General features: G+C 65.4%; 45 protein-coding genes, 1 tRNA gene and 1 pseudogene. 15 read left to right on the top strand and 32 right to left on the bottom strand.

Annotated elements, in window-relative coordinates:
• Nucleotides 1-48: 48 nt before the first annotated feature.
• From ORI27_RS27450 to ORI27_RS27430, 5 genes are all read right to left on the bottom strand, one after another.
• Nucleotides 49-384, bottom strand: a complete 336-nt coding sequence (locus tag ORI27_RS27450) for a type I restriction-modification system subunit M N-terminal domain-containing protein (RefSeq protein ID WP_407666444.1) — start codon at nt 382-384, stop codon at nt 49-51.
• A 220-nt stretch (nt 385-604) separates the two neighbouring features.
• Nucleotides 605-1021, bottom strand: a complete 417-nt coding sequence (locus tag ORI27_RS27445; RefSeq protein ID WP_266000239.1) for a hypothetical protein — start codon at nt 1019-1021, stop codon at nt 605-607.
• 220 nt (nt 1022-1241) lie between these two features.
• Nucleotides 1242-5795 (bottom strand): beta strand repeat-containing protein, encoded by a 4554-nt coding sequence (locus tag ORI27_RS27440; protein ID WP_266000240.1) that lies wholly within the window; start codon nt 5793-5795, stop codon nt 1242-1244.
• 420 nt (nt 5796-6215) lie between these two features.
• Nucleotides 6216-7742, bottom strand: coding sequence for a beta strand repeat-containing protein (locus ORI27_RS27435; RefSeq protein WP_266000241.1), 1527 nt, complete (start codon nt 7740-7742; stop codon nt 6216-6218).
• A gap of 106 nt (nt 7743-7848) precedes the next feature.
• The gene (locus ORI27_RS27430; protein WP_266000242.1) at nt 7849-10095 is read right to left on the bottom strand and encodes a hypothetical protein; all 2247 of its coding nucleotides are present in this window, start codon (nt 10093-10095) and stop codon (nt 7849-7851) included.
• 147 nt (nt 10096-10242) lie between these two features.
• On the opposite strand from ORI27_RS27430, the gene ORI27_RS27425 reads away from it, so the two are divergent.
• Together ORI27_RS27425 and ORI27_RS27420 are read left to right on the top strand one after the other, a co-directional pair.
• The gene (locus ORI27_RS27425; protein ID WP_266000243.1) at nt 10243-11325 is read left to right on the top strand and encodes a DUF2855 family protein; all 1083 of its coding nucleotides are present in this window, start codon (nt 10243-10245) and stop codon (nt 11323-11325) included.
• A gap of 114 nt (nt 11326-11439) precedes the next feature.
• On the top strand, nt 11440-11808 hold the full coding sequence (locus tag ORI27_RS27420; RefSeq protein WP_266000244.1) for a SpoIIAA family protein: 369 nt from the start codon (nt 11440-11442) through the stop codon (nt 11806-11808).
• Between the two features lie 20 nt (nt 11809-11828).
• Here the strand turns inward: ORI27_RS27420 and ORI27_RS27415 are convergent, their stop codons facing one another.
• The 3 genes from ORI27_RS27415 to ORI27_RS27405 all read right to left on the bottom strand — a co-directional run bounded on the left by ORI27_RS27415 (nt 11829) and on the right by ORI27_RS27405 (nt 13900).
• On the bottom strand, nt 11829-12809 hold the full coding sequence (locus ORI27_RS27415) for an Acg family FMN-binding oxidoreductase (protein ID WP_266000245.1): 981 nt from the start codon (nt 12807-12809) through the stop codon (nt 11829-11831).
• A 105-nt stretch (nt 12810-12914) separates the two neighbouring features.
• Nucleotides 12915-13601: a sulfocyanin-like copper-binding protein gene (locus ORI27_RS27410; protein ID WP_266000246.1), complete on the bottom strand. Its 687-nt coding sequence runs from the start codon at nt 13599-13601 to the stop codon at nt 12915-12917.
• Between the two features lie 5 nt (nt 13602-13606).
• Nucleotides 13607-13900 (bottom strand): SHOCT domain-containing protein, encoded by a 294-nt coding sequence (locus ORI27_RS27405; protein WP_266000247.1) that lies wholly within the window; start codon nt 13898-13900, stop codon nt 13607-13609.
• 290 nt (nt 13901-14190) lie between these two features.
• Here ORI27_RS27405 and ORI27_RS27400 point away from each other — a divergent pair, with 290 nt between their 5' ends.
• The 4 genes and pseudogenes from ORI27_RS27400 (at nt 14191) to pstS (ending at nt 17580) form a co-directional block, all read left to right on the top strand.
• On the top strand, nt 14191-14853 hold the full coding sequence (locus ORI27_RS27400; RefSeq protein WP_323055682.1) for an ABC transporter permease: 663 nt from the start codon (nt 14191-14193) through the stop codon (nt 14851-14853).
• 410 nt (nt 14854-15263) lie between these two features.
• Nucleotides 15264-15491, top strand: a pseudogene (locus ORI27_RS27395) (undecaprenyl-diphosphate phosphatase); the annotation flags it as partial.
• A gap of 210 nt (nt 15492-15701) precedes the next feature.
• Nucleotides 15702-16394, top strand: a complete 693-nt coding sequence (locus tag ORI27_RS27390) for an arsenate reductase/protein-tyrosine-phosphatase family protein (RefSeq protein WP_266000248.1) — start codon at nt 15702-15704, stop codon at nt 16392-16394.
• Between the two features lie 82 nt (nt 16395-16476).
• A complete protein-coding gene (gene pstS / locus ORI27_RS27385; RefSeq protein WP_266000278.1) occupies nt 16477-17580 on the top strand; it encodes a phosphate ABC transporter substrate-binding protein PstS in 1104 nt (367 codons plus the stop codon).
• 34 nt (nt 17581-17614) lie between these two features.
• On the opposite strand, the gene arsA is transcribed toward pstS, so the two are convergent.
• Nucleotides 17615-19396 carry an arsenical pump-driving ATPase gene (gene arsA, locus ORI27_RS27380; protein WP_266000249.1) on the bottom strand — a complete coding sequence of 594 codons (1782 nt, stop codon included), beginning with the start codon at nt 19394-19396 and terminating at the stop codon, nt 17615-17617.
• 39 nt (nt 19397-19435) lie between these two features.
• Complete coding sequence (gene arsD, locus ORI27_RS27375) at nt 19436-19834, bottom strand: arsenite efflux transporter metallochaperone ArsD (RefSeq protein WP_266000250.1); 399 nt, start codon at nt 19832-19834, stop codon at nt 19436-19438.
• A gap of 54 nt (nt 19835-19888) precedes the next feature.
• Here arsD and ORI27_RS27370 point away from each other — a divergent pair, with 54 nt between their 5' ends.
• From ORI27_RS27370 to ORI27_RS27350, 5 genes are all read left to right on the top strand, one after another.
• Nucleotides 19889-20275 carry an ArsR/SmtB family transcription factor gene (locus ORI27_RS27370; protein ID WP_266000251.1) on the top strand — a complete coding sequence of 129 codons (387 nt, stop codon included), beginning with the start codon at nt 19889-19891 and terminating at the stop codon, nt 20273-20275.
• On the top strand, nt 20272-20700 hold the full coding sequence (locus tag ORI27_RS27365) for an arsenate reductase ArsC (RefSeq protein WP_266000252.1): 429 nt from the start codon (nt 20272-20274) through the stop codon (nt 20698-20700). Before ORI27_RS27370 ends, ORI27_RS27365 begins: the two co-directional genes overlap by 4 nt.
• Nucleotides 20701-20858: 158 nt before the next feature.
• Nucleotides 20859-21215 (top strand): ArsR/SmtB family transcription factor, encoded by a 357-nt coding sequence (locus ORI27_RS27360; protein ID WP_266000253.1) that lies wholly within the window; start codon nt 20859-20861, stop codon nt 21213-21215.
• Nucleotides 21215-21964 (top strand): aquaporin, encoded by a 750-nt coding sequence (locus ORI27_RS27355; RefSeq protein WP_266000254.1) that lies wholly within the window; start codon nt 21215-21217, stop codon nt 21962-21964. The genes ORI27_RS27360 and ORI27_RS27355 overlap by 1 nt, the downstream gene beginning before the upstream one ends.
• Before the next feature lie 45 nt (nt 21965-22009).
• Nucleotides 22010-23470, top strand: coding sequence for an FAD-dependent oxidoreductase (locus ORI27_RS27350; RefSeq protein WP_266000255.1), 1461 nt, complete (start codon nt 22010-22012; stop codon nt 23468-23470).
• Nucleotides 23471-23555: 85 nt separating this feature from the next.
• Here the strand turns inward: ORI27_RS27350 and ORI27_RS27345 are convergent, their stop codons facing one another.
• The 3 genes from ORI27_RS27345 to ORI27_RS27335 form a co-directional block, all read right to left on the bottom strand.
• The gene (locus ORI27_RS27345) at nt 23556-24017 is read right to left on the bottom strand and encodes a DUF5994 family protein (RefSeq protein WP_407666445.1); all 462 of its coding nucleotides are present in this window, start codon (nt 24015-24017) and stop codon (nt 23556-23558) included.
• Between the two features lie 298 nt (nt 24018-24315).
• Nucleotides 24316-27027, bottom strand: coding sequence for an SDR family NAD(P)-dependent oxidoreductase (locus ORI27_RS27340; protein WP_266000257.1), 2712 nt, complete (start codon nt 27025-27027; stop codon nt 24316-24318).
• 241 nt (nt 27028-27268) lie between these two features.
• Nucleotides 27269-27610 carry an RNA polymerase-binding protein RbpA gene (locus ORI27_RS27335; protein WP_266000258.1) on the bottom strand — a complete coding sequence of 114 codons (342 nt, stop codon included), beginning with the start codon at nt 27608-27610 and terminating at the stop codon, nt 27269-27271.
• Nucleotides 27611-28311: 701 nt separating this feature from the next.
• Between ORI27_RS27335 and ORI27_RS27330 the strand changes: the two genes are divergently transcribed.
• Nucleotides 28312-28830, top strand: a complete 519-nt coding sequence (locus ORI27_RS27330) for a hypothetical protein (RefSeq protein ID WP_266000259.1) — start codon at nt 28312-28314, stop codon at nt 28828-28830.
• 46 nt (nt 28831-28876) lie between these two features.
• On the opposite strand, the gene ORI27_RS27325 is transcribed toward ORI27_RS27330, so the two are convergent.
• The 3 genes from ORI27_RS27325 to ORI27_RS27320 all read right to left on the bottom strand — a co-directional run bounded on the left by ORI27_RS27325 (nt 28877) and on the right by ORI27_RS27320 (nt 29871).
• Nucleotides 28877-28946, bottom strand: a tRNA-Tyr gene (locus ORI27_RS27325).
• Nucleotides 28947-29144: 198 nt separating this feature from the next.
• A complete protein-coding gene (locus tag ORI27_RS33220; protein WP_410174326.1) occupies nt 29145-29528 on the bottom strand; it encodes a transposase in 384 nt (127 codons plus the stop codon).
• Between the two features lie 7 nt (nt 29529-29535).
• Nucleotides 29536-29871: a transposase gene (locus ORI27_RS27320; protein WP_266000260.1), complete on the bottom strand. Its 336-nt coding sequence runs from the start codon at nt 29869-29871 to the stop codon at nt 29536-29538.
• Between the two features lie 228 nt (nt 29872-30099).
• Between ORI27_RS27320 and ORI27_RS27315 the strand changes: the two genes are divergently transcribed.
• Both ORI27_RS27315 and ORI27_RS27310 read left to right on the top strand, forming a co-directional pair.
• Nucleotides 30100-31497: an IS1380 family transposase gene (locus ORI27_RS27315; protein ID WP_266000261.1), complete on the top strand. Its 1398-nt coding sequence runs from the start codon at nt 30100-30102 to the stop codon at nt 31495-31497.
• A 474-nt stretch (nt 31498-31971) separates the two neighbouring features.
• Entirely contained in the window at nt 31972-33213 is a 1242-nt protein-coding gene (locus tag ORI27_RS27310) for an IS110 family RNA-guided transposase (protein WP_266000262.1), read from the top strand.
• Between the two features lie 46 nt (nt 33214-33259).
• Here ORI27_RS27310 and ORI27_RS27305 read toward each other — a convergent pair whose 3' ends face one another.
• From ORI27_RS27305 to ORI27_RS27270, 8 genes are read right to left on the bottom strand one after another with little or no spacing between them, the layout of a single operon-like run.
• Nucleotides 33260-34732: an MCE family protein gene (locus ORI27_RS27305; protein WP_266000263.1), complete on the bottom strand. Its 1473-nt coding sequence runs from the start codon at nt 34730-34732 to the stop codon at nt 33260-33262.
• Between the two features lies 1 nt (nt 34733).
• Nucleotides 34734-35855: a virulence factor Mce family protein gene (locus tag ORI27_RS27300; RefSeq protein WP_266000279.1), complete on the bottom strand. Its 1122-nt coding sequence runs from the start codon at nt 35853-35855 to the stop codon at nt 34734-34736.
• 11 nt (nt 35856-35866) lie between these two features.
• A complete protein-coding gene (locus ORI27_RS27295; protein ID WP_407666447.1) occupies nt 35867-37150 on the bottom strand; it encodes an MCE family protein in 1284 nt (427 codons plus the stop codon).
• 44 nt (nt 37151-37194) lie between these two features.
• Complete coding sequence (locus ORI27_RS27290) at nt 37195-38538, bottom strand: MCE family protein (protein WP_266000264.1); 1344 nt, start codon at nt 38536-38538, stop codon at nt 37195-37197.
• Entirely contained in the window at nt 38535-39560 is a 1026-nt protein-coding gene (locus ORI27_RS27285; RefSeq protein WP_266000265.1) for an MCE family protein, read from the bottom strand. Before ORI27_RS27285 ends, ORI27_RS27290 begins: the two co-directional genes overlap by 4 nt.
• 28 nt (nt 39561-39588) lie before the next feature.
• Nucleotides 39589-40929, bottom strand: a complete 1341-nt coding sequence (locus tag ORI27_RS27280) for an MCE family protein (RefSeq protein WP_266000266.1) — start codon at nt 40927-40929, stop codon at nt 39589-39591.
• Between the two features lie 58 nt (nt 40930-40987).
• Entirely contained in the window at nt 40988-41842 is an 855-nt protein-coding gene (locus tag ORI27_RS27275) for an ABC transporter permease (protein WP_266000267.1), read from the bottom strand.
• Nucleotides 41839-42594 carry an MlaE family ABC transporter permease gene (locus ORI27_RS27270; protein ID WP_266000281.1) on the bottom strand — a complete coding sequence of 252 codons (756 nt, stop codon included), beginning with the start codon at nt 42592-42594 and terminating at the stop codon, nt 41839-41841. Before ORI27_RS27270 ends, ORI27_RS27275 begins: the two co-directional genes overlap by 4 nt.
• A gap of 589 nt (nt 42595-43183) precedes the next feature.
• Between ORI27_RS27270 and ORI27_RS27265 the strand changes: the two genes are divergently transcribed.
• Nucleotides 43184-43861, top strand: a complete 678-nt coding sequence (locus ORI27_RS27265) for a hypothetical protein (protein ID WP_266000268.1) — start codon at nt 43184-43186, stop codon at nt 43859-43861.
• A 160-nt stretch (nt 43862-44021) separates the two neighbouring features.
• Here ORI27_RS27265 and ORI27_RS27260 read toward each other — a convergent pair whose 3' ends face one another.
• The 8 genes from ORI27_RS27260 to ORI27_RS27225 form a co-directional block, all read right to left on the bottom strand.
• Complete coding sequence (locus tag ORI27_RS27260) at nt 44022-45953, bottom strand: flavin-containing monooxygenase (protein ID WP_407666448.1); 1932 nt, start codon at nt 45951-45953, stop codon at nt 44022-44024.
• Nucleotides 45954-46187: 234 nt separating this feature from the next.
• Nucleotides 46188-47762 carry an aldehyde dehydrogenase family protein gene (locus ORI27_RS27255; protein ID WP_266000270.1) on the bottom strand — a complete coding sequence of 525 codons (1575 nt, stop codon included), beginning with the start codon at nt 47760-47762 and terminating at the stop codon, nt 46188-46190.
• A gap of 28 nt (nt 47763-47790) precedes the next feature.
• Nucleotides 47791-48276, bottom strand: a complete 486-nt coding sequence (locus tag ORI27_RS27250; protein ID WP_266000271.1) for a MaoC family dehydratase — start codon at nt 48274-48276, stop codon at nt 47791-47793.
• Nucleotides 48273-49526, bottom strand: coding sequence for an acetyl-CoA hydrolase/transferase family protein (locus ORI27_RS27245; protein ID WP_266000272.1), 1254 nt, complete (start codon nt 49524-49526; stop codon nt 48273-48275). Before ORI27_RS27245 ends, ORI27_RS27250 begins: the two co-directional genes overlap by 4 nt.
• Complete coding sequence (locus tag ORI27_RS27240; RefSeq protein WP_266000273.1) at nt 49523-49951, bottom strand: nuclear transport factor 2 family protein; 429 nt, start codon at nt 49949-49951, stop codon at nt 49523-49525. The genes ORI27_RS27245 and ORI27_RS27240 overlap by 4 nt, the downstream gene beginning before the upstream one ends.
• Before the next feature lie 22 nt (nt 49952-49973).
• Entirely contained in the window at nt 49974-50396 is a 423-nt protein-coding gene (locus ORI27_RS27235; protein WP_266000274.1) for a MaoC family dehydratase, read from the bottom strand.
• A complete protein-coding gene (locus ORI27_RS27230; protein ID WP_266000275.1) occupies nt 50393-50842 on the bottom strand; it encodes an FAS1-like dehydratase domain-containing protein in 450 nt (149 codons plus the stop codon). The genes ORI27_RS27235 and ORI27_RS27230 overlap by 4 nt, the downstream gene beginning before the upstream one ends.
• Entirely contained in the window at nt 50842-51264 is a 423-nt protein-coding gene (locus tag ORI27_RS27225) for a Zn-ribbon domain-containing OB-fold protein (protein WP_266000276.1), read from the bottom strand. Before ORI27_RS27225 ends, ORI27_RS27230 begins: the two co-directional genes overlap by 1 nt.
• Between the last annotated feature and the right edge of the window lie 105 nt (nt 51265-51369).

The raw sequence follows: 51369 nt of genomic DNA, 5'->3' as shown, positions 1-51369 counted from the left end.
GTCCCGTTTAAACTCGTCGGGATAATTTTTCCTTGCCATCGTGGTGGATCATCTCGCTTCCCCCGCCAATCTTGCGGGATTAAGCGTGTCCAACACACGGGGGCAGGGCCCCACCTTGTCCCCAACCGTCGCGTACATGACTGCCGGCGCTGCGTTCTTGAACTGCGACCACCTCAGCTCCTGCTGATCCGGTCCAAACCGCAGGCCCTCGGGCTTACCGGTCCTTCGCGCTCGATTTTCGGCGAGCGTCTCCAGGTCGTCGAGGCGCCGGACGAAGAGCAGGTAAGTGATTTGCTCGATCACCTCCAGCGGGTTGGAGATGCCGCCAGACCAGAAGGCGTCCCATACCCGGTCGACCTTGCTCTTCAACTCTCCGGTGATCACAGCCGCCCCTAAGCTCCTCGTCCTGAACTGAACGGAACTTTATATACGCTCATGCCGACAAATGGCGCACAACGCTGAGGATCAAAGCACATGTCGCTACGCGTCCACGTCCGAACGTCAGCACATCACCTGCAGTGACCACCAGAGGAGTCCGAGTGCCGGGCCGGGGACAGACCTAGGCAACTCGCCCCCCGCAACAGCACCCCGAATCGGACTACCCTTACGCCTTCACCAACGTAATCGGCATCTGCGACTGCCCGGGCCGGGTCATCTGGCAGTTGCCCTGTTGAATCTCAATCACCTGACCCTGCAGCGTCTGGCTGTTCCACGAGAAGATCATGGCGCCCTTGGTCTTGGTCTTGTCCGGGCACACCGGCACCTGACCCACGACCTTCATCGCCCAGGTGTGCATGCCCTGATAGACCGCTTTCCCCTCGATCAACGGCGAGCTCACGTTGGCCAGGCAGCCCGTCTCGATCACATTGCACAGGTTCGAGATGGTCCAGGTGTCGAGAAGCGTGTTGGGGCCCTGCACACGGAAGGTGCCGCTGAGCAGATCGCCGTCGGAGGCCTGAGCTGCCGGCGAAAAAGCCAACGCAACTCCGCACATCACTGCCGCGACAGGACCAGCCCGCATGAACAACTCCTTACCAACCGTCGACGGCAGTCACCGTAACCCGACAACCTGCAAACCGGCAGTGCGGGACGTCGGAACCTGCTCACGACGGCCGTCGGCGACCCGCGCTGTTCAGGCAATACATCGTCGGCGGTTGGCCCAGCGTTAGCCCGGTCACCCTGGCAGATGACCACGAGCGAAAGCCGGCGGGTGTCGACACCCGCAGTGACAGCCCGTCGCCCTAGCTGGCCAGGGCGCCGGAGAGCACCGGAACCTGCTGCCCGTTGAGCGGCAGGATCACCAGGAAAGTGCCCGCCGACGGGACCTGCTCGACACTGGAACCGCTGACCGCCGCGGCGCTGCCCACCACCGACTGCAATCGGCTGACCAGCGACTCCACCGTGGAGCTCACGGCGTTGAACAACAACACCGCCCCCGAAACCCCGCCGAGCAGCAGCGCCGTCTGAGCCCCGACCACGCCGCTCACGATGTCGCTCACCAGGTTCTGTCCCAGCAGCGAACCGATTCCCTGACCCACCGCGGTACCGATCGCGATCTGCAGGGCCGGGCTCGTGATGACGGAGTTCAGCACCATGTCCACCACGTCGTTGATCGATGTCCCGTTCACCAGGTCGACGGCCAAAGTGCTGACCAGCTGCTGGATCGAGGCGTTGCCCAGCAGGGAGTCCACCGCGGCATCAGCCACCTGCCCGATGGCCGTCCCGACAGCCGAGTTCTCCAGCCCGGCACCCTTGAGGAGGTTGGCCACGATGTCCTTGGTCGCCGCACCCACCGCGTCTTGAATGCTGGCGCTGCCCAGCAGGGATTTCAGCACGGCGTTCACCGAGTCATCCAACGCGGCCTTGATGGCGGGATCGGCTTGCAGCGTCTGCAACGCGCTCTGGATGGCGGCATCCGCGCTGGCCCCGGACAGCACGTCGCTGAGGATCTGGTCGACGGCGTTGGACAGCGCCGTCGCCACCCCGGGCTGACTCGGGAATCCGGTCACCAGCGAATCGATCGTGGCCGCCAGTTTCGCCACCGCCGCCTGATCGGCCAGCGCGTTCACCACGGCGTCGGCGTAGGTGGGCCCGACCAGGCTGCCGACGAACGTCTGGAAGTCGGGCAGGCCGGCGAGCTCGGTGACCAATGTCGAGGCGGTCGACCCTAGGGCGGTGAGCAGACCGGTGTTGGTCAGCACCCCGTCGATCACCGACCCGACGGTGGTTTCGGTCGCGGTCAGGATCACCGGGTTGGCCCGAAGGGTGGCCAGCACCCCGGGCAGCACGCTGCCCAGATCCTGGCCGGCCACCACGGCGGTGGCGACCTGACCGGCGGCGTCCGCCAGAGCGGCCACCACCCCTTGCTGACCCAGGAAGTCGGACAGCACCGCGCCCATCAGTGCGACCACCCACGGGTGGTCACTGAACAGGGAGTCGGCAAGCCCGCTGACGCCGGCCCCCAGCAGCGCCGCACCGAGCAGTTCGGCCGCCGCACCGGTCACCGCCGGATTGGCCAGCAGGCCACTCACGGCATTACTCAGGGCGGCACCCAACGGCGCGGCGACCGGGTTGTCGCCCAGGGCCGACTCGACCAACGACGTGATCATCTGACCCACGAACTGCTGCACCGACGCGTCGGCGCCCAGCTGGATGGTCAGCGCCGTGGTGGCATCACTGAGTGCCTGCCACACCGTCGAGGCGGACAGCAACCCACTGACCGCGTCGGAGACCGTCGCCCCGACCGCGTTCTGGATCACCGAATTCGCCTGGAGCGAGGCCAATGCCGTCGCCAGCACGGTCGACGGGTCCTGCCCCTCGGCCAGACCGGTCCCGATCTGGCCGATCGCGTCGGCCAGTGCCGCGGCCACACCGTCCTGGCCGAGCAGGTCCGGGAGCACACCGCCGATCACCGCGGCGAACGCACTGCCGACGCCGGGAACGTTCAGCAATGCGACGACGGCCTGCCCGACCGCATCACCGACCGTCTCGTTGATCGGGTAGTCATCCAGTGCCGAGGCCACCAGGGCGGCCACCTGGTCGCCGATGAATTGCTGCACCGCCGAGTCAGCGGTCGCCTGGGTGACCAGGGTCGTGATCGCGCTGCCGACTGCCTGCCACATCGTCGAGTCCGAGAACAGCGCGTCCAACGCGGTCGAGACGGTGGTGTCGACGGCTCCCTGCATCGCCGGGTTGTTCTGCAGCGATGCGAGCACCCCGGACAGCGCCGTCGAGAAGTCCTCGCCGTCAGCCAGGCCGCTCGCGAGCTGGCCGGCCGCGTCCGCCAGTGCCTCGGCCACGCCGTCCTGGCCGAGGAACTCAGGCAGGACCGATCCGATCACCCCGGCCAATTCCCCGCTGAACGCCGGATCGGCCAGCAGCGTCGCCACCGCCTGCCCGACGGCATCGCCGACTGGCGCCGCGATCGGGCTGTCGCCCAGCATCGAGGTCACCGCCGCGGCCACTTGATCACTGATCGTCGTCTGCAGGCCGTCGACCGTCGCCAGGCCCGCGATGATGTTGGTCAAAGCGGTGCCCAGCGCTTGCGGAACGGCAGCGCTGTCGTCGGTGAGCAGTGCATTCACCACGGCGGTGACGGTGACGCCGATGGCGTCGTCGATGGAGTAGGTGTTCGGGAGCAGGTCGGCGCCCAAGACGTTGAGCAGTGCGTTCATCGCCTCGGTGGCGACGTAATCGCTGACACCGGTTTGGCTCAGGAAGGTGGTGATCGCCTGGCTGGCCACGCCGGCCAGGGTGCTCTCGGTCGAGGACAGCAGGGTGTTCACCGCATCGGAGATCACCGTGCTGACGGCCGTGAGGTCGGGGCTGCCATCACCGAGCAGCGCGGTGGCCACGGCCGGGCCGAGCCAGTCCCCGATGAGGGTCTGACTCACCGCCGCCGCCCACGACGGGACGATCGTGCCGGTCAGGACGCCGAGAGCGTCTTGGGTGGCGGTGCCCAGCACGCTCTGCACGTCGGTATCGGCGAGGAACCCGGCAAGAGCCTGCTCCACCGGGCTACCGAGCCAGCCGGCCAACGTCGCATCGAAGTCGAAGTCATCCGCAACGAATGTGCCGAGGAACTCCGCGATGCCCTCGATGCTGGTGGGCAGCGGGATGGCGCCGAATACCGGCTCCAGGGCAGTCGCGACGGTGCTGTTGCCGAATACCTGTTGCACCCAATATGCCGCGGCGTTGGCGACGGCTGTTTGCACATCGTCGGGCAGGCCACTGAGCAGACTGTCAACCTCGCCGGCGATGAACTCCACCACGACGTCCGAGTTGGCCGCGGTCGTGACGATGTCCACCAGCGGAGCCAGGCTGCCGAGATCCAGGTCGCTGAGCACCACGACGTTGAAGATCGCGAACGCCGAATTCGCGATGAGGTCAGCGACCTGCCCAGCCGAGGCTCCCCAGATGCCGGTGATAATCGCCTCGATACCGTCCTCGAACGGTGTCTCGGCCGCGCTCAGGGCGTCGGTCAGGACATCGCTGACCCCCGAGTCCACGCAGTCCACCGGATGCTCGATACACCCACCGACATCGTCGAGCCACGACGCCGGCAGGGGATTGCCGACCATCCCGCCGGAGCCGAGGATGAGCCCTCCCCGCCCGGGTGTGCCGATGTCGCCGGGACCGCTGGCGGAATCGCCGCCGAGTCCGGCGTTGCCGCCGTCACCGACCAGCAGACCGGCCTGGCCGCCGTTGCCGCCCGATCCGGCGGTGGTCGATCCGCTGCCGCCGTTGCCGCCGTCGCCGCCGTTGCCGAACAAGGCGCCGCCGGTGCCGCCGTTGCCGCCGTCGCCGCCGGCGCCCGAGGTTGTCGAGAGGCCCTGGCCGCCGTCGCCGCCGTCGCCCGACAGCATGCCGCCGTCGCCGCCGTTGCCGCCCCGCCCGCCGTTGACCCCCGAGACACCGTCACCGCCGGAACCACCGTTGCCGACCAGTCCGGCCGCGCCGCCGTTGCCGCCGTTGAATCCGTCACCGCCGTTGCCGAAGAGGCCCGCGTTACCGCCGTTGCACGCCCCACTGGTGCACGCGCCCTCGTAGCTGGTGTAGGTGTATCCGTTGCCGAACAGGATGCCGGCGTCGGGATGGTCGGCCGTGCCGTTCCCGACGAAAATCCGGATGAAATCGGTGATCGCATCGCCCGGGTCACCGCTGGTGATCGAGGCAGCGCGGGCCACCGAAGAGGCCGCGTTCGTCAGTTCGCGGCGAGTCACCGCCAGCGCCTCCCAGGCCAGCGACGCCGCGATCGGCACCACCGGGGCGGCGCCGCCGTCCACCGAGTCCGACGCGCTGATGGTCGCCGTCGACATCACCCGGCGCGAGGCGGCTACCGACACCGCTGGAGCCGGTGACGATACTGCCGGCTGGGCTGTCGGTGACGTCGTCTCGTCGGCCGAGGCGGCCTCGGCAGACGTTGATGTGGACTCCTCGGGGTCGCCGGTCTCAGCAGCGACGCTCGTCGCCGACGGGACGTGGATCTTGCGCACCGAGGTGGCCGAAACGGTTCCCGGCCGCGCTGGACCACGATTCGTCCGCCCGGTACCGGCGGAGGTCGACGCCCCGCCGGAGGTACGCCGCGCCGAGCCCGCATGCGCATCCCGGGTTCCCTTGTCGCCAGCGGAATTCGACGATCCCGCCGAGGAGGTCGACTTGCCCGTGGCGCCACTGCCGGTATCGGCCAGGGCCACCGCCGGCACGCTCGCGATCGCGCCACCGACACCCAACGCCACGGCCAGCGCACCGACCCGGCCCACGTAGCGGGTCGGACGCAATCCGATCGTGCTCACCGCCCACCACGGTTTCCCGGTGGAGTCCCTGCGGTGTGAACTCTTCGGCCGCGGACGCATTGCACCCTCCCTAGCTTTGACGTGCGCGATAATTGCTCGCTCAAAGAGTTAGCACACAATCAGGTCGCGTGCGCTGCCCATTCGACAACAACCACGACTTTGCGAGAAGACTTAACCGGGTGGTCATTTCGCAGACTCGCAGTGGTAGGGCACTCGGAAACTTTGCGGCCGATAAGCCCCGGCGCGATACCGGGTCCTGTGCGCCGCGAAATTGAAGGGGCGCAGGGGTGCTCTCGCACTTTCCCTGCGCCCCTTCAATTTCGGCGATCGCCTGCGGGATCCGCCCGTCCGCTGCCGGGTAGGGGCGGGAACCGACTAGGTGTCAGAGACTCGGCCGGATCCAGGACCCGACCGACGCCGCTAGCGGTTCCGCTTGCTTCCCCCGGTGCCCGACTTCTTACCGCTGGCACCGCTCTTGCTGGTGGATCCGGCCTTCGTCGACGACGACTTGCTGTTGCTCTGTCCACTGGTCGCCGACGCCCCGCCGATGCGGAAGTTGTTGATGGCTATACCCGGACCGGTCTTGGTGACGGTCTGACCGTCGGCCAGGATTGTGCCGGCCAGGCTCAGCGGTCCCGGACCCGCGGTCACGGTGTTGGTGCTGCCGAGGAAGTTGAAGCCGAGGTTGAGAACGCCGCTGCCTTCGCCGGCCTTGATGATGTTGCCACCGCCGCCGGTGTTCAGCGCGGCGTTCAGGTTGCTGCCCGTCCCCCCTGCGACCAGCTCGTTGTTGCTGCTCAGGAAGTTGTCGGCGGTATTCCAGTTACTGCCGGCACCACCGACGGTCAGCATGTTGTTGCTGCCGATGATGTTGCGCACCGAGTTCAGATACCCGCCGTTGGACACGAGCTGGTTGTTGGTGCCGCCCAACAGATTACTGGCGGTGTTGTAGTAGCCGGCCGTGATCTCGGCGGTATTCCCGACGCCGAAGATGTTTTGCGCGGTGTTGCCGTAGCCGCCGACGATGTTGACGGTGTTGCTGCCGCCGAACAGGTTTCGCGCCTGGTTCTGATACCCGCCGGTGATCGAGACGGTGTTGCCGTCGCCGAGGACATTGCGAACCCAGTTCAGATAGCCACCCGACATCGTCACCGTGTTGTTGCTGCCCAGGATGTTGCTCGCGGTGTTGACCAGACTTCCGTTGGTGGCAACTGTGTTCGTGTTGCCCAGGATGTTGGTGGCCCAGTTCCAGACGCCGCCCTGTGCGGTGACGGTGTTGTTGTTCCCGAACAGGTTGGTGGCCAGGTTGATGATCGACCCCGCCGACGAGGAACCGGACTCCACAATGTTGTTGGTACCGCCGATGTTCGTCGCGATGTCGAAGAGGCCGTTAGCGGTGACCCGCATGCTGGTCGGATCGCCGGCAGTCCCGGTGCCGAGCAGATTGAGGGCGATGTTCCCGCCGCCACCGGTGCCGCCCGCAGTGACAGTGCTGCTGTTAGCCGGCGCAAATGGTGACGTGACATTCAGGGCGATGTTGAACCCGACGTTGAGCAGCGAACCCGTGCCTGCGGTATTGGCCGAGCCATTCGGGCCGAGCTGCGTGGCGATGCCGAACAAGCCGTTGGCGTTGGCGGCCGATCCGTCACCGAGCGCCGTGGCGAGGGTGAACGCGTCGCCCGTCGACGAGGAGGAGTTGGTGCCGACGGCGAAGGCCGCACCGAACAACCCGGAGGCGTGGGCAGTCGCCCCACTACCGATCGCGACGGCCACGCTCAGCGGCGTGCTGGTGCAGTCGGCGCTGTTGCCGAGGCCGAAGAACGACGCGCAGGTCGCATTCGCGGTGGGGGCCGAGCCCAGTGCGGCGCCGGCGAGCAGTCCGGTGGCAGTCGCACCGGCGGCGAGGACACCGGTGATCGCGCCACGCGACTTTGCGGTGGTGATCATGATATAGCTCCAATCAGAACAGATCGCTAGTGATGAATTTGCTAGGCCATGCTGCTCAGTATGGCTGAACAGCCACGGCCAAATACCGCTTTCGCCGGCATACGGACTATGCCGCCACCAGCTGATCGAGCCGCAACATCACCAGCGACGAGCTTTCGCTCGGAACGCTGGTGGCGCTCGCGGGGTTGAACAGCAGCGTCGCACCGGAGACCATCCCGATCATCAGCGCCGCCGCCACGCCGGCCAGCTGGCCGACCGCGAACGCGATGGGGTTGTCACCGAGGAGCGCGCCGATTCCCTCGCCCACCGCCTTGCCGAGCGCGATTTGCAGTGACGGGCTGGTCAACACCGACTGGACCACGGTGTTGACCAGATCGATCGACGGGGTTCCGTTGAGGATGTCGCCGGCAAGGTCGCCGATCAGATCCTGGGCGACCGGGTTGGCCAGCAACGCGTCCACGGTTGCCTTCGTCAGCTGGCTCACCGCCGGCGCCAAGGCCGAACTGTTGAACGGCGTCTTGTCGATCAAGTCCGACACGAGTCCTTGGGCGACCGTGCCGACTACCTTTTGCACGGCGGGAGCACTCAGCGCCGAGCGTACGACGTCCGGGACCGTCGCATCCCACGCGTCCATCACCGCGGGATTGGCCTGCAGGGAGTAGAAGGCGATCTGCACCGCGTCGGTCGGCATGTACCCGGCCAGCAGCGCGGTGACGAGTTGGTTGGCGGCGGCGGCCAGCGCCGCAGCCACCCCGGGCTGGCCGAGGAAGCTGGTCACCACGGTGCCCGCCGTCGCGGCGAGTTGGGCCGCGGATTCCGGATCGGCCAGCGTGCTGACCAACGTCGGGCCGAGCGTGGGCCCGAGCAGCTCACCGAGGATGGCCTGGACGTCGGGGTTGGCCGCCACCGCGTTGAGCAGGCCCGTCGCGGTCGCAGCCAGGGCCGACACCACTTCGGAGTTGGTGGCCAGCGAATACACCGCACTGCCCGCGGCCGGGCCCAGGGAGGCCCGGAACGCCGAATCGGCGACCAGCCCCTGCCAGGCCACGTCCAGCGCGTCGATCCAGTTGGATCCGGCCAGGACGGTGGTGCCGAACTGGGTGATGGCATCGGCCACCGCGGCGGGCACGCCCGGCGAGCTCAAGATGTTCGTGACCGCCGCGCCGGCGACCGTGGCCAGGCCCTGCATCGCGCCGGAATTGCTCAGCAGTCCCTGCACCGCACTGCCCAGCGCGTCCCCGACAGCCGTGGCGCTGGCATCGCCCCCGAGCGCCGAGGACACCCAGCCGGCGGTCAGATCGCCCAGCCATGTGGGCACGTCCAGACCGTTGGTGAGGTTGATGACCGCGTCGGACGTGGCCGACGACAACGCCGCCTTGACCGCCGGGTCGCTCAGGAACGCGGTGATCTCGGCCGAGGAGTTGGGCACCAGGGACTTGAGGTAATTACCAAGGGGCTCAAAGTCATCCATGGCAAGGCCGGCCGCGATCACGTCGTACTGCTCAGGGGTCGGCATGACAGCCTGGGCGACGACGTCGAGTGCGCTTTGGACCCCGGCGTCGCCCAACACGGTGCGAACGAACTCCGCCGCGGAGTTGCCGACGACGGCGCCGACACTCGGGGGCACGCCGAAGTAGTACCCCAGCGCCGACGAGACCTTCGTCGATAAGAACTGCATGGCAGCGGTATTGGTGACGAGCCGGTCGACCTCGGCGCTGACGGCGCCGTTGTTCAGCAAGTCCTCGATGCCGTCGGCGACGATCGGCGCCACCTCGTCGGCGATGGGACTGAAGCTGGGGAGATAGTGGTCGATGAAGTCGGCCACCACGTCGCCGAGGCTCGAGCTGGCCCTTGCCGCCGCGGCCAGCGGCGCCTCGACGGTTTCGCTGGCGCTCGGTACCGAAGATGTTGCGTTGCTGGTGGTTCCAGTCCCGCTGGCGACCGACCGGGCTGATTTGGCGATCCCCTCGCGGCGACTGGCCGCCAGCACCGTCCAGGACAGCGGTTCGGTGGCAGGTGCCAGCGGATCATCACCGCTGCCCAACCGGTCCAGCGATACCCGGCTCGCCGCCGAGACCACCCCTGACGGTTTGACTGCCGCCCGCGCCGACGGTGTCGATTTCGCACCCGCGACGACCGGCTTGGGAGTCGGTGGTTTCGGGGTGTGGCTGCCGGGTTTCGTCGCATTCCGCGGGGCATGCTTGCCGGCCGACGAGGTCGATTTCCCGGAGCTTCCCGTCCCGGTGTCCGCGTCGGCAACCGCGGGTAGCGCGGCGAGGAACCCGCCGACCCCCAGAGCCACGGCCAACGCTCCGACCCGACCGATGTACCGACCCTGCTGCCCCAGGCTCATCGCACTTCCCCAACGTTGACACGCAACAACAATTTGCTAGGGGTATAGCACACGGCGTTGGTGACGCGAGCGTGTACGGGCCGAAGAAGCAGGTCAAATTGTTCGTTGCTTCGGGCGGTTGACGCCAATTCCGTTACGATCCAGCGTGTGACCGCACGGTTGGTGGTGGAGCGCAACGACCTCCGAAAGACCCACTGGGCGGATTCGCCGACGACCGTCCTCGACGACGGCCAGGTGCGACTGCGCATCGACGCCTTTGCGCTGACCTCGAACAACATCACCTACGCGGCGTTCGGCGACGTGATGAATTACTGGCAGTTCTTTCCGACCGGCAATCCGGATACCGGCTGCATTCCGGTGTGGGGTTTCGCCTCGGTGGTCGAGTCACGCTCCCCCGGTGTGGAGGTCGGCGAGCGTTTCTACGGCTACTGGCCGATCGCCGACGACGTCGTCCTGCAGGCCACCGACGTCCACCCCGGTGGTTTCACCGACGGCGCCGAGCATCGGCGCGCACTGCATCCGATCTACAACCAGTACGTCCGGTGCAGCGCCGATCCGGGCTATATGGCCGACCGGGAGGCACAGCAGGCATTGCTTCGGCCGTTGTTCGCCACGTCGTTCCTGATCGACGACTTCCTCGCCGACAACGAGTTCTTCGGCGCGACGACGGTGATCCTGTCCAGCGCGTCGAGCAAGACCGCCTACGGCACCGCGTTCTGCCTGGCCCAGCGGCCCGGGATCACCGTCGTCGGGCTCACCTCGGCGCGCAATGCCGAGTTCACCCGCGCGCTGGGCTGCTACGACGACGTGCTGACCTACGACGACGTGGCCGCATTGCCCGCGGTGGCCTCGGTGTACGTCGACTTCAGCGGCGACGCGGCGGTACGCGCGGCCGTCCACCGCCGACTCGCCGACCGGCTGGCCTACAGCTGCGCGGTCGGCGGCACGCACTGGGACGCCCTCGGCGGCGGCGGTGAGCTGCCGGGTCCGGCGCCGGTGTTGTTCTTCGCCCCCGATCAGGTGCGCAAGCGGGCGGCCGACTGGGGCCCGGCCGGCCTGCAGGAGCGGATGGCCGCGGCGTGGGTGGCGTTCATGGGGCCGGTCACCCATGCCGAGCATCCCTGGTTGACGGTGGTCACCGGGCAGGGCCGGGACGCGGTCGAGAAGTGCTATGCCGCGCTGCTCGACGGGACCGTGCCCGCCAATGAGGGACACATCCTGTCGGTCTGAATCCCAGGGCATCGATGACCTTGTGCCCTACCCCGCCACAGCGGTCCGGGACGACGCTGGCCATCGGCGACCCGCGATACGCCGAGCCGCCCACCAAGGATGGGGGTTAGCCCGATGATCGATTTCGACCTCGATACGACGCACTCCATCGTGACTGTGCGACCGCAATCCCGGCTGGACAAAGAGGATTTCGTCAAACTCGCCGCTGCCGTCGACCCGCAGATCGAGAGCCACGGCGACCTCGCCGGCCTCATCCTCGACGTGAAGTCATTTCCAGGCTGGGACGACTTCGGTTCGATGGTCAGCCACTTCCGCTTCGTCCGCGATCACCAGAAACACGTCAAAAAGGTTGCGGTCGTGACGGACTCGGTGCTCGGAGATTTCGCCCAGCATCTCGCGTCCCACTTCGTCTCCGCAGAGATCAAGCACTTCCCGGCCGATCAGATGGAGGAAGCCAAACAGTGGATCGCCGGCGAATCCTGATGCCGCAACCGAAGCCCGCTCTATGACCGGAAGGTCAGAACTTCGGCTAGGGGCCGTCGCGGGGTGAGTTGTGCCTGCGATGGCGATTCCGGCGCCTGGCCCACCCGGATGAGCACCTGAGGCTGGGCCGAGCGTCCGATCTGGCGTCGAACGACGTCGCGGGCGGCGCTGACTTCCATCAGATGCGTCAGCGTGCAGGTCGCCAAGCCCGCCCTGGTGCACTCCAGCAGCACGGTGGACAGCACCTCGCCGCAGATCAGCGCGACTTCGGGGCTGTCGTCGTAGGTGGACAGCACCAGGATCATCGATTCGTCCCGGTCGAGTTCCGGGCGCCGGTCACCGCCAGAGCCGGTCGGGAAGCGGCGAGCGACATCGACATGTTGCGCCTCGACCGGGGACGCCACCGCGTCCGGCGGAATCCCTTGCGACGGGTCGGTCTGGCCGGTCCACCAACGCAATTCGGCGTGATAGGACTCCTCGTGCATGCGCACGTGCTCGGTCATCCGCGAGGCGCCGACGAGGGCCGCCCGGCGATCCTCGTCGATCACGTCGAGATAGACGTCACGATCCTCGGCCAGGGTGCGGAGTTTCGCCGCCAGCGGGTCCCAGTGGTCCGGAGTGGCAAAGGGCAGCCGATCGGTGCGGCGCCGGCCGATCGCGTCGGCGAGGGCCTGGTCGTCGGCGGTCGCCTGCGCGCGGTCGAACTCCAGGCCAGCCAGATGTTCGGGGTCGTCAGCGCTGGGATAGCGGGTGATGGATGCGGCCCACCCCGCCGCCGCCATCGCGATGCGCACGTGGTCGAGCACGGCGCCACAGCTGAGGATCACCTCCCTACCGGTGCTGTCGGTGTGGTGACCGATACGTGACGAGTCGGCGAACAACTGCAGCGACTTCTCCTCGGCCACCCATCGCCACGGCTGGCTGTTGTGCAACGACGGTGCCCGACAACCTAATTCAACCGCTGATTCGATCACCTGGGCATCGACGGCAACGGCGGTCATCTGCGGAACCGGTCCTTTCGCTGGAGCACGCGCCTGTTCATACCCTCAATTCTTAGCCGAGTCCGCGTCGCGGTGCAGAGCCCAAAGTCACCAGCCCGCGCCGGGTTAGTGGTCGGGCACGACGTCGAGTGTCGTGTACATGCCCGCGCCGTAGTGGCCGGCGATGTTGCACAGCAACTCATAGCGCCCCGGCGGCAGAGTGATCGTCGTCCAACCGGTGGTTCCCGGGGCGATGCCGTCACCCTCGCCTTCGCCGCAGGTGCGGGCGGCTTCGCCGAGGCTGCCTGACTCATCCACCTCCCCGTCGGGGCCGATGGGCCGCTGGCCGGGGGCCTGGCCCGGGGCAAGCGGCAGCACCACCACCTCGTGGTTCAACCAGCCGGTGTTGCGGACCCGCAGCGACACCGGGCCCGCCGGAACGGTCGCCGGGCTGACGACGACGCTCATCATCCCGGGCCGGCCCATCATGCCGAGGTGAGGCCATACCCAGGAGCCGTCAGCTCCGGTCCCCATCATTCCCGGGCCCATTCCCGGGCCCATCATGCCGGGGCCCATTCCGCCGCCGGTGCCCATCATGCCGCCCATATCGGTCAGCGTGACGTCGACGACGGCCCCTGGCAGGGCCGGCGCGGCACACGACGGTGGCGCCTGCGGGTAACTCCCGCTCATCGCCGCGACGCGGCCATCACGACCCGATAGCGCGGCCGCACCCAGCAACGCGGTACTCCCGATTCCGAGCACAAGCGACGAGATCGCGATGCCCAGAACCGTCCAGAAACGTCGAGAACTCATCGCACTCAGCGATGTTCGCTCAACGCCGTCATGCGGCGGCGGTAGTCGTCCTCGTCGATCTCGCCGCGGGCGAACCGGTCAGCCAGCAGGTCCTCTGCTGTCCGCGTCCGCGGTTGATGTCCCGAGTTGTGCTGCCCGCCGCCGGTCAGGTAGCGGATCGCGACCACGATCGCGGTGATCACCGCGGCGAATACCAGCGTGAGAACGATAGCGGTGATCACCCAGCCGAACCATCCGACGCCGTTGCCGTAGCCGTTCCACATCCAGCCGTGGCCCCAGCCGTTGTTTCCCCAGCACATGATCGTGTCCCCTCTGTCGAGTCGCTGTCGTAACAACGGTGCTCCTCTTTCGGGGTGTCCCGTAGGGCCGATGGTCCATTGTTGGCTGTGCGTTCGCTGTGACCGCGGGGTGATGTCGCAACCGTGCTATCGAGCCGCAAATGCGCGCAGCTTCTCCCCGAGTAGCGTGAGTTCAGAGTTCCCCTCGGCAGCAACTGCATTCATAAGTGTCTCGGCCTCGTCGACGTCAAAGTCCGGGGCCAACTCGACCCCGTTGATGAAAGACTGCCACCTGCGGGAGGATCGACAGAATGCAGCTGTCGCAACACATCCTCGGCCCGACGCTCCTCGTCGTCTGCGTGGTGATGGTGCTCGCCGCCGGAGCCGTGTACTGGTCAACGGCGCTCGGCTCGGTCTGGACCGTGCCACGCGCCGCGGTGCGCGCGGTGCTCCAGCTCGCGGCCGTCGCCGCCGTCCTCACCACGGCCCTGAGCAGATTGTGGACATCGCTTCTCGTGCTCGGTGTCATGTTCATCGCGGCAACGATCACCGCGGCGCGCCGCAGCCAATCCAACCGCTCCTGGCTGCTGGCCGTGGCACTCGCGGCAGGGCTGATATCGGTGGTGCCACTGCTGCTTGCGTCCGGGCTCGTGCCAATGACCGGAGTCGCCATCGTGCCCATCGTCGGAATACGTTGGACGCGGTCGACCGACCAGGAATTTGGCAATCAACACCACCACGGCGATCCCGCCGCCGCCTACCGCACCGAGCAGGACGGGCCGCCAGGATCTGCTGCGAACCGCTGCGACAGTACAGACCAGCACCAGCCACACGGTCTGACCGGTCGGGCCGCCCCAATTCGTAACCGGCACAAGGACTTGGGTCAACCACAGGTCACGGTGTCCGGCCAGCCATCGGGCCGCAGGGTGATCGACGATGACCACACCGTCGCCCTCCAACACGTCGTCGAGTAGGGCGGTGAACCCGACGGCCAGCAGGGTGACGCCGACCAGACCCGCCGCGAGCGCCGCACCCGCGATTCCCTCCAGCCGCAGCCATGCCCGCAGCGGTGAGGTGGGTGGCCCGAGCCTCGTTGCCACCCACTCCCACGCCCGACGGATCGGCATCGTCTCGCCGGCCCTGACGAGGACACGGCGCCACCCCGGATGTCGCGCAACCCCGATCGCCGTCAGCGCGATCACCCCCAGTACGGCGATCACACCGATGCTCACGACCCCGAAGCCCGCGCTACCGGCGCCGTAACCGTGGTTCACGTCTGACCATCCAACCAGGGCGCACGCTGAGAGATCGCTGAGAAGCGGTGGGCCGTGCAGCTGTCACCGGAGTAACGTGCCGCCGTGGTCCCGCCACGAACCGGCCCCCGACCCCGATCATCCTGGCTGCCGGTCTGCTGAAGATCCCGGATCTGTTCGGCCCGCTAGGCAACGGAATACACGGCCAGGTGCTGGTCGGCAGCCTGGCGTCTTTCGCATCCGCCTCTCTCGCGGTGCGGTTTCTGCTCCGCTACTTCGAAACACGCACTCTCATACCGTTTGCCATCTATTGCGTGCTCGCCGGCACCGTCGGCCTGTTGTGGCTGACCCTTCGCTGACATAGCCAGCGCCGACCACACCACGCGGCCGCAAAAAGGGCCAGACTTTCAGACCCGCGTTGCCGCCGCTGAACCTAGCCAATGGGGTTGAGCTCGGTCTGGCCCGAGGCGACAGCGGCCTGCGGGAAGGCTTGGACTCCAGCGAGTGGCGCGGTGGAATCCGGTTCGCGGGACTTGACCACGATCGATTACTACACCACTATTGACTCAATGACGATTGAGTCATCCCCACCGGGTGGAGAGCACGGCGCTGATCGGCGAGCACGAGTGCATGCCGCGTTGGGCGATCCGGCTCGGCTGACCATCGTGGACCGCCTTCTGCTGGCGGACGCCTCACCCTCGGAATTGCAGGGGTTGTTGTCGATGCCGTCGAATCTGGTCGCCCACCACCTGCGGATCCTGGAAGAGACCGGGGTAGTGCGGCGCACCCGCTCTGAGGCGGACCGCCGGCGCACTTATCTGCAACTGGTACCTGGCGCGCTCGAAGCCGCACTCCCTGCCGCCCATTGGCAGGCCCAGCGCGTGGTGTTCGTGTGCAGCCACAACTCGGCCCGCAGCCCGTTGGCGGTGGCGATCTGGAACCGGCGCAGCACACTGCCCGCTGCATCGGCGGGGACTCACCCCGCCGACATGGTGCATCCGGGAGCCGTCACAGCCGCGAAACGCAACGGTCTGGCGATGGCGTCGCACACCCCGGTGCACATCGACGACGTCGTTCGGGCCGGCGATCTCGTCGTTGCGGTGTGTGACAACGCTCATGAAGAGCTAGCCCCTGACCCGCGCCGGCTTCACTGGTCAATACCAGACCCGGCGCGATCGAACGCGTACGACGCTTTCGATCAGGCCGTGGACACGTTGACCGAGCGCATTGACCGTCTACTCCCGGCGCTACGCGCCAGCTGACCACCCACCCCGTGGCCACCTCATGGCCGCAACCGCCCCGCCCCCGCCCAGATGTGAAGGATGGATTGTGGACGTTTCAGCGTTGAGAAACAACAGCTTTCGCTTGGCGCTGTGCTTGACGGCGGCCCTCGCCGTGCCACTGTCGGCTTGCGGCAGCGACAACGCACAGCCCGAATACGTGAGCTCGGCTCACATCGATTGTGGCGGAAAGAAATCCTTGACTGCCAGTGGCTCCACAGCCCAGGCCAACGCGATCCCGGTGTTCGTGGAGGCGTTCACCGCCGCCTGCCCCGGCCAAACGGTGAACTACACCTCCAACGGCTCGGGGGCGGGGGTCAGCGAGTTCATGGACAATAGAACCGATTTCGGCGGTTCGGACTCTGCTTTGAGTCAACAGCGCGGCGAGTACGAAGCCGCCCAGCGGCGGTGCGGCTCGCCGGCATGGAACATCCCCGTCGTGTTCGGGCCAATCGCCATCACCTACAACCTCAGCGAAGTCCCCACCCTGGTGCTCGACGGCCCGACATCCGCCAGGATCTTCAATGGCGCCGTTACCCGCTGGGATGATCCCGCCATCAAGGCGCTGAATCCAACGGCGCAGCTGCCGCCGACCGACATCGTGGTGGTGTACCGCAGCGATGAATCGGGTACCACGGACAACTTCCAGCGCTACCTCGACGCCGCCTCGAAGGGCGCCTGGGGCAGAGCAGCGGGCAAGACGTTCAACGGCGGGGTCGGCCAGGGAGCGAAAGGCAACGAAGGAACGTCGGCGACAGTCCGGGACACACCTGGCGCGATCACCTACAACGAGTATTCGTTCGCCAAGGCACAGCGGCTGGCCAGCGCCCAGATCGTGACCTCCGCGGGCCCCAACCCGGTGCCGATCACCGCTGGCACCGTCGGCAAGACGATCTCGGCGGCGACCATCATCGGGCAGGGCAACGATCTCGTGCTGGACACCTCGCGCTTCTACACTCCGACCGCGGCCGGCGCCTACCCCATCGTGCTGGCGACCTATGAGCTGGTGTGTTCGAAGTACGCCGACTCAGCCACTGGACAAGCGGTCCGGGCATTTCTGCAGTCCGCGGTTGGGCCCGGCCAGCTGCATCTTGAGGATCACGGCTATTTCGCGTTGCCGCCGGACTTTCAGGCCAAGGTCGCCGCGGCCGCCAACGCCATCTCCTGAGCCGCCCGACCGCACGCGGAGCGTACGTGCTGGTTCAGCCCTTCGCCGCGGTGAGGGCTTGCAGAGCGGAGATTCCGACCGGCTCGGTGGCCAACAGCGGGATGACGGCGTAGCGGCTGGCGTATTTGGCTTGCACGGCGTCGATCTGGTCGACTTCGGCGGCGGCACGTTGTCGCAGCAGGGCGTTGCTGGGCGCGGCGGCGGCCACCGAGTTGTTGATGATCCAGGCCCACGGGTGGATACCGGCGCGGTCGAGATCGCGTTGGAGATCGGCGGCTTCCAGCACCGGCGTGGTCTCGGCAAGAGTGACGAGCAAGACCTTCGTGAGATCTTGGTCTTGGAGCCGCATCAACGGGGTCGTGTAGTGCGCACTGTCACCCATCTGGCGTGCTATCTCGCGGTGGTAGGAGCCGGTTGCGTCGAGCAGCAGCAGTGTGTGCCCGGTGGGCGCGGTGTCGAGGACGACGAACTTGCTGCGTGCCTCATGGATCACTTTCGAAAATGCCTGGAAGACAGCGACTTCCTCGGTGCAGGGCGAGCGCAGGTCCTCGGCGAGGGTGGCGCGTCCTGCCTCGTCGAGGTGGGCGCCCTTCGTGGCCATGACGCGCTCACGGTAGGCGTGGCTGGCCTCGGCGGGGTCAATCCTGGAAACCTGTAGGTGCTCAATGCCGCCTTGCAGGGTCTCGGTCAAGTGCGCCGCGGGGTCGGTGGTGGAAAGGTGCACGTCGTGGCCCCGATCGGCCAGCGCGACCGCAATGGCCGCGGCGACGGTGGTCTTGCCAACCCCGCCCTTGCCCATGCACAGCACCAGCCCCTTTCCCCCGCTCTCGATTTCGTCGACCAGATCACGCAACGGGGCGTCGGCCACCGCCGCTATGGTGGCCGGCCCGCGCGTAGCGTCGTCGGCCACGGTGGTGGTGTCGAACAGGGTCTGGAGTGCTTCGACTCCAACCATGTTGGTGGCCTTGAGGGCGATGCGGTCCTGGGGCAGCGCGCGCAGCGCCCCCGGCATGTCGGCGAGCGCGGCCTGCTCGCGGCCGGCGACCGCGGCGGCCAGCGGGTCGCTGTCGCCCTGCGGCTGGGGCATGACGGCGTTGACGACGACGTACTGGCGATTCATTCCCAATGCCGCCAATTCGTCATGGGTGCGCTCGATTTCACGCAGCGCCGACCGTGACGGACGGGCCACCAAGACCAGCCGAGTGCGATCCGGATCGGCCAGGGCGGCCACCGCGGCGGCGTAGGTGGACTTGTGTTTGTCCAGGCCCGCCATGGGGCCCAGGCATGAGGCGTCGCCTTTGCCGGCTTGCAGGAACTCCGTCCAGCTGCCCGGCAACTGCAGCAGTCGGATGGTGTGCCCGGTCGGAGCGGTGTCGAACAGTACGTGGTCGAACCCGGACACCGGCCCTTCGTCGTCGGTCAGCAGGGCGGTGAACTCGTCGAAGGAAGCGACCTCGGTGGTACACGAGCCGGACAGTTGCTCTGTGATCGAGGCGATCTCGGCCTCGGGCAGTAATCCGCGAACGGGTCCGACAATGCGTTCCCGGTAAGCCGACGCGGCCTGCTCAGGGTCGATCTCCAATGCCGACAACCCCTGCACCGCAGGGATATCGGTGATGGTGTTACCGATCACGACCCCGAAGACCTGCCCGACGTTGGAGGCCGGGTCGGTGGACACCAACAGCACCGTCTTGCCGGCGCCGGCCAATGCCACGGCCGAGGCACATGCGATCGACGTCTTGCCCACTCCCCCTTTGCCGGTGAAGAACATGAACCGCGGCGGGTCGGTCAGGAACCGTCGTTGGTGAAAGGTCATGGGGCACAATTCCTCACGGATCGGGGCGACAGTCGGCCGTCAGCAGCAGTCGGACTGTCCGGGCGGACAGCATGGTGTCGCGTTGGTGTCGGCAAGACCAAGGCTGACCGCCCCGGCGGGCGCCTCAGCCGGCGTATCCAGCCCGGCCCAGCGGGACAGTTCGGCGCGAGTGGGGTAGCGACCGGTCAACACCGTCACACCGTCGATGCACACCAGCGGCAATCCCGCCGAACCGGCGATCTCGAGGAACTGCTTGGCGACGGGGTCATGGGCGAACGCCAGCGGATCGTTGGCGAGATTGTGCCGGGCGATCTGCACGCCCCGCCCGAGGAGCCAGGCCATGTCGGCGCTGAACGCGACGAGGTTGGCATCGACATCGTCACCGCACACTCCGGTGTTGCAGCACAACGCCGGTTCGAACACAGAAATCGCGGGCACCTTGATTCTCCTTCACCGGTTGACGGCTGTATTGATAACTATCAATATAGGTCCATGTCCGCTGCGCCGCCATCCCCGGCCGAGCCCTGCTGCCCGCCATTGGCCTACCAACCGCTGGGCTCGGACTGGGCCAGTGAGTTGGCCCGGATGTTCAAAGCCCTGGGGGACCCGGTGCGGCTCCGGATATTGAGTTTGATCGCCAGCCACAAGGGTGGGCGGTGCTGCGTCTGCGACATCACGCCCGCGTTCGACCTCTCCCAGCCGACCATCTCTCATCACCTCAGGGCGCTGCGCGACGCGGGCTTGGTGGACTGCGAGCGACGCGGCACCTGGGTGTATTACTGGGTGATCCCGGCGGCCCTGGCACAGTTGTCGACGGTCCTGGCGCTCGATATCACCTCTTCCACCCCACCCGATTCCCTCGAGAGGACCTGCCGATGAGCCCGAAACCCTCCGTGTTGTTCGTCTGCGTGCATAACGCCGGCCGTTCACAGATGGCCGCGGGATTCCTCTCGGCATTGGCCGGCGGGGCCATCGAAGTCCGCTCCGCCGGCAGCGCCCCGGGCAAAGCCGTCAACCCTGCCGCCGTGGCGGCCATGACCGAGGTCGGAATCGACATCTCCGACCAGACTCCGAAAATCCTCACCACCGATGCAGTCGAAGCATCCGACGTGGTGATCACCATGGGCTGCGGCGATACCTGTCCGGTCTTTCCCGGTAAGAGCTACCGCGACTGGGTTCTCGAGGACCCGGCAGGCAAGGGTGTGGAAGCCGTACGCCCCATCCGCGACCAGATCAAGACCCGGATCGAAGCCCTCATCGCCGAACTGTTGCCCAACGCCACTGAAGCTGAAACCCGCAACTAGGCACAATAATTCGGGTGAGAACAGTGACCAGCATCGCTACCGCGCCACGGTGATACACGCACGCTCATACGGCGTCGAGTCGATTCCACAAGTCCGCATTGCGCTCGTTCACGTGATGTTCGCTTGTGACTTGATTCGATAGCTGTCAATATCGATGGGTGTCGAAATCCCCGGAAGTCTCGCACTGCACTGTCACGCCGCTGGTGCGCGAGCCACTCAACACTCAGGCCGCAACCGAGTTGGCGGGGACGATCAAGGCACTGTCGGATCCGGTCCGGTTGCGGCTGCTCAGCCTGATCGCCAGCCACCACGGCGGCGAAGCGTGCGTCTGCGATATTTCGGAAGGCATCGATGTCGGTCAGTCCACGATCTCCCATCATCTCAAGGTGCTGCGTACGGCAGGGCTGATCGACAGCGAGCGGCGCGGGTCGTGGGTGTACTACCGGGTGATTCCCAGAGCGCTGCAACAGCTTTCGACTCTCCTCGGCGCCGATCGCCTGATCGGGAGCCGCTGATGGATACCGTCGGACTGCCGCGTCGGTTGTTGGCCGAATTCGTCGGCACCGGACTGCTGGTCACCGTCGTGGTGGGGTCGGGCATCGCGGCGGCCCAGCTGTCCCCCAACGATGTCGGGTTGCAGCTGCTGGAGAATTCGACGGCGACCGTATTCGGGCTGGCGGTGCTGATCCTGCTGTTCGGACCGATTTCTGGTGCTCACTTCAACCCGGTGGTCACCGCGGCGGACTGGTTGTTAGGCCGACGCGCGGGCACCGGCATCAGCGCCAGGGATGCCGCCGCCTACACCGCAGCCCAGATCGCCGGAGGGGTCACCGGTTCCTGGCTGGCGAACCTGATGTTCGACCGCCGGATCTTCGAGATCGCGACCAAGGACCGCATCACCGCCGGACATCTCGTCGGCGAAGTCGTGGCGACCGCAGGACTGATCGCATTGATCTTCGCGTTGGCCCGCACCGGCCGGGCCGGAGTATCCGCCGCCGGCGTCGGCGCCTATATTGGCGCGGCCTACTGGTTCACCAGCTCCACCTCGTTCGCCAACCCCGCCGTAACCGTCGGGCGGATGTTCTCCGACACCTTCACCGGGATTGCGCCCGGCTCGGCACCCGGTTTCATCGCCGCCCAAATCATCGGTGCCCTCGTCGGGTTGGCGCTGATCGCGACCCTCTACCCCGACATCGCCGCCGACGCCGATGACGTCGTCGTCCCCCACCACCCCATCACCGCCGAGCCAACCGACTCGGCGTAAGCCCAGCGACCGTTGGTCCTGAATAGTCCCCTCCGAGGAGCACCCATGGCGTCTCGCCATATCATCGCGGTCGGCGGCAGCGACGCCGGCATCAGTGCCGCGCTGCGCATCCGTGAACTCGACCCCACGACCGAAGTCACCGTCGTGGTCGCCGATGCCTACCCCAACTTCTCCATCTGCGGGATCCCGTATTACGTCTCCGGCGAGGTCACGCACTGGACCAACCTCGCCCACCGCACGGCCGCCGACCTGGCCGCCACCGGCATGCGTGTGCTGACCGACACGCGGGCCACCCGCATCAACGTCGATGACCACACCCTCGACATCCTCGGCCCCGACGGCGACCCCGGCCAACTGAGCTATGACGCGCTGGTCGTCGGCACCGGCGCGGTGAGCGCTCGTCCCCCCATTAGCGGACTCACCGGACCCGACGCCCTCGGCCCGGGCAACGGCGTGCATCTATTGCATTCCATGGGCGACACGTTCGCGGTCATGGACTCACTGCAGCAACGCAATCCCGCCACCGCGGTCATCATCGGCGCCGGCTATATCGGCCTGGAAATGGCCGAAGCGCTCACCACGCGCGGCATCGCCGTCACCCAGGTCGAAGCCCTGCCCGAAGTGTTGCCGACCGTCGACCCCGAACTCGGTGCCCTGGTCCACACCGAGCTGGAGCGTCATGGCGTCGAGGTACTCACCAACACCACCGTCTCGGCCATCAACCGTGCCGAGGGCAACGCCCTGACCGTCACTGCCCGGCGTGGCGGCGAAACAATCACCCGGACAGTTGATTTCGTCCTCGTCGTGGTCGGCGTCCGACCCGACACCGAACTGGCCACCGACGCCGGCGCCGAACTCGGCAGCAAGGGGGCGATCGCCGTCGATGACTTCATGCGCACCAACCTCCCCGACGTCTTCGGCGCCGGGGACTGCGTACAGACCCATCACCGCCTCCTCGGCGTCACGTGGCTGCCGCTGGGCACCACCGCGCACAAGCAGGGCCGGGTCGCCGGCGAGAATGCCATCGGAGGCACGGCACGGTTCGCCGGCAGCCTGGGCACCCAGGTCGTCAAGGTCTTCGATCTCGTTGCCGCCCGCACCGGCCTGCGTGAACACGAAGCACTGGCGGCACAACGCGGTTGGCAGCCGGTCAGCACGACGTCCACCCCGGACGACCACAAGGCCTACTACCCCGGCGCCACGCCCATCCACATCCGCATCACCGGCGACGACGCCACCGGGCTGCTGCTGGGCGCACAACTCATCGGCCACCGCGGCGCCGAGGTATCCAAACGCGTCGACACCTATGCGGCCGCACTGTTCCACAGCATGACCGTCGAGGCGCTCAACGATCTCGACCTGGCCTACACACCGCCGCTCGGTTCACCCTGGGACGCGACCCAGATGGCCGCCCAAGCCTGGGTGCGTGAACACCACCTCGCAGAGCGTCAACGGAGTATGGCGGGGTGGTCGGGAGCCCACAACGAGGTGTCGGGCGACGGGTAATGCCCTGCCCCGAAACATTGAGATGAGCTTTGGCAGGCCAACATAGCGCCGAAACTTCGGTTTTTCTGCTGCCCGTCACTGGCCGCTACTTGAGGTCAGGTTGGTCGAACTTGGCTGTGGCGTTTTGCCGTTTGGCGGCGCGCACGATCAAATCGGCAGTTCGGCAAGCGGGCCTTTCGCGGTCGGCGGCTCCAATTGGCAGGCGGGCGGCACAGCGCAATACGAACTCCGCAAGCACGCTGTTGGTCGTGTACCGGACGACCAACAGGCTGGCGCGAGCGTGGCTGCCGCTGAAGGTCATGATGTGCTGGGATTCACGTTCCCAGCCTGACCAATTGAGGTCGGGCGGGCGTTGTAGGGCTGGCCAGTTCACGCCGATGGCGTCGATATCGCCGAGGATCGGATAGAGCGCCGCGACCAGGTGAGGGAGTTCATTGTTGATGCGGTCCGCACGTGGCCACCACGCACCGTCGATGTCCCGGCCCAGTGCGCCAGCCAACCGGAGTCGAACGGGTTTGGCCCAGCCCAGGCGACTGTTCGAGTCGATCATCGGAGGGGTCGCTGCGTGCGCGTGGGACCGAAAGCCATCCGAGTGCGACAACAGCCACCCGTACACATCTGGTCCCGGGTCATCCCTGACAGCGCCACGGCTACTGCGGCTCGATCCACGGTATTGTTCCCAGACAGTCGAGGTTGACCGTCCCACGGACGTGGGACGACGGGCGAATGACATTGCCCCGGCTGCATCGACTGCACCCGCAGCAGCGGACTACCGCTGGCAACGAAAAAGGCTCATTGCTGACAGTACTCCGCGGCGCGGACCGGCGAACCGTTTACGTCGCGAGTCAGTCCGCTGGGGGCCCTGCCGCGTAGAACTCCACGCCCTCGAGCGCTGCCACCGGCGCCCCATCCATGGTTTCAAACACTACGTCGAATTCCACGCTTCTGTCGCTGATCGGATGCGCGGCCAAACGACAACGCAAGTTAGTGTTTTCGGGGAACGGGTGGTTGAGCACGACCCTGCCGATCCGTTGCGGCAGCATCAGAGAACGTCCATGCGCACTCGCCCAAAGCAGGCCCAACTGCAGCCCGCCGTCCATGCTGGCAGGGTCGATGGCCCAGCCGCTTTCTGCCCAGCCCAGTTCACCCCGGCTCTTAAGTATCGCTGTGCCGCCGGCGGTTCCGAAAGTGTCGAGGTGTTGGATGGCCGCGAAATGCGGCCCGTGGAAGAGCGGACCGGCGTACGCGTCGTCGGTACTCATAGGCCACGCCGACCCCGCGATCTCTGGAACGAACACGCTTGGGGACTCATCGGGTTCGGTCTCCACGATCGCGCGATAGCGTTGCCGGCCGTCGGCGTCACGAATGGTCACGGAGTAGGACGATCCGGTCGCCGGGGCATCGAAGCCGATTGTGAGGGTTAGTTGTTCGCGTTCGCTGAGCGTGACCCCTGACAGCACCTGGAAGTCGCGGACCACCGGCCGCTCATTCACGACCAGACCACGTGCCGCGCGCAGCATGGCGTCGAGCACGATCACCACCGGCACCACCACCCTCCCGCGGACCCGATGATCCGCGAGCACCGGCAGGATCTCGGCCGACACGTCCCATTGCAGACGCGCGGCCTGCAGGGGACGCGCGGCAGGTGCCGCAACCATGACTACCGGTGCAGACGAGCGACGCAGCGCATGCTCGGCGAAGAATTGCGCACCCTCGGCGATGGGGATAACACCCACGCCGCCGAGTGACCGGCTCTCCACCGTCGCGCCGTCCCATGGACCCCAACCGAACGCCCTGACCACACACGCGCCCTTGCGTCGTGCGGACTCCCGGGCCGCGATGGCTTCCAGTACCGCGTTGGCCGATGCGTCCGCGGACTGCCCAGACTTCCCGGTGCGAGCCGCGATCGAGGAGAACAGCGAGATGAAGCGGAGGTCGTCGGTTGACGTTGCACCCAAGAGCGCTTCGGCACCAATCAATTTCGTGTTGAAGACCTTCACGAACTGTTCGTCGTCGAGGTCCTCCAGACGATTGTCGCCTGGTACACCGGCACCGTGGACAACACCGACGATCGGGCCGAAGTTCTGCCGCACCTCGTCCAGCACCCCGCAGACCGCAGCTTCGTCGGTGATGCTGGCCGCGAAGTAGCGGGCCGGAGTGCCCTGTGCCTGCGCCGTCGACAACGTGGCGCGGACTTCCCGTTCGGCGATCAACCATTCCGCCCGCTCGCGCGCCCGCGGCAAGCTCATCGCCTTCGCACCGGGATCTGCGGATGTCAGCAATGCCCTGACGATCTCGGCGACAGTCGTTCCGGAAGGGCCGTCCGGCATGGTGTCAGGTAGTGCCGTGCGGCCGAGCAGCACCAGCCGTAGGCCGTGGCGTTTCGCAAGTGCCAGGGCCGCCGGTGCCGTCACACCGCGCGCGCCACCGGTAACCACGACCACACCGCTTCGGGCCACGCTGATCGTCTCCTGCACGGGCGAAGCTTCGACATCGTCGACGATCAGCCGCGTGCCGTCGTCGCGCAGCGCTACCTGGACGCCGCTGCCGCCCGCAAGTAGCTCGGCGAGCAACCGTTCCGGATCGAGGCTTTCGATGTCTATCGCCCGCACCGAGGCGTTGGGCCACTCCCATGCGGCAGTCTTCACCAGGCTCGCCACGCCGACGGGTACGTTCGCCTCTGCAAATCGAGCGCCCGTCGACTGCACGGTGACGAAGAGTCGTGAGCCCGAGCTGCTCTTGGCGACGCTACGGGCGCCGTGGAAGGCACGCACATGCATCGCGACGCAATCGTCCGGCGAACTGGCCTGCGCCAGAGCCGCAAGGCAGATGACGGCGCCGGCCTCGTCAGGCACCTCATCGATAACTCGAGCCCTGATCCCGTGAGTTCTCATCAAGCGCTCGAGAGCGTCCGCGAAAATCGGGTCTTCGCGCGTGATGAAGACATCGCCGTCACGCAGACCCGCCATCGCGGTACCGCCTGCCAACACCGCCCTGAACGCCACCTCGGTACAACGGAGGCCGACGGATGCTGCGGCTAGAACAGCTGAATGCTGCACGCCCACGGCATGTTTGGTGATCCGACCAGAGGTCGAGTCCCCAAGCGAGTTCACCACATCCTCCGGGGTGCGCAGGCTCGCGAGCTCCGGGCCTTCAGGTGGCGCGCCCGCACCCACATCCGGCGCCAGTAGGACCACTGTCGGCGCCGAGGTGAGTGATTGTGAGACGACAGTCTGATCACTGACGATCGTGGCCATCATCTGCAGAGACATGTCCAGAAGAGCGCGGTGCCTTTCCGCCAGCTCTTCCAGATGGCGCTGGTGCTGCACGGCCGTCTGCTTGTGGATGCGACCGATGACACCCCAGTCATCCGCGGAAGGCGGCGACTCGACGGCCGGCTCACACACTTCGTTGCGCTGAAGCGCCAGGGTGGGCTCGGGTCCTTCGGCAGCCTGCGTCGGCCTGCCCGGCGAGTTCACGCGTTTGCGATTCGGCGCGAGCGAGATCGTCCCGTTCGCCGACAGCCAGAGTTGGCCAACGTTGGCTCCTCCCGCCATGACGGCATGCTCTGGCACCATTGCCGATTCCCAGCAATAGCGGGAGTTCAGGCACCAGTAGCCCGGCGGCGCGGGGCATTGGGTTGATCACGCGGACCGAGACGGCACATGCTTCACCGGTGTGTCGCAATTGTCAACCTGCCCCACCAGGGGTAGTGGGTCAGGTTGAACGTGTCGGAATCGCGCGCCAGATTGGCCTTCGTCAGCGGATGCACCAATGACGTTGGGCGGGTCGCCCGCGCTATCGACCTCGCTGTGACTTGATGAGCGCGAGGCGCTCCTGAAGCAGCACTTCAAGCTCTTCGATCGAGCGTCGTTCTAGCAGCATGTCCCAGTGCGTACGCGGGACCTTGACCTTCTTCTTGGGTTCGACCAACTCACCAGCCTCGATGAGCCTGCCCTCGAAACCATTGCGGCAGTCCCAGGTATCGGGGATCTCCGCGTCGTCCGCCAAGGGAATGTCGAACTCTTCGCCGTTCGCGGTGCGATACCGCGCGATCTGACGCCCCGCCAGATTGTCATTGCGGTCGGTCTCATAACTTATCGATCCGAGGCGAGTGCCCCTCATTACGCGATCAGCCATCAGCGGCATTCCTTTGGTAGCGGGGCGGCGTGTACGCCCCGGCAATGCTCGCCAGACAGGTGACACCTTCGTACACCAATGTAGCCCTACGCGGCGCCGCGCCGTCGCCCGAGCGATATCGCGTCCAGTCCATCAGGGCCGCGATATGTGTTCACAGGCGGTTCTGCAAACCTGCGGCCGTCGCGGGCATGGTTTCCGCTGGGCGCCCACAGACAGGAGCCCTGAACGCCGAACCCCAACGAGGAGGGACAACAAGCATTCGCTCCTGACCAAGTCGACCCTTTGCTAGTTTTGCTCGCAACATCGAGGTATCACGACGTTCTGGCAAAGGAGGCGCGTTGAGCGCCAAAATCGGTCCAGCACCATTCATCGTGAAGTCCCAAAAAAGTTTGCGAAGCCTTTGCGCCGCGGGCGTCGCCGCCGCCACGGTGGCGGCAGGTTTGAATGCCACACCGCCAAGCGAAACCACGGCGCGACCGCATGTCCGCCTGGTAGCGCAGTTAGAGGCCACGCTCACCGCGGCAGCGGTAGACACTGTCGCCAGCACCGCGTTCCCCCTGACCGTCTCGGTCTCTGGTGCGCCCTCGAAGTCCGACGGATCGAATTCCCTTGCGGCAGAGAGAACCCCGACCGCGAGCGTGACGCCGGCATCGGATCCTGGCAAATTTACCGTCGCTGGGTTAATCCTCGCCGGAGCCGGAGTGCTGTTGGCCCCGATCTGGTACATCGGTTTTCCGGTCACCATTCCGCTGAGCACGCTGGCCCTGGGCCTCGTGGCATTTGTGCCACATCCTTCGCTCCCGAAATTGCCTTCTCCCCTTGGCGAAATCGCCGTAGTGGCGATCGGTGCGCTTGTCTACGCGGTCGTGCCCCCAGCGCTGGTCGCATTAGGGCTGTCGATAGTGGTGTCCGCACTGGCCCCTGCGGCCGCCACTCAGCAACCTGCGGCCGGTACGAAGGCGGCAACGGATGCCGAGCACACCGGCGAGACCCCAGTCGCCACCGGCCACTCTGGCCGCAATGTCGCAGGACCCGGCCACCAGTCCTCGACCAGCGCGCGTAGTCGCATCCAACCGGCCGCCGCCGTCCCCGCGAAGCGGACCGACTCCGGGACCGCCGACCCATCGTCGAAGAAGTCGACCGCCGACTCATCATCGAAGAAGTCGACCAACGGCGGGCACGCGAAGCGAGCAGTCGGCAGCAGCGGACGAAATCGCTAGCCCTCGGAACGAATGCAGGCCCGGTGCATACCGGGCCTGACCAGCGTGGCAGGTACAGGATTCGAACCTGTGTAGGCTTCCGCCGACGGATTTACAGTCCGCACGGTTCCGTCCCTAGGTGTTGCCTGTTGTCTCAGCAATGGCATGTGACCTGCGACTATCATCCATAGACATCCCCCTCCCTCCCCCGTTGTGTCACCCGACATGTGACAACGTCGTGACAACAATGCATTCTGCATTTGCCCTCGCGACCCCTGGGTTGTGAGCTAGCCGGTTCGAATCTCACACTGCGCTGTGGGTCCCAAACGTGCACGTCACCGCCAACCACCGTCTCTGCCCTCACGCAGCGTCCTTGGTAATCCTGGGCGTCGAAGGCGGGCGGCCGTCCGCCGCGCGATCTCCTCTCCTGAGGCGGTGGGCGATCTGGTCTGAGGGCTGGGAATCACCACGGTGATCCCACGGCGACGTAGCTCGGCACGGATCGCGCGGCTGGAATAAGCCTTGTCGCCACGCAGACGATCTGGTCGGGTGCGTGGCCGACCCCGGCCGGGGCGATCGACCCGCAGATGTGCCAGCAGATGCTCCAGCAGTGGGGCGTCGTCGGTTTGACCGGGCGAGACCAGCACCACCAGCGGTCGCCCGGCGCCGTCGACGAGGTGGTGGATCTTGCTGGTCAACCCGCCCCGGGAACGGCCAATACCGTGGTCAGGCGGCTCGACGCGGGGATTGTTGTAATTCGACCCAGCCCCCCGTGTGGCGGGCGACGTTCGTGGCGTGTTGGTGTGCCCGAGCGATCGTGGAATCCACCGCCACGGCCCAATCGATGGCCTCGGCAGCCTCAGCAGCGCTGAGCAACCGGGCCAGTACCGCATCCCAGGTGCCATCAGCACTCATCCGCCGATGCCAGCACCAAATCGTCTGCCACGGCCCGAACACCTCGGGCACATCACGCCAGGCAATCCCACACCGGTAGCGATAGATGATGCCCTCGACCATCTGGCGGGCATCCCGAAAAGGCCTGCCCTTCTTGCCCGTACGCACCGGCAAAAGCCCCGCCGATCAACTCCCACTGAGCATCGGAAAACGCGACACACCTCAAGCCTCAGTCCCAGGCACAGCGAAAGAAACATTTGTTAGACACGCCCTAGGCCCGGATTTTTCGTGGAATGTTGCCGGTGATGGTGTGTAGATAAGCGAAAGTGCCTGTCCTGCAAGGAATAATTGGACTTCTCGACGGTTCAATCGTTCCAACTGGAAGGCACTTCGCAGGTGAAGAATATCGCGGTGGCATCGCGGGTGAAAGTGTCCGCTGACGGCCATGGTGTCGTGTCGCATGCCGGGATGGGCATGCTGCGCGAATTGGCCGACCGGACCGGGTTATCGGCGCAGGTCACGGCCGTGTTGGGGGACACCTACCGCGGCCCGTGGGTGCACGCACCCGGGGATGTATTCGCCGATCTGGCGGCCGCGGTCGCCGATGGGGCCGATTGCATCGACGGGGTCGGCCAGTTGTGTGGGGACCGTGAGCATGTGTTCGGTCCCGCAGCGTCGACGACCACGATGTGGCGGCTGGTCGATGAGCGGATCGATGCCGCACACCTGCCCGGGGTGCGGGCAGCACGAGCCGGCGCGCGGGCCGCAGCGTGGGCGGCCGGAGCCGCCCCCACCGGTGAGGGCTGGCTGCACATCGACATCGACGCCACCCTGGTGATCGATCACTCCGACAACAAAGCCGGCGCCACACCGACCTGGAAGAAAAGCTATGGTCACCACCCGCTGCTGGCGTTCCTGGATCGCCCCGAGATCGCCGGCGGGGAAGCCCTGGCCGGGCTGCTGCGCACCGGCAACGCCGGCTCCAACACCGCCTCAGATCACGTCATCGTCCTAGCTCAGGCGTTGGCCGCCCTCCCGGCGGCGTGGCGGCCGGACCCGCTGGATCCTGATGCGCCTCGGGTATTGGTGCGCTGCGACACCGCCGGGGCCACCCACAGATTCGCCGACGCCTGCCGCACCGCCGGAGTCGGGTTCTCCTTCGGGTATCCCGTCGATCTACGGGTGCAGGACGCCGTGGACACCCTCAACCTCGCAGCTGGCTGGTACCCGGCGATCGACACCCACGGCGGCATCCGCGACGGCGCCTGGGTCGCCGAGGCCACCACCTTGGTCAACCTGGCTTCCTGGCCGACCGGGACCCGTCTGATCCTGCGTAAAGAGCGTCCCCACCCCGGGGCGCAGCTACGGTTCACCGACGCCGACGGCATGCGGGTCACCGCGTTCATCACCGACACTGAACCCGGTGTCGTGCCCGGCCAAGTCGCCGGACTGGAACTGCGGCACCGTCAGCACGCCCGCGTCGAAGACCGGATCCGCGAACTCAAAGCCACCGGGCTGCGTAACCTGCCGTGCCACAGCTTCTGGGCCAACGCCGCCTGGCTGGAAATCATCCTCGCCGCCACCGATCTGATCACCTGGGCCCGCCTGATCGGCTTCCGTGGCCACCCGGCACTGGCCCGCGCCGAGATCACCACCTTCCGCTACCGAGTCCTGCACGTCGCGGCCCGCATCACCCGCAGCGCCCGCCAACAACGACTACGTATCGACGCCACCTGGCGCTGGGCATCAGCGATCGCGACCGCCTGGCAACACATCCGCACCGCCTTCGGATGACCGACAGCCCATCTGACCGACCGAGCATGAAGGACCCCACCGGCCCCAGGAAAGCCCGCCCCACCCGGCGACACGGGACAACCCCACCACGCCACCACACGAAAACTCATACCCCACACAACAATTCGGCGGCAGACCCAGCCCCCATCAATTCCCACGCAAAATCGAGGCTAGCTGTCCAGGGGCGCTGCGCTCCTCCGTGGGGATAGAAAATTTCGCTGTGCGCTCGACTCGGATCACTGGTTGTGCCCCACGAATCGCGGGGTGATGCTGGAGGAGTGTTTCGGTCGACCCCGGTCCGTCTATGTTGCCGCTGAGCCCGCAGGCTAGCTTGGGGCGGAGGGCACAACCTTGTCCGCGGGAACCGTGGAATGTTGCCTTCGAGCACGAGTGTCAGAGTCCTGTTTCACCCCGCCCTCCCCGAAACACCTTCCACAACAACGAATTACGGTACATCAGATGAGGTGATCGGTGATGGATGTGGTGCACCCGCGGTGCGCGGGAATCGATTGTTCGAAGAAGGACGCCAAAGTCTGTATCCGGATCCAGGGTCAGGGCCGGCGTGCGACTTCGGCCACGGTGAGCACCTGGGGTGCCACCACCGGACAGATCCTGGCGCTGCGCGAGCACCTGATCGCGGCGAAGGTGAGCTGTGTGGTGATCGAGTCCACCAGCGACTACTGGAAACCGTTCTACTACCTGCTCGACGACGAACTCGACGTGGTGCTGGTCAACGCCGCCTCGGTGCGTAACCTGCCCGGCCGCAAGACCGACGTTTCCGATGCGGCGTGGCTGGCCGACCTGGGCGCACACGGACTGGTGAAGGCCTCGTTCGTACCTCCGGCTCCGATCCGGGCGTTACGCGATCTGACCCGTACCCGCACCGTGATCACCCGCGAACGCACCCGGGAAGTGCAGCGCCTGGAGAAACTCCTCGAAGACGCCGGGATCAAGTTGTCCTCGGTCGCCTCCGATATCACCGGTGTCTCCGGGCGCGCCATGTTGGAGGCGCTGATCGCCGGGCAACGCGACCCCGCCGTACTCGCCGATTTGGCCCGACGCCGGATGCGGTCGAAGATCAGCGCCCTGACCGAAGCGCTGACCGGGCGATTCAATGACCACCACGCGTTCATGGCGCGACTGTTCCTGGACCGCATCGACGCCCACACCGCCGACATCGGCCGACTTGACGAGCGCATCGAGGAGGCGATGGAACCTTTTCGCCCAGCCCGGGACCTGCTGATCAGTATCCCGGGATTCTCCCGAATCGTGGCTGAAGTGTTCCTCGCCGAAACCGGCGGCGACATGAGCGTGTTCCCCACCGCCGGGCACCTGGCATCCTGGGCCGGAGTCTCGCCCGGTTCCAACGAGTCCGCCGGCCGAGTGAAGTCGACCAAGACCCGGCCTGGCAATCGCTACCTCAAGGGCGTCCTCGGCATCGCCGCGCTGTCGGCCGCCCGATCCAAGAACACCTACTTCTCGGCGAAATACAAACGCATCACGACCCGACGCGGCCCGATGCGCGCCATCGTCGCCCTCGAACACGCCATGATCATCGCCGCCCACAACATGCTCACCAACCGCGACTTCTACCGCGACCCCGGCGCCACCTACTACACCGCCCACCAGCCCGCCCAAACCAAATCCCGAGCAATCAACCAACTCGAATCCCTCGGCTACCGAGTCACCCTCGAACCACTCACCAACACCGCATAACCCACCAACCAGCCGGGTCACCCGTTGTGGTCACCCAATTTTCGTGTCAGTTCCCAGTAGGGGGCATCAACATCGATTGCCAGGTGCGTTCATTCTGGCCTTGTTGGGCGAGGTCGGCTTGGGTGTAGATGTGACCGTCGGGCCCGATGTAGGTACCGGTCGCCGGATCGTAGTTCGTGACCGCGAGCGGTGGCGCTGACCCGGTTGCGCCCTCCGCCGATGGTGTGCCTGACGGACCCGCTGTGGCGGACGGCAGTTGCGGGATGTCCTGCCCGGACAGGGTCGCGTTGGGGTCACCTTTCCAGTTGTTGCCGTCATTGAGTGGCACGTATTGCTCATTGCTCTCGCACATCTTGACGGTGGGGGCACGTTTGCCGGGCACGGTCAGGCACGGGAAGTTTCGTGCGCCGCGTACGGCGATCGGTGAGTCCTTCGGGATGCGGCAGTACAGGTCGCCCGGCGGAAGATCCGGCTTGTCTTCAAAGGTCGGCGGGCGTTGCTGCTGGATGGGCAAGAACCCGGTGTTACATGGTGCCGGTACATTGAGATTGAGATTGAAGTCCAAGAACAGCCCCTCATAGGCCTGGTTGGTGTTCATGTTCGGCACGGACATGCCCTGGAACTCGGCCGTCCCTGCCGGCAGCAGTACCAACAACTGCTCGATAGCCGGCTGATAGGCGATCGCGACGGTGTTCATGCTCACCAGGTTGGCCAGCAAGACCGGTACGGTAGGCCGCAATCGGTCGATGAGTTCTCGGGCCTCTTGGGCCGCCGCCGGGCCCCTTTCCAGAAGTCCGGCGACCGAGGTGTCGTTGTCGTGCAGTTGCCCGGTGATCGTCGCCATGTGTCGTGCCCACGAACTGATCTCATCCGATGTCTGAGTTTGCGAGTCCAAGACTGGTTGCGACTGATCGATCAACGTGGTGAGGGCGTCCAGATTCGCGCGTGCGTCGATGGCCAGCTGAGTGGTTCCTTTGACCAACCGCGAGATCTCGGGTCCTAAACCGCCTACCGCCGTGTAGCTTTCGTCGATCACGGTCTTCAGGTTGTCGTGCGGGATGGCCTGCAAACCACGGTTGGCAGCGTCGAGCAGTCTATTGATGTCGGGTGGCACCTGGCTGTTTTCTACAGGTATGACGTCGCCGTTCTTCAGCGCCGGCGCGCCGGCGCTGCGCGGAATAAGCGCGACATACTGCTCACCTACAGCCGAAACGCTATGCACCTGGACTTGCACATCGGAGGGGATCTGCAAATCCGAGCGCAGCGACAGCACAGCCTCGACACCGGTGTCCGTCAGATGAACGCTGGTGACGCGCCCCACCTCCGTGCCCCGATAGGTCACGTTGCCGGTCTTGTAGAGCCCGCCCGCCTGCGGCAGCTGCACGGTCACCTGATACCGCCCGGCCCCGAACCACGTCACCGGCGCCTTGAAGTAACCGAAGAACATCACGGCACCCGCGACCAGGGCGACCACCAGGAAGATGGCCAGCTGGATGACGGTACGTCGGTGCAGGTGCACGTCAGGGCCCCTGATCGCGCTGGTAGGGGACGACCAGAGGGTTGGCCGCGGTGTAGGGGCTGGGCAATTGGCCGATGGTGCGGCCCCACTGCAGCTCCAGCTCGGTGAGGTCGCCCTCCCAGCGGGTGCCGGTGAACAGCGAGGAGTCGATTCGACTCAGGGTCAGGTCGATGATGGCGGTGAGGTTGGCGTAATCCCCGCGTATCCAGTTGGTGAGTGTTTCCTTCGGCCACGGGAAAGTGCCCAAGAAACTCAGCGAGCGGGTTAGGTCAGGACCGGCATTGGCCAGTGACTCCAGCACCGGTCCCAGAGCCTGGAGCTCTTTGACCAGATTGTCCTTGGTCTGGTTGACGGTGTCCGTGGCCAGCGCGCTGAACTTTCCGAAACTGTCCAATGCCTGGGCCAGATTCTCACGTTGGTCCTTCAGGACTGAAAGCGCGTCGGGAATCGTGCGTAACGCCTTGTCCAGCACCGGCTTTTGGGCGGCAACCTTGCCGACCAGGTTGTTGAGACTCTCGGTCGCGGCGATGATGTCGCTGGACTGGTCGTTCAGCTTGGTGATGAACTGGTCGAGTTGGGTGATGAGGCTCTTGAGGTCCTGCTCGCGGCCGGCGAAAGCGGTGCTGAACGCCGCGGTGATGTCCTGAATTTGGCCTAGGCCCCCACCGTTGAGAAGAAGTGACAACGCAGCCAGGGTCTGCTCGGTCGACGGAAAAGCCGCCCCACTGGACAATGGGATCAGCGAGCCGCTGCGCAATTTGCCCTGCGGCGGAACATCCTTGGGGGGCGCCAGCTCGACGTGCAGCGAGCCGAGCAAGCTCGTCTGACCTACCTTGGCGGTGGCGTTGACCGGCAGTTCCACGTCGCCGTTGAGCTTCATCGTGACCAGCGCATGCCAGCCCTGACGCTCGATCTTGGTGACGTTGCCGACCGTCGCGTCACCGACCCGCACGCGCGCGTTCTGTTCCATGTACCCGACATCAGGTAGCTGCGCCATCACCTCATACGAGCCCGGGCCGCCACCTTCGGTACCGGGCAGCGGAAGTGCATTCAGCCCCCGCCACTCGCACGCCGACAGCCCGGCGGCGACCAGCAACAGCACGCCGAGAACAAGCCACCGCATGGCGCGAGGCCTCATGACCCACCGACTGTGGGCACCATCATGCCGGACAGACCCGTAGACGGATTGGTCGTCACGGGCGCGTCGGCGGTCGGCGGGCCGCCGACTGGCGGGGACGCCGCCTCGGCCGACAGCGGTGCGTCGCCGACCGGCGACGACAGCTGCAGCGGCGGGATATGGTCCGGGCGCAACCAGTCTTCGCTGTAGGTGAGCTCGTTGGGGCGGGCCGCTGCTCCGACGAAAGGGTTTACGCCCAGCGGGGGAAAGTTGTACTGGCGGTTCTTGATGATCGGCGCCAAGTACTGCACACACAATTTGGCCGACTGCTCGTTGTTGAGCCGGGAAGCGGCCTGAATGGCACCGCATAGGAACGTGACCGGATTCGCGAAGTTGTTGAACGCGAGGGCGCCAGTCAGCGCCGCCTGTGACGGTTGGTAGATGTTGAGGAAGTTCTGGAACGCATTCGGGGCGACGTGCAACGTCTGCTTGATGTCGTCGAGGCTGTCAACGACCGCCGTCGAAATCGACGACAGCTTGTCGGAGGTAGTGCCGAGCGCCTCACGATTGTCGGCCACGAAGCTCTGCACGTCGCCAACGGCGGTGTTGAGGTCGCTGACTGCTCGACCAACCTGGTTCGGATCGTCGGCAAGCAGCACGGTCACTGCGGCCAAATTCCGGTTCAACTGCCCGAGCACGGTTGTGCTGTCCTGCAGCGCCGAGACCAACATCGAGAGATTCCTGATGGTGCCGAAGATGTCGTCACTGTGGTCGCCCAGTGCGGAGAAAGCCTGCGACATCTTGATCAGGGCGTCGCGGATGCTGGCGCCCTGGCCGCGCAGGTTGTCCGCTGCGGTGTTGACGAACGCCCCTAGCGTGCTGACGCCGCCGGGCTGGGTTGGTTGCAGCGCGTCGGTGAGCTCTTGCAGTTGTGCACGTAGGTCATCCCATTCCACCGGTACGGCGGTGCGGTTCTGCGGGATGACCGCGCCACTGGCCATCACCGGCCCGCCGGTATAGGCCGGCGTGAGCTGAATGGCCCGCGAGGTGATCAACTGCGGGGAGAGGATGGCCGCTGCGGCGTCGGCAGGGACTTCGTACTTGCTGTCGACCCAGAACGTGATCTTGACCCGTTCGGGTTGCGGTTCGATCGTGTCGACCTTGCCTACCCGCACACCGAGTATTCGCACCTCGTCGCCGGCGAACAAGCCGTTGCTGTTGTCGAAGTAGGCGACGATGCGGGTCTTGCTGACAGCGCCCGGAATACGCAGTGCCACTACGACTCCCGCGATCAGGCACATCACCAACACGACCGCCAGCCCGATTCTGGATGCGCGCGCGTTGATCACTGTCCGGCCTGCCCTGGTGCGCTGGGGGCCGGCGTCTGCGCGTTCGCCGGGAGTGGCGCCTCACCGGGCGCCGGCTGATAGACGGCGGCTGGGCTGGGCAGCGGCGCGGAGGCCACCTGTGGGGTCGCCGGTGCAGGCGGTCCAGGGGGCGGACCGCCCGGCGGCGGTGCCGGCAGCGGCTCACGGTAGGGGTAGCGAGGATCCCCTGGCGTGCCGGTGATCGCATCTGGGAGATTGAGATGCGGTTCTCCCCCCTGACCGGTGCGCGGGTAGGGCATTGGCAGCGCCGGGGTGGCAGGCTGGCCGGTCTGCGGGTCGGTGCGTTGCGAGGGCAACAACACGTTGGGATCAAGCCCGAGATCCGAGAACGCAGCGTCGACGAAGGGCTGGACGAATTGCCCGGGAAGCAGATTGGCGACATAGGCCTTGAAGAACGGACCCGACGCCACCGATTCGCCGAGCGACAGCGCGTACTGATTGAGGTATTTGATCGACTGCTGCACCCGCTCTTTGCGGTTGTCGACGATCGTCAAGACGCCGTTGAGTTTGTCCAACGCCGGCCGCAATTGGGTGCGGTTGTCGGCGATGAAACCCGACAGCTGCTGAGCGAACACAGACAGATTGCGTGAAATCTGTTCCAGCGCGCTGCTTTGGGTCCTCAACTGCGCGAGCAGTGCATTGGTAGTGGCCACGAGACTGACCACCTGGTCGCTGCGCTCGGCCAACACGGTGGTGGCTTTCTTGGCATTGGCCAGCAGCGTTCGCAGCTGCGCGTCGCGAACGTCGAGGGTTTGGGAGAACCGCGCCACACCGGCCACCGCAATCTTCAAGTCCGGAGCAGTGCCTTCAAAGGTGTGCGCCAGCGTGTCCAGCGCGTCGGAGACTCGTGTGGTGTCCAGTCCGCTGATCGTGGCAGAGAGGTCACCCAGGGCGTCAGGCAATTCGTAGGGCGCCGTCGTGCGCTCCAACGGGATGGTCTCCGACAGGTCGCCGTCGCCGCGGTTCGTGATCTCGAGGAACTTGGCGCCCAGGAGGCTCTTGGTCTTGATTGCCGCCTCCGAACGATCGCCCAACCGCACACCCTTCTCGACGTCAAATGTCACGAGCACTCGCCCACGGTCCAACTCCACGCTGGACACCTCACCCATCCGCAGGCCCAAGACTTGAACGGGTGCGCCCGACTGAAGGCCACCGGCCTCGGCAAAGTACGCCGAATAGCTCGTCGGCGAATTGACAAACGGCAGTTTTTGGTACTGCAGAGCGACAACGACGATGCCCACGATCAGCCCCAGGCCAATCGCACCAACCACTATCGGATTGCGCTCAGAGAATGATTTCATTTCGCAGTACACCGTCCGCTCGGCTGCTCGGCCAGTTTGATGTAGACCGGTTGACCACCCTTGCCATTCACCTTCAGCAGCAGATCGCACAGATAGAAAGTGAAATAGTCGCCGTAGATGCCCAATCTCGTCAGTGTCTGGTAAGCGTCCGGCAGCGTGTTGAGCAGATCATCGAAGTAGGCATGGTCAGCGACGACGATGCCGGCCGTCCGATCCGCTTGGTGAACGGTGTTCTGGAACGCTGGGCGGGCCTGCGCCATGAGGTCGGCGACCGTTCCCGTCGCTGCGTTTGTATACGCCACTGCGTTGCTGATGTCGCCGCGGCGTGCCGCGAGACCCTGCACCAACTGCGAGAGTGAATCGACTCCCTTGGCGAACTGGTCACTCTGGTCGCCCAGCGAACCCAGTACGGCATTGAGGTTGTCGATCACCTCCCCGATCAGGTCGTCCCGATCTGCGAAGGTGTTGGTCAGTGCGGCGGCTTGATTGAGAAATGAACCGATCGTGGCACCCTGACCTTGGAAGGCTTCGATCAGCTGAGCAGAGAGTTGATTGACCTGGTCGGGGTCAAGGGCACGGAACAATGGGCGGAAGCCACCCAGCAGAGTGTCCAGATCCAGCGCTGGTTCGGTCCGATCGACCGGAATGGTCTGGCCCGCTTTGAGGCGCTCGGCTCCGCCGGCGCCGTCCTCCAAGGCCAGATAGCGACCGCCGATCGGGTCGGCCCAGCGAATGGCCGCTTTGGTGCCCTGGGTGAGCACCACCGAGTCGTCGGCGGAGAATTCCACCACTGCGACCACCTTGTTGATGGAGATCGTCTTGATCTTGCCGACCTCCACCCCGGCGATCCTCACCAAGTCGCCGGTCTTCAACCCGGTCACGGTGGCGAACTCGGCGCGGTAGGTGGTTTCGGGCTGAAACCTCAGCTGCGAGAAAACCGCCATCACCGCGAAGGCACCCACCAGGCACACCATTGTGAAAATGGCGAACCTCCAGGCGGCACCGGCAAGGTTGTCTTTCACGGATGCGTTCCTCGATTACAGGGTTGGGTCACGGCGACGGTGGTGGTGCGGACGGTGGCGGTGATCCGTCCGCTGGCGGCGGCGACGGTCCAGTGTCGGGTGGGAGCGGAAGCCCCGAGTACAACGGCACACCGCCGGGCCCGTACAGCGGCGCCCCATAGGGCGGCGCGCCCGGGTAAGGCACCGGACCGATCGCCGGTGGCCCCGCACCGCGGACGCTCGGGGGCTCCGGCACCGCCCGGGTGACAGGGAAGTAGTCGACCCACCATGGGTGCCCGATGCCCGGATTGGGCCGCCAGTCCAGCCCGGTGCCCCAACCGGTGTTGGTGATCAGCTTGCGCACCGGAAAGTTCTTCCTCACATCCGGAAGGGAACCGCAGCCCGGCTTGCCCCCCGGCCCGCCCTTGGCCGCCACGATCGGCAGGTTGTCCGGGTAGCGGTATGGGTCATCTCCCAGCAGAAGGGCGGCGTCCAGGATGATCGACTTACCGTTGCCACCGATCTGGTCATAACCGCCGTGATCCAGGAAGAACTTCGCCCCCTGAAGCAAGCAGGTGTATTCCGGGTTGTACTTGAGCAACAACTCCGTCGTCGGCGCCAACCCGTTGACCCCCTGCACCAGGTTGTCCTTGTTCGAGCCGAGTAGGTTCGTGGCGCCGGTGGAGAATCCGATCGCGTTGAGCAGCAACGCATCCAGATCGCTGGAATGAGACGTGATGGTCGCGCTAGTGGTGCTGGCCGCGTTCAGAGTTGCCAGGATGTCTTGGGCGGCAACGCTGTAGGCGTCAGTGAATCCCTTGAACGAGCGCCAGTCCTGCGCCACCGTGTCCATCCGCGGGTTGAGCGCCAACAGAACCTGGTTGGCCGCCGTAGTGGCCTCACCGATGCGCTGTCCCTGGCCACGCACTCCGTCGGCCAGGGCGGTCAGCGTGGCGTTGAGCTTGGCCACGTCGATCTGTTGCAGCACCCCAACCAGGTTCTCGAAGACCGTGTTCACTTCCGTGCTGACATTGCGTGCCCGTAGCACCTCACCTGCCGCCAGTCGCTTGGGACTCGGGTCATCGGGATAGACCAGATCGACATACTTCGCCCCGAACGCCGTGGTGGCCCGGATCTCGGCTTCGACATTGGCCGGAATGTAGCGGACCTGATCGGGGAATATCTCCAACTTCAAACTCACCGGCTGCGCGCCACCGTCGATGCCGGCGACGCGCCCGACCTCGACGCCCCGCAGTTTGACCTTCGCGCCGGATTCCATCACCAGACCGGAGCGCTCCGATGCCAACGTGACCGGAACATTGCTGTTGAACGCTCCGACGAACAAGGCAACGCAGATCACCACGATGGCAATGATGACCACGAACATCATCGCCGCCCACCACAGCGGGTGGAGACGCCCCTCTCCACTTCTGGCTTGCCTCAACCGATTACCCCGAGAGATGGAAATTGCCGGACTGCCCGTAGATGGCCAGTGTCAGAAACAGGGTGACGAACACCGCTGAGATGAGCGACGCGCGCACCGCTCGCCCCACCGCCTCCCCTACGCCCGCCGGACCACCCGATGCGGTGAAGCCGTAGTAGGTGTGGACCAGCATGATGACGACCGCCATGGTGATCACCTGTGCGAACGACCACACCATGTCGGTGGGGTTCAAGAACGTATTGAAGTAGTGGTCATACACGCCCGTCGACTGGCCATAAATGAAGGTCGTGCCAAAGCGAGCTGCGAAGAACGATACGAGCATCGCCACGCAATACAGGGGAATGACGACGATCACTCCGGCCACCACCCGGTTGGAGGCCAGGTAGGCAACCGAGCGGATGCCGATCACCTCCAGTGCGTCGATCTCCTCGTTGATCCGCATCGCCCCCAACTGGGCCGTGGCTCCCGCACCGATGGTGGCGGCCAGACCGATCGCGGCGACGGATGGCGCGATCAGCCGCACATTGAAGTACGCCGACGCGAAGCCGGTGAGGGCCTCGACGCCGACGTTCGAAAACTGTGTGTAGCCTTGCACCGCAATCAGCGCGCCGGTGGACAACGTCAGGAACGCGACGATCACGACGGTGCCCCCGATGACCGCCAACGCTCCCGCACCCAGGCTCATGATCGCGATCAGCCGCACCAACTCGGTCTTGTAGTTGGCAAAGGCGGTAGGGATCGAGCCGATGGTTCTGGCGAAGAATTGCGCCTGGGTGCCAATCCGGATCAAACCGCCCACCCATCCCGCCACCTTGCGAAGAAGCAACGGGTGCAGCTTGCTCGGGATGCCGACGCTCATAGTGTTGCCTGCACACCGACCGCCGTCGCAATGATGTTGATCGCGAACAGTGCCATGAATGTGAAGACCACGGTTTCGTTGACCGCGTTTCCTACCCCGGCTGGGCCGCCGCCAACCGAAATGCCCTTATAGCACGCGATGAGACCAGCACTGAGACCGAACAGCGCAGCCTTGACGACGGATATGACGACATCGGCGGGACCGGTGATTAACGTCAGACCGGTCACAAAGGCGCCCGGGGTGACGTGTTGGACGAAGACCGAGAACAGAAAGCTGCCCGTCAGGCCGACCACGACCACCACCGATGACAACAGGGTCGCCACCACGGTGGCGGCCAGCACCCGCGGGACCACCAGCGCCTGAATGGGGTCGATTCCCATGACCTTCAGCGCGTCGAGCTCATCGCGGATCGTCCGCGCCCCCAGATCGGCGCACATTGCCGTCGCACCCGCTCCGGCGACCACCAGCACCGTCACGACCGGACCAAGTTGGGATACAACACCATACGCGGCACCGGTGCCCGACAGATCGGCCGCGCCCAACTCGACCAGCAAGATATTGAAAGTAAAGATCAGCAGCACCGTGAACGGAATCGCCAACAGCACCGTCGGCAGCAGCGACACCCGCGCCACAAACCAGGATTGCAGCACGAACTCGCGCCACGCGAAGGGTTTCGTCGGGATCGAAACCAAGGCGTCCAGTGACATCGAAAAGAAGCCGCCGAACGCGCTAAGCGGTTTGGATACGGCCATGTTGTAGCGGCTGGCCTGCGCCCAGTCGCTGGCGTCGAAGCGGATTCCGCGACTCGCGTCGCGCTTCGGGCCGCCGATAGCCCGTCGGTCGCTCTCCTGCTCCGCAGCCGACCGGACAGCCCCGTCACTATGCGCCCGCACCATGGCATGCACCTCCCTGTGACGGCATCGACTACCGAGCGTTGGAGCCAGCAGACTCTAACCAAATCCAAATTAGACTTATATGGGACAATTGGCAATAACCCGGGCTTAACAGGCGCTGATCTGCCGTCTTGCTGTTCGATTTTTCTGCTTCATCGTCAAATATTGGATCTTTGTTAGGTCCGACAACGACGCCCCGGTGCGGCCAACATGGCCGCCAGCCCGCCGACCCGGTCGTTGGCGGCCTCAGCACTACGCGCGCGCCGCGGGTTCCGTACCGCCACCCTCGTTCCCATGTGCGGAGTGGATGCAGGGTTCGAGCGAGCGCCTTGTCACCCGTGCCTAATTCTAACTAGAATAATGCCACCGGCGTACGAGAGACTGTGGGGTTCGCATGCGTGGTACCAGTTCACAGCGCCTATGTGTGTGGAGCGGCGTTCTCTTCGCGGTGCTATTCTTCGTCGGCTTCGGGCTCATCGCCCGATACATACCACCGCCACCGCCGGCCCGAGCAGCCGCAGATGTCGCGAAGTTCTACCGCGACAACGCCAACACCATCCGTACCGGGATGATCCTCAGCATGTACGCGCTGGTCTTCTTCGTTCCCTTCACGGCAGCCATCTCGGTGCAGCTCAAACGGATCGAAGGCCTACACACACCGCTGACCTACGCCCAGCTTGGCATCGGCTGCACTCTCCCGGTTGCGTTCTTCCCGGCGCTCTACTACTTCCAGGTCGCGGCATACCGGCCCGACCGATCGCACGAGGCGATCCAGACACTCAATGACATGGGCTGGCTTCCCTTCACCGGAATCATCTACGCGATCTTCGTTCAGAATCTGGTCATCGGTATTGCTGTGCTGTCTGACCAGCGCACCAACCCGGTGTACCCGCGGTGGTACGGCTACTTCTGTCTATGGACAGCGCTCCTGTACTGCCCGGCAAGTCTGGATGTGTTCTTCCAGGACGGACCGCTGGCCTGGAACGGCCTGTTCTCCTGGTGGCTATCACTGGTGGCGTTCTTCGCCTGGATCGTCGTGACCGTGGTGGTCACCCTCCGAGCCATTGGCAGCCAAGAGAGGGATGGCCAACTCCAGGCGAGACCGGTTGGCGTACAGGCGGATTAGGAGCGACACCGATCGATGTGTATCGATGTGCACGGGCCGGAATTGACTCCACAGCCCACCCCGGGATTCCTGTTGCTTCGCCGGCGCCATGCTGCGCATGAGGCCTGGGGTGAAATCGGATCCCAGGTCGCAAAGTCGGATCAACAGAGCGTGTGGCGGCTCATCGCCCTACCGCAATGTCGGGGCTCAGCGCCGGTTCGGTGATGTAGTCGGCCAGGTCGGCATCGTGGGTCATCAGCCAGTAGTCAACGACTCGATATGGCGAGTTGGTGACAACCCGACCGCTTGTGTTGCGGTAGTACGTCGTCATGCCGGGGTGATTCCACACCATCTTCGAATGCTCCGCGTCCACCTCGCGCACCCAACGGTCATGCGCATCGGCTCGGCATTCCACCACGCCAATGCCCTCGCGAACCATCTTGGTGATGACATCGAGGATGTACCGACCCTGCGACTCGCCAATGAAGAAGTAGGAGCCGCCGGAACCCGAGTTCGTGTTGGGCCCATACATCAGGAACAGGTTCGGAAACTCGGGCACGGTAATGCCGAGATAGGCGGTGGCATCATCGTCGCCCCAGACGTCGCTCAACCGCTGCCCGCCCCGCCCGACGAACTCGATCGGCTGCAGGTAGCGAATCGTCTGGAATCCGGTGGAGAACACAAGCACGTCGGCGTCGAACTTCTCCCCCGTGGTAGTGACGAGGCCTGACTCGGTGACCTCGGCGACTGCGTCGGTAACGAGCGCTACGTTGTCCCGCTTGAGCGCAGCGAACCAGCCGTTGTCGAGCAGCATGCGCTTGCCGAAGGGGGGATAGTCCGGCAGGCACTTCGAGATCAAGTCTGGCCGGCCGTCGAGCTGATCGACCAAGTAGCGCGTGAAGTGCCGGCGGTGGGCGTCGTTGACCGCGTTGAGCGATCTGTCGGGATCGTGCCACTCCGGGTCCATCTGCAGCGACGGGTGCACGCGATCGTTGAACAACCATGCCAGCCGGAAGCGATACCACGCATGGTAATTCGGCACGTGGTTCATCAACCAGTGCACGTCCTCGGGAATGGCCGCGAAGTACTCGGCGCACGGTGCTACCCATTGCGGCGAGCGCTGGAAGATGGTCAATTGCTGTACTTTGTCGACGATGGCCGGCACCACCTGCATAGCGCTGGCGCCACTCCCGATGATGGCAACGCGCTTTCCGCTGAGATCCAGCTCGTCTGGCCACTCGGCGGTGTGGAACTTCGGCCCCCGGAAGGAACCAAGCCCTGGGATCTCGGGCGTTTTCGGCTTGCCGAACAATCCGACCGCGCTGATCAGGATGTTGCCGGAATAGCGCTTCACCGAGCCATCCACGCAACGGGCGTAGACCGCCCACCGTTGCGTACTGTCGTCGTATTCCGCGCGCTGAACCTCGGTGTCGAACACGATGTCGCGGCGAATGTCAAAGTGGTCTACAGCTTCTCGCAGATAGGTCACCATTTCATCACGCTTGCCGAAATGCATCGACCAGTCACGCGGAAAGAAGGAGAAGGAGTAGAGGTAACTTGGCGTGTCGACACCCGAACCCGGATAGGTGTTGGTCAGCCACACTCCACCGACTTCGCTGTGACGTTCCAGGATGACAAAAGAAATCCCGAGTTGCTGTAGCTGCGCGGCCAAGATGATGCCCGAAATACCGGCCCCGATGATGACGACGGAGAAGTCGTCGACCTCCACCGGTTCCGGTGCTGCCGCCGGCTCCAGCCCCATCTCCTCGCGCATCACCCGCTCGTACTCCTGCGGAACCTCCTCGTCCACGCAGATGCTCAGCATCTTGCGCAACAGATCAGGATCAGGGAGGGGAACGGCGGCTGGCACACCCCTTGACCACTCCGAGACCGCGGCCACTGCGCATCGGCGGATCTCGTCGGCCACCTCGGGTTCGAAACCGCCGGAGTCGTTGGGGCTCAACCCCGGTGAACGGGTGGGCCGAAAAGGTTCATCGAGCCAGCGTTGCTCGCCGGTCAACTGATAGAGCACCATCGTGAGCGTCGGCAGATTGGCGACGCCTATGGCCTGTTCCAAGCGCGATTGATCGATCGGGCTTTCCGGCGGGGTCATCGACATAGCGGCCTTCTCCCTTGTATGCCCGAGCCATGTCGGCGGCCAGGACGCGGTTCTAAATCAAGTTAGATTATAACATCAGAATGACCTCGGCGGAACACCATCGATAGCGTAAATTTGCGGCGTGCCACAGTATCGTGGACAGCACACGATCAAAGAGGGGGCAGAATGCACGTAGAAAAATGCGCAAGGCGCCATCGCAGCGCCGGCTAAGAACGGCGAAGCACGCCCTTAGCGCCGGGGCGGACGACCCAACCGGCGGCGCCAATCGTGGGCGCCGAGAAGACGCACGAGTTTGGCTTGGATCTTGTTTTTCCTGGGCGTATACGGATACCAGTGCGGCTCGGAACTCAGATGAACGCGCTCAGACACCACCGACTGTTGTCGGCAGAACTTGAGGATTCCGGCTGCCCCGCCTGAGCGACTACCCACACCCGATTCCTTCCAGCCGCTCATCGGAATAGTCAGCTGGAAAGTGCTCATCATCACGTTGTTCTGGTTGACCGCACCCGCTTCGAGCTGGCGGCTGACCCGGTCGGCACGCGCCGGGTCGCCGGTCCACACGCTGGCACTCAAGCCGTAGCGCGAATCGTTGGCAAGCCGGACGGCTTCGGCTTCGTCGGCGACCTTCATGATCGGCAGTGTGGGACCGAAGGTTTCGTCGCGCATGCACAGCATGCTGTGATCCACGTCGACGAGCACGGTGGGTTCGAAGAATTGACCATGCTCGTCACGCTTACCGCCGGTGAGCACCCGCGCACCCTTGTCCACCGCGTCATTGACGTGGCTTTCCACGATGTCCAATTGAGCGGGTGTGCACATCGCCCCGATGTCGGTGCTGAAGCTGCCATCCGGGTCCATCCCCTGGCGAAGGTCTTTCACCTTGTCGGTGACCTTCGCGACGAACTCGTCGTACACGGGGGCTTCTACGTAGGCGCGTTCCACCGAGATACAGATTTGGCCCGAATTCCACATCGCGCCCCACGCCGCAGCACTGGAAGCACGGTCGATGTCTGCATCCGACAAGACGACCATCGGATCTTTGCCGCCAAGTTCCAAACTGCAGGGGATCAGCCGCTCACCGGCACGGGCGGCGATCTTCCGTCCCGTACGCGTCGAGCCGGTGAACATGATCATGTCGACTTCTTCGACCACGGCCGCGCCGGTCTGCGGACCCCCGGTCACGTTGGCCAGGACCGGGGGCGCCCCGATGTCCTCCAGCCACCCTCGGGTGGCCTCCCCCCAGGTCAACGGGGTGAACTCCGACGGCTTGAAAAGCACTGCGGCTCCGGCCATCAACGCCGCCACACCATCGAGCATCGGACCGCCCAGCGGGCCGTTCCACGGCGTGAGCATCCCGACGAGCTGATAGGGGCGGGCGAAGACGCGCAGCTTCTTGGTCAAGCCGCCGGCCCCCCAGCTGGCAACCTTGCGGTCGGCGAGGAATTCGGCGGCATATCCGCTGTAGTAGTTGATCAGGTCCACCGCCATCGAAATCTCCAGGGCAGCGTCACCCCACGATTTGCCGGTCTCCTCCTGCATGATGCCGACCAAACGGGATTCGTTGTCCAGAATCCAGTCCAGGAAATTTCGCATGTGGATCGCCCGGCCGTTCGGCCCGAGTTCTTCCCACGCCGGCTGGGCGTCGCGCAGTTGGGCGGCAGCCGCCGCCACTGCGGCGGGCCCCATGTCGGGGACACACCCCACCACCCGTCCGTCGGCGGGGCAGCGAACCTCGATCACGGCGTCGTCGTGACCAGTGACTCCACCGTCTCCGGATCGGGTATTCGCTTGTGCTGTAGCCATTTTCAACTCCTCGGCAATGAACAACTGGCTAGCCGCTGCGGGCGGCTGATGAACTGGTGCAGAGCACCAGGGCGGCCCGCCGCGCAGTGCAGACAATCTCCCCGCGCTGGTTGCGGCCGCGGTGCTCGAACGTCACGACCCCCTGGTCCGGCCGCGAGGTGGACAGCCGCTTGTCGATGACCTCGGTTTCCGCAGTCAGGGTGTCACCGATGAAAACCGATGCAGGAAAACGGATTTCGGAGAATCCGAGGTTGGCCACCGTCGTTCCGTCGGTAAGGTCGGCGACGCTCAGACCAACTACGGTCGACATGGTGAACAAGCTGTTGACGAGGCGCTGGCCGAATTCCTGAGTTTGGGCGAAGGCCGCATCCAAGTGCAGGCTTTCGGTGTTCATCGTCAGCGTGGTGAACAGTACGTTGTCCGCCTCGGTCACTGTGCGGCCGGGTCGGTGCTCGAAGATGTCGCCGACGATGAGTTCCTCGAGGTACCTACCGCGGCGATGATGCACGGTCACGTCATTACCCCCGCGGCGGATGCAAGCGCCTCCCGGTGCGCGGGATGGGCGATCGCGATGAGGGCCTGTTGTCGCTCGGCGACGCTGCGACCATCCAGGCGAGCGACGCCGAACTCGGTCACCACCGCGTCGACCATCGACCGCGGAACGCTCACCGTGGCCACCGAATCAACGATCCGCGAGTGAGAACCGTCCGGCGTGGCCGAAGGCAGCGCGATTACCCGCAGACCCCCCGCTGATCGGCTGGCAGCGTCGACGAAGTCGAGACTGCCGCCGACTCCGGAAATCTGGCGCCCTCGCAGCACCTCGCTGTTGACCTGGCCGTTGACATCGACTTCGATGGCGGTGTTGATCGATACCAAGCGGGGCGTGCGGGCCAAGACATCAGCGTTGTGTGCTGTTGACGATGGATGGACGGCCAGCGCAGGGTTGCGGTCGGCGAATCTCATCAGCCGCTGCGTGCCCATCAACTCCGGAGACAAGATCGCGGGCTGGTCGCCGTCGGCGGGAATAACGCCACGCTCGAACAGTTCCACCATCTCGTCGGTGGCCATCCCGGTGAACCGAATCTTCCCGAGGTCGGCATCGGCCAGCGAATTCACCACCGCCTCCGGAATCGAGCCGATCCCGATCTGCAGCGTGGGGTTCCTGGGCAACAGGTCGACGATGTGTTCAGCAATACGGTTGCTGACCGGACTCGGTTTCGCCGAGCCGTACTGTGGTGTCGCATCGGCGGTGTCGACGAACGCATCGAAAACGGACTCGTGCACGGTGGTGTTGCCGAACGTCCATGGCAGTTCGGGATCGACCTCGCCGATACACACCCGAGCCAAGCGCAGTGCATCAAGGCTGTAGCCGGCGGACGGCCCCAGTGAGTGGTAGCCGTGCCGATCCGGCGGAGTTACCCGCACCATCGCGACGTCCACACCCCAAGACTGCAGCTGCGCCGCGATCCGCGAGGCGCGAACCGGTACAAATGCCGCAGTCCCATCGGCAACCAGCCCGGCGACCGGTGCCATCACATGCCAGGTCCGGTAGCAAAGGTGGTCCGTGCGCACGGCATCGAGGAAGGGATAGTCGCCGAGCAGCAGTCCTGAGCTGAGGGTCCAGTTGTGGCCTGCGGCCTCCTTGTTCATCGTGTGCAACAAGGTGGTGGGCGCACCACAGCCCGGTGCCGCGACGAGGTGCGCACCCTCAGGCGCCAGCTCCAGTGCGGCGAATGGGTCGACGCTACGGGCGGGACTGCTCATGTCGGTCGTGCCATCGCAGCCTCGACAGCCGCCGGGGAGAACGCCTCGTCGAAAGCGCGCTCGTCGGACTGGAACTCGTCGACCTCGACGACGCGCCCGTCCCGGATGCGGTATACCAGGCACTCGCGGAGCCGCACGGTCTTGCCGCCGACTTCAACGACGCCGTACTGGTAGGCCGCGGCGTACTGCGGGCTGGCGGTGATGTCGATGACGTCGAATTGGGCTGGCCCGGTGAAGATACGTTTCATCTTGCCGAACAGCGACAAGATCGCCCGGCGGCCTTCATAGACGCCCGACAGCACGTTGGCGCCGGGCACGCGCCAGATGCAGTCCTCGTCAAGTAAGGATTCGATGTCGGCGCGGTTCTGCTGCGATAACGCCGTCATGAGGCGGCGCACGATCTGCGCGTTCGGATGTTCAGCCATCGGTCGGTTCCTTCCTCATGAGTTAGACGCAGGCCGTGGAGGTGCCCGACAGCACGACGACACCGTGATGATTGGTCGTCAGGATTTCGAAATCCACGTACTTAACCTGTTCGCTGTCGCGCACATCTACCACGGTCGCGACAGCATGCAGCGAGTCACCGGGCCACACCGGGTTGACGAAGCGAACCCGGTAGCGCATCAGACGTTCCCGACCCACCCACTCAGCGAGCAGCCGTTCGGCGGCGGCCATCACCAGCATTCCGTGAGCCATCACACCCGGGTAGCCGGCGCGCACGGCATACGGTTCGTCGGTATGCAGTGGGCTGTAGTCGCCGGATGCGCCTGCATACTGCACGATCTGGGTGCGGGTCACTTCGGGGATGACCGTGTGCTCGCGGCGGGCGCCGACGACCAACGTGTCGCCCGTGTGGCCGAAGCCGTTCACGGCTCGCCGCCGCCCTCGGAAACCGCGAACTCGGTGTCGACCAATACCATTCGCGCCCGCAGCACGAGTTCGCCCGCCGCGTTGCGGTAGTCCCTGATGATCTCGTGGAACGTCAGAGTTCCTGCACGGCGGCTTTGTTTGTGCCAGCTCGCGCCCTCATGCTCGGCGACAACGAGGCGCTCACCTACACGTACGGGGGCAAAGTACTCGAACTCCTGCTCGGCGTGCAGGACACTGCCTCCCGGCGTCGAGGGTTTGAGATCAAGCGCCCCCGACGGGCGCAGCCCGCGCATGTGTAGCGGATCGAATTGGACCGAAGCGGCGGGAAACGTCAGCGGCGCGGGCGTCCCGGGCGCAGGCACGTCGCGGGCGAGCCGCTCGTCACCGACGGCGCGAGCAAATGCCAGCACATGACCCGGCTCGACGTCGAATGCGTAGTCGCCCATCACATCCCCGGGCCCGCCGGGCGGAAGCGGGGCAGTGCGCCCTCTCCGCCGGTGTCGCAGAAGACCACCTCGACACGCTGCCCGATCGACAGGGCGTCGGGATCGCAGTCGATGATGTTGGTAACCATCTTGGGTCCCTCATCGAGTTCGACCATCGCCAGCACGTACGAGCCGGCGTTTGCGTACTCGAGGATTCCGCGAGTGGTGACGGTGTAGCTGTAAATGGTCCCCCGCCCACTGGCTTCGGTGTCGACCAGGTCGGTGCTGTGACAGTTCGCGCACACATACCGCGGGTAGTAGCCGGCCCGATCGCAGTTCGAGCAGCGCTGCAGCACAAGTTTGCCCGCAAGGGTAGCTGCCCAGAACGTTGCGGTTTCGGGGTTGACACTTGGTGCGGGCGAGGGCAACTGGGGCGTGCTCACTGGTGCACCATCGTTAGGTCGGTGATCTTGGATGGATTGCCGATGCACCCGAGGTGCCGTTGACCTACCGCCCTGCTCGCTCGACGCATTCGATGTCCAGCATGA

The organism is Mycobacterium pinniadriaticum (genome assembly GCF_026242045.1).
Taxonomy (GTDB): domain Bacteria; phylum Actinomycetota; class Actinomycetes; order Mycobacteriales; family Mycobacteriaceae; genus Mycobacterium; species Mycobacterium pinniadriaticum.
Note: the sequence above shows the minus strand (reverse complement) of the source record. Positions and strands in the feature narration are given on the sequence as shown.

Coding starts and splice junctions, on each gene's coding strand:
- arsA (WP_266000249.1), bottom strand. CDS start 19,396: ATGACCTTTCACCAACGACGGTTCCTGACCGACCCGCCGCGGTTCATG.
- ORI27_RS27430 (WP_266000242.1), bottom strand. CDS start 10,095: ATGAGCCTGGGGCAGCAGGGTCGGTACATCGGTCGGGTCGGAGCGTTG.
- ORI27_RS27350 (WP_266000255.1), top strand. CDS start 22,010: ATGGCGTCTCGCCATATCATCGCGGTCGGCGGCAGCGACGCCGGCATC.
- ORI27_RS27335 (WP_266000258.1), bottom strand. CDS start 27,610: ATGGCTGATCGCGTAATGAGGGGCACTCGCCTCGGATCGATAAGTTAT.
- ORI27_RS27310 (WP_266000262.1), top strand. CDS start 31,972: ATGGATGTGGTGCACCCGCGGTGCGCGGGAATCGATTGTTCGAAGAAG.
- ORI27_RS27295 (WP_407666447.1), bottom strand. CDS start 37,150: ATGTGCCTGATCGCGGGAGTCGTAGTGGCACTGCGTATTCCGGGCGCT.
- ORI27_RS27365 (WP_266000252.1), top strand. CDS start 20,272: ATGAGCCCGAAACCCTCCGTGTTGTTCGTCTGCGTGCATAACGCCGGC.
- ORI27_RS27435 (WP_266000241.1), bottom strand. CDS start 7,742: ATGATCACCACCGCAAAGTCGCGTGGCGCGATCACCGGTGTCCTCGCC.
- ORI27_RS27230 (WP_266000275.1), bottom strand. CDS start 50,842: ATGGGCGACTACGCATTCGACGTCGAGCCGGGTCATGTGCTGGCATTT.
- ORI27_RS27280 (WP_266000266.1), bottom strand. CDS start 40,929: ATGATGTTCGTGGTCATCATTGCCATCGTGGTGATCTGCGTTGCCTTG.
- ORI27_RS27260 (WP_407666448.1), bottom strand. CDS start 45,953: ATGACCCCGCCGGAAAGCCCGATCGATCAATCGCGCTTGGAACAGGCC.
- ORI27_RS27275 (WP_266000267.1), bottom strand. CDS start 41,842: ATGAGCGTCGGCATCCCGAGCAAGCTGCACCCGTTGCTTCTTCGCAAG.
- ORI27_RS27255 (WP_266000270.1), bottom strand. CDS start 47,762: ATGGCTACAGCACAAGCGAATACCCGATCCGGAGACGGTGGAGTCACT.
- ORI27_RS27370 (WP_266000251.1), top strand. CDS start 19,889: ATGTCCGCTGCGCCGCCATCCCCGGCCGAGCCCTGCTGCCCGCCATTG.
- ORI27_RS27390 (WP_266000248.1), top strand. CDS start 15,702: ATGACGATTGAGTCATCCCCACCGGGTGGAGAGCACGGCGCTGATCGG.
- ORI27_RS27420 (WP_266000244.1), top strand. CDS start 11,440: ATGATCGATTTCGACCTCGATACGACGCACTCCATCGTGACTGTGCGA.
- ORI27_RS27300 (WP_266000279.1), bottom strand. CDS start 35,855: ATGCGGTGGCTTGTTCTCGGCGTGCTGTTGCTGGTCGCCGCCGGGCTG.
- ORI27_RS27415 (WP_266000245.1), bottom strand. CDS start 12,809: ATGACCGCCGTTGCCGTCGATGCCCAGGTGATCGAATCAGCGGTTGAA.
- ORI27_RS27410 (WP_266000246.1), bottom strand. CDS start 13,601: ATGAGTTCTCGACGTTTCTGGACGGTTCTGGGCATCGCGATCTCGTCG.
- ORI27_RS27355 (WP_266000254.1), top strand. CDS start 21,215: ATGGATACCGTCGGACTGCCGCGTCGGTTGTTGGCCGAATTCGTCGGC.
- ORI27_RS27245 (WP_266000272.1), bottom strand. CDS start 49,526: ATGAGCAGTCCCGCCCGTAGCGTCGACCCATTCGCCGCACTGGAGCTG.
- ORI27_RS27445 (WP_266000239.1), bottom strand. CDS start 1,021: ATGCGGGCTGGTCCTGTCGCGGCAGTGATGTGCGGAGTTGCGTTGGCT.
- ORI27_RS27340 (WP_266000257.1), bottom strand. CDS start 27,027: ATGGCGGGAGGAGCCAACGTTGGCCAACTCTGGCTGTCGGCGAACGGG.
- ORI27_RS27400 (WP_323055682.1), top strand. CDS start 14,191: ATGCAGCTGTCGCAACACATCCTCGGCCCGACGCTCCTCGTCGTCTGC.
- ORI27_RS27290 (WP_266000264.1), bottom strand. CDS start 38,538: ATGAAATCATTCTCTGAGCGCAATCCGATAGTGGTTGGTGCGATTGGC.
- ORI27_RS27240 (WP_266000273.1), bottom strand. CDS start 49,951: ATGGCTGAACATCCGAACGCGCAGATCGTGCGCCGCCTCATGACGGCG.
- ORI27_RS27405 (WP_266000247.1), bottom strand. CDS start 13,900: ATGTGCTGGGGAAACAACGGCTGGGGCCACGGCTGGATGTGGAACGGC.
- ORI27_RS27270 (WP_266000281.1), bottom strand. CDS start 42,594: ATGGCCGTATCCAAACCGCTTAGCGCGTTCGGCGGCTTCTTTTCGATG.